Below are 56128 nucleotides of genomic sequence, written 5' to 3'. Positions count from 1 at the left end.
CCTGGCCAAGGTGTGGCAAGAGCGCCTTGGCAAGGATCGCATCGCCGGCTGGTATCTGCCGGCCGAGTTGGATGATCTCAATTGGCGCGACCCCCAGCGCCAGCAGTTGCTGGCTCAGCATCTGGCTCGCTCGGTCAAGGGGTTGCGCGAACTAAGCACAGCCCCCGTTTATATCAGCAGCTTCTTTACGGGCAAGATGAGTCCGCAAGCTTATCGGGAACTGCTGACTCGCCTGGCAGACCAGGGGGTGGATCTGATGGTGCAGGATGGCAGTGGTACCGGGGTCTTGAGCCCCGCAGAGCGAGGGCTCTACCTGAGTGCCCTCGAACCCTGTGAGGGGCGAGTGGCGGGTCTGGTTCATGAGCTGTTTGTCCAGCAAGGTGAGAGCGGTACCTTTCAGGCCGAGCCTTTGCCTGAACAACAGCAACGGGCACTCTGGGCGGCCCCCACTCGCTGCGGCAGCCAGCGCTGGTTCTTCTCATTGCGCTACCTGCCCGGCCTTGATGACATGCGCTGACATCGGCATTGCGACTATTCCTGTCGCAATGCTTTTACTGTAAGTTGTTAATTGTTATAACAAACTATTTGTTCAATGGGATGCATTTTGAGAGGGCAACTCCAATATCCCCAGTCATGGCACTGTATTGTGGCGAGGGGCAATTTCTTCATCCTGAAAATAAACCCCCTCTCTCTATCCGGGGTCATGGCAGGGAGATTGCCCCGTCCCATTGACTAATTCCCAGCCAGACTCAAAATCGGCCACCTCGCCACCCCCGATGTGAATCGGGTTCGGAAAGCTTCAGATCTCTTGTCCTCGAGATGGCTGAGCCGCACATGAAAATGGCGTCAGCTCTCAACCCTTCCAGTGCGTCCGCCTGTTTCATGCTATCTGTCGAGAACGTTGACAATCCTGCCGATGCTGCACCGGCCAGGGTAATACCCATACCAGCGGTATTGCCCTGGCCTTGATGGTGACAGCCAACAGGTCGTTCCGTTTATTGACTTGGTCTCTAATATGCCAGCGAATGGAAAGAGGGTATTTCCCAATGATGATCATGAGTGAACAACCCGGCCAGATTGCGCTGCTGGGAGGCACGGTGGATCGTGTTACCCAGTCTCTCCTCGATCTCTCCTTGTGGGATCCGGCACGGCAACCTGTGCTGCTGCTCAATCTGCCTGCCGATGAGCAAGACCGGGTGCTGCAGGCGGTTCGCCGGGATCCTTCCCGCTACCTCTATCCCGTGTTCTGCGTATTGCAGAGTCCGCTCTCTCCCATGCTGGCGGATGGTCTTATGCCACAGCTGGATGAGCGGGTGCCCGACATGCTGGAACGTTTGGCGCTGCTGACGCCGCGTGAGCATCCGGATGACATGGAAAAGCTGGCCTGGTACAGCTGGCCCCGTGCGTGGTTTCGCCTGCTGCCACGCTGGCAGGCCGGTTGTCGTCAGGGATACAGCTATCCGCTGCTGGATTGCTTGTTGGGAGCCGATGCCGGGGCATCCTTACCACAACTGGTTTCCGAACGGTTGTTGCAACATGAGCAACTGGTTGATCGGGTGCGCTTGTGCAACAGCTGCAACTCGGCTCATCTCAATTTCGTCGATGTGTGCCCGGAGTGCTCCCATATCGCCATTCAGGCCAAGCCAGCGGTGCACTGTTTCACCTGTGGCCATGTGGATGATCAGGATGCCTTCATGCAGCAGGGTGTCATGCGTTGTCCCAAGTGCGTGACAACCCTGCGTCACATCGGGGTCGACTATGATCGGCCACTGGAGAAGTACCGCTGCCTCTCTTGCCATGCCCGTTTTATGGAGGCCGCCGTTCTGGCGCGATGTCATGAATGTGGCCAGGCCCACAAGCCAGACGATCTGGTGGTGGCGCCCATTTATGAGTATCGCATCGGCAAATTGGCTCGCCATATAGCCCGCGAGGGTACCCAGCAGTTACATATTCCCCTGACCTGGGGGACGCCCATGGCAATGGATCATTTCCCCTGGCTGTTGCAGTGGAGCAACAGCCTGCTGCAGCGCCATGGCGGTCACCATACCCTGCTGGCAATCCGGGTCGAACATCTTGCTGAGCTGCGCGCCAAGTTGGGCCTGTTGAAAACCCAGCAGCGGTTGGCTGCCTTGCTGGCCCGTCTGCAGGCACTGTTCCGGGATACCGATGTGGTGTGCCAATATGCCGACGATCAGCTGTTGCTGCTGTTGCCGCACACCAGTGTGGAGGATTGGCAGATCCTGCAAGGACGGATCCTTGCGCTCAACAACGTCGAAGGACTGGATGCGCTGACCCTGAATGTGAAGGTGCAGTCGCTGCCTACCGCCCTGGGTGAAGAGACTGGCGTCTGGCTGAGCCACTGGTTGGATGGGAGCCTCCCGGATGCCTGAGTGGATGAGTACTATCCGTTACATCCTGACCGAGATCCTGGGTAGCCTGCAATTTTCACCCAGGATGATCCTGCTGCTGCTGCCCATGCTGCTGTTGATGGAGGTGCCCCTGATGGCATTGACGCTGACCGGGATCCTCAAATGGTTTGCCCGTCAGGTGCCCAAAGCCTCCGATCTGCCGTTGTCACGTCGTTGTCCCAAGGTCTCCTGCATCATCACCTGCTATGGGGAGGGGGAGGCGATCCGGTCCACCATCCTGACCCTCAAGGAGCAGCTTTATCGCGGTCATCTGGAGATTATCGCGGTGATCGATGGTGCCAAGGCCAACGCTCATACCTATCAGGCGGCCTTGAACTGCATCGCCGCATTTCAGGGATGCGAGACGCGTACCTTGGTGCTGTTGCCCAAGTGGCAGCGTGGTGGGCGGGTATCGACGCTCAATGCCGGCTTGTCTGCGGCAACCGGCGAGATAGTGATGAATGCCGACGGGGACACCTCCTTCGACAACAACATGATCGACGAGATGGTGGCCTGTTTCGATGATCCGGATGTGCCGGCCGTCGGCGGTGCGTTGAGGGTGCGTAACTTGCGCGATGGCCTGCTCACCCGCATGCAAGGGATCGAGTACATGATCTCCATGCAGGGAGGCAAGACGGGTCTGAGCGAATGGAACCTGATCAATAATATTTCGGGGGCGTTCGGGGCATTTCGCCGCGACTTCCTGCGCCAGATTGGTGGTTGGGATACCCACACGGCGGAGGATCTGGATCTGACGGTGCGGATCAAGCACTACCTCAAGCGTCACCCCAACCTGAAGATAGGGTTCGCCCCCAGGGCCATAGGTCACACGGATGCACCTGCGGATCTGATGACTCTGGCAAACCAGCGTCTGCGCTGGGATGGGGATCTGCTGTTTCTTTACCTGCGCAAGCACAAGTTGTCGCTGACGCCACGCATCTTGGGATGGAAGACCTTCCTGTTCACCCTGGTCTATGGGGTGGCGCAAAACGTGGTGCTGCCCCTGCTGGTCATGGGATACAGCTGGTGGCTGGTGTTCAGCTATCCGGGCCAGTTTGTGACAGCCTTGATGCTATGTCTCTATCTGGTCTATCTGTTCCTCACCCTGGTCAATTTTCTGGTATTTCTGCTCGCCATATCCGAGCGGCCCAACAGGGATCTGCGCATGCTGCCATGGTTGTGTCTGTACCCTGTCTATACCCTGCTGATGCGCCTGTGGTGCGCCGTGGCTCTGCTCAATGAAATATTCCGACGCGGTCATGAAGAGAGCAGTATGGCGCCTTGGTGGGTATTAAAACGAGGAAACAAATTCTGATGAAAGTCACGTTCAATCCCCCCAAGAAACGGGATGCCACCTCGGATGAAGGGATCCGGGTGTTGTATGCCCCCGCCAAGCGCATCGCATTTCGGCTGCGCTGGTATCTCATCCTGCTGCTGGCATTCAGCCCCGTTATCATACTGCTCTGGTATCTGGGACGAGAGTGGTGGCTGACCCAGGCGCCAGCCATCATCACTACCGAGCCCCAGCTGGTGGTCGCCAATGGTGATGGTTTCATCCGCAGCATCTATATGTCTCCCGGCCAGTCCGTCTTGCAAGGGGATACATTGATGCGGTTCGAGTCACCGACGCTCATGGCCAACATCGAAGGGCGCAAGGCCCGGCTGAAAGCGATCGAACTGGACAAGGGGAGTGCCGAGCAGGCGATATTGCACAACCTGGATGAGCAGATCGCCATCGCCGATCGGGGCACCCGTGAGCAGGAGGGGATTTACAAGGAGTATGCGAACTACAGGAAGGAAAAACTGGTCTCCAGTGCCGAGTATGCCAGCTCTCTGTTGAGTTGGACTCAATCGCGCATTTTTCTGCAGAAGGCCAGGTCAGAAAAGACGCTGCAAGAGTTGCAGATCCAAGAGGATCACCTGACGGGGCCATTGGCCAGCGCTCGCCACTCTCTGGAGCAGGAGCTAACGGAGATGGAAGCCACGGCAAGGCAGCAACAGCCCCAGGCTCCGGCAACGGGAAGAGTTTCCGATGTGCTGGTGCAAGAGGGTGACTGGGTCTTTTCGGGCGCACCGCTTGCTCTGATCTCCAAGCATGAGGATCCCCTGGTCATCGCGTATGTGTTGCCAAAATACCTCTCCTCGATGGAGACGGGCCACAAGGCGATCGTCAAGTTGCCAAGCGGAGAGCGTTTTACAGCCAGGGTTGCCAGACCGGTAGAGCTGGCCGACAAGTTGCCGGCTCAACTGGCCGCCCCGTTCGAGGGGGAGAAGGCGACACTCAAAGTCGCCTTGTCACTGGATGAAAAGCTGCCTCAGGGTTTGCTGGTCGAGGGACTGCCAGTCACGGTGTTGTTTGATTGAGCCAAAGTGCTGTGTCCCTCGGGGGCACAGCGCTTTCATCTGGGGTCAGCCGCCAAGGAGGGAACAAAGTGCATGTTTCTTATCTGACCTGATCGACCAATGCATCCGTATTGCCAGACTCTTCCTCTGCCCATGCCCGCCCTTGGGATCCTCTGCACACCTTCAGGTGCACAGGCCACTGGCACCCTTGCTCCTCCGGTCGGCCTTGCATCCATCTGCGGGTAGGTCGCCGGACCCACTGGCGATATCTCCTGGCTACCCATCTGATTTGATTATGGTTTCCAATCTGGCACTCATTATGGCGCCTGATATGTTTCTCTGGGTATATTGAGTATTGATGGCGATCCAATATGATGACGCACGCCAGCCAGCGCTGGTATTCAGATGATGTACTGTCAAGAGCCCGCAACAGAGGCTCGTCGAGGGATGGAATGAGAGCCGTAATATTATGTGTGCTGGGCCTGTGGCCCGCGTTGAGTTTCGCCAGTCTGGGCATGAGTGCCGACATGGTCGTCGTGAACAAGTCCTCCTATAGCCTGAGCCTGATGAAGGATGGCAAGGAGTTGAAACGCTACTGGATAGCCCTGGGACCAGCCCCCAGGGGACACAAGCAGCGAGAAGGGGATCAGCGTACCCCCGAGGGGCGCTATACCCTGGATTACAAGAAGAGTGACTCGAACTTCTATCGTGCCATCCACATCAACTACCCGAGTCTGGACGATATCAAGACGGCCAACGAGTTGGGCGTCAGGCCGGGTGGCATGATCATGATCCACGGCCAGCGCAACGGCAATGGCTCCAGCTTGCAGCCGTCCAACTGGACCAATGGTTGCATCGCCATGCTCAACAAGGACATGGATGAGGTGTGGAGCGCCATCGAACCGGGCACCCCCATTATCATCAACCCCTGAGGGGCAGGATGAATAAAAACGGCAGGCCATTGGCCTGCCGTTTTTATTGGGGTGCTGGTCGTCTCAATCCAGTTTGAGCTTGTCTCTTATCTGGGCCTTTATCAACGCCTGCAGCACGGCCATCAGCGCGGCCCCCGTCATGCCAAACATCAGCACGCCATTGGCGGCTTCGAGCGGGCCCAGCATCTTCCAGTGATGACTCATCACTATGTCGCCATAGCCGAGAGAGGTGAAGTTGACCCCGGAGTGGTAGATGGCGTCATAGAGCTGGGTAAATTCCCCCAGGGTCAGGAACAAGGTGCCCCAGAGCGTGATCTGGATGAAATTACCCAGCATCAGCAACACCATGACAACCAGCAGGGGGCCGACACCACGCCCCAGCCAACCCGGATTGGTGTTGCTGTGAACCTGGTTGATATAGAAGCGCACGGCCCAGAAGGTCACTGTGGCTTGCAACGAGAGGCAAATGAGCATGGTGGGCAAGCCCACCAGCAGGTTCATCAAGATCATGGCATTGTCTCGTGGTTGAGTGTCTGTGGGGATCGCCTGCTCGCGCGCCAGCGCTCAAGTACCCAGACCGCCCCCCAGGCGTAGCAGGCGACGAGCAGGAAAAGGCCCAGTCTGAACAGGGATGCCTGCAGTACATCCTTGCCGTTGGCGCTGTCCTGAATGGCCGGGCCCAGCAGTATCATCATGGTCATCAAGGCGTTGCTCCAGAAGGAGGGGGCAACCCGGCTCATTCTTATCCTGAATAGTCGCACGCCGAGCCAGAGGCTGGTGGCCATGATCCATAGCATCAGCATCCACAGATTGGGCCAGAGTGCGAGCCCGGACCAGGCAATGGCGGCGACCAGGGCGCCGGCCAGGGTCGAGCCTATCAGCTCCTTGCCTGCATTGCGGGCATTGGTGGTACAGGCCTGCTGGCTAAGGGCGACCGTCTTCATGATGGCGGCCAGATAGTGGGAGGGGTCTTGCAGCGCCAACACCAGGACCGGCAGCACTATGATGACGGCCCGCAGTGCGACCCAGCCTGCGTTCTCCGGGCTGAGGTAGCCAGGCTTGGCCCCCTGATTCGGTTCATCGGGAAACAGATTGTGAGAGACGGTGCCGATGAAGGCCCCCAGCATGACCCCGGTTGCCAGCGCCTGGATCACCATGAAGGCGAGGGCCTGATCCGCCACCCCGGCTACCGGGATCAGGGTGAAGGTGATGACCAGTAGCGTCAGCAAGGGGTTGCCGCTCTTGAGACCGGAGTAGAAGAGGCCAAACAGTATCAGGGCAATCAGCAGCAGGGCGCTGACCCCATAGTGTTCAAGCAGGGGAACCATCAGCACGCCGCTGGCCATCAGCACCATGAGCACCCCTCCCATCAGCAACCCCTTGAGCAGGGGCAGAGGAGGGCCCGGTTTGCACAGCAGCAGTATCACCACCAGACAACTCAAGTGAGGCTGAGGCAGGGCCAGGCCGTAGGTCACCATGACACTGAGGCCCATGCCCAACGTGAGTCGCAGTACTGCTTTGTCGGCCCTGTGCATCAGGGTGTCGCTCCGTATCGCATTCGTTCGCCGCTCAATAGAGGTAGGAGAGCAGGCTCATCAACTTGATGAAGCATACCCCCAGGCCATTCATCAGCCAGTTGTCGCCGCTGTATACCAGCACTTCGGCCTGGCCGCCGACCCGGATCCCTTGAATATCCTTGAGCTCATCTTTTTCAAACTCGATGGCGACCGGGAAACGCTGAGCCTGGCGTAGCCAGTCACGGCTGTTTTCCACCGTGGGCAGACTGCCAGCCGCACTCTGCGAACCCGAACTGACCCCGTTGCCCAGACTGCGGATCTTGCCCTTGAATACCCGGCCCGGCATGACGTCCAGCACTATGGCTACCTCATTGCCGGGAGCCAGATTACCCAGGTTGTTCTCCGTCATGTCGGCGCTGATCCAGACGTCATGGATGGCGATGAGCGTCATGGCCGGGGTGCCGGCCGAGGTGAACTGACCGGCATCGGTGCGCAGGTCGGTGACCAGGCCGCGGGAGGGGGCCAGCACCCGGGTGTGACTGAGATCCAGCTCTGCTTTTTCGATGGCGGAGCGGGCGCTGATGAGCTGGGAGTTGTTGTCGCCACTGTTGCCGGCGGCTTCCTTGGCCTGGATCAGGCTGGCTTCGGCGGCCTTGACCTGACTCTGGGCCTGCACCCGAGTGGCGCGGGTCACTTCGAGGCGACGTACCGAGATGGCTCCGGGATCCTCGGCATAGAGCCGCTCCTGGCGATTGGCGTCTTGCTCGGCCTTGAGGCGATTGGCCTTGGCGGCCTGCAAGGAGGCTTCGGCGGCAATGACACCGGCCCCCGCCGCATTGACCGAGCGCGACACCGAATCGTAGTCGGATTTGGCCCTCTGCAGGGCTATCTGATACTGACTGGGATCTATCTCGAACAGCGGCTGACCGAGCGCGACATCCTGGTTGTTCTGCACCAGTACCTGCTGCACCTGACCCGAGACCTGGGCGGCGATGGGCACCACGAAGGCCTGCACCCTGGCCTGGGAGCTATAAGGGGTCAGACGATCGGCGGTGAAGTACCACAGCAGGCTGATGGCGATCAGAGCAAGCAGCAGCAGGGTGCCGATACGGCTCCCCTTGCCCGGCTGAGGGCTGGGCGGCGACGCTGGCGGATTGGCGGGGGGCATGGGGGTATCTTGGCTCATGGTCTTCTCGTCATCTTGTTAGGGGGCATCGGCAGTGGGCAGCGGATCGGTCAACAATGGACCCCAATCACTGCGCGATTGCATCTCTTGCTGGCTCTGTGCATCGAGCAGTGGACGATTTCGCCCTTGCTGCCAACCTCCCCCCATTGCCTTGTAGAGGGAGATCAGGCTGAGCATCACATTGCCGCGGCTGCTGACCAGACGCTCTTGCTGGCTGAACAGGGCCCGCTGGGAGTCGAGCACCCGCTGGAAGTCCGCCATGCCTTCCCGGTAACGGATATTGGCGATGTCGAGGGAGCGGCGGGCAGCCTGCTCGGTCTGCTCAAGCAGCGCTATCTGCTCTTCATTCTTGGCAAACCCTATGGCGGCATCGTCGATCTCGCGCGCGGCGCCGAGCAGGGTATTCTGGTAGCTCTCCTTGAGCTGCTGGAAGCGGGCATCTTGCACCAGCACCGCATTGCTGAGCAGGCCATGGTCAAACACATTCCACTTGAAACTGGGACCTATGCCCCAGTCCAGGGTAGAGCTGCTGCCCGACAAGGAGGTGGCCGACAGGCCGACCGAACCGAGCAGGGTGAGGGAGGGGTAGAGCTCCGCCTCGCTCACGCCTATCAGGGCGGATTGTGCCGCCATCAGCCGCTCAGCACTGCGCACATCCGGTCTGCGGCGGATAAGATCCGCTGGCAAGTCTGCCGCCAAGGTAAGTTTGGCGTGAGGGATGATGCCAATGTCGGCACTCATCTCCGGCAGGGGACCGGGGGCGCGGGCCAGCAGGGTGCTCAGGGCGTTTTGCCCCTGACGCAGACTGGCCTCAAGGGAGGGAATACCGGAGAGCGTACTCAGGTATTGGGTCTTGGCCTGCTGTACGTCCAGCTCATCGCTGTTGCCGCTCTTGAACAGCTTCTCGGTGATCTCCAGGCTGCGCTTTTGCAACTGGGCGTTGTCCCGGGAGATCTGCAGGCGCGACTCCAGGGTGCGGATGTTGACATAGAGGCTGGCCACCTGGGCCGCCATCAACACCTGCACATCATCATATTGCGCGAGGGTCGAGAAGTAGCTGGCGTCGGCCGCCTCTATGCTGCGCTGGAATTTACCCCAGAAGTCGATCTCCCAGCCGAGATTGGCACCCAGGCCATAGCTCATGAAGTGACTGTCGGGTCCGTCCCGCACCTGCCCTGTCTGCAGGGCGCTGCCGCTCACCTGTTGCAGCTGGGGATAACGACTGGCATCGGCGATGCCAAGTTGTGCCCTGGCTTCCAGAATGCGCAGGCCTGCGATCCGCACATTAGGGTTCTTGGTCAGGGCCTCCTGTACCAGGCTATTGAGCACGGGATCCTGAAGCTGGGTCCACCACTCATCAAGCGCTACAGCTGATTTTTGGGCCTGGGTCTGGCCGAGGGATCCTCCCTGCCACTGGCTAACGGGACCACCCTCGGGCCTGACATAGTCGGGCCCGAGGGTGGTACAAGCACTCAGCAATAGACTACCGAACAGGGCGACCCCTAAGGGCGCCCTGCGGTAACTGATGCTATCTGTGTTGGCTGATGATGGTTCAGGGGGCATCTTGCTGCTCTGTCTCCTGGGTGTTGCGGCTCAGCGGAGTGAGATGATCCCCTGCTACCCAGGTCATGAAGATCTGGTAGCCGATGGCGAGCAGGGCAGCCCCGACGAACATGCCGAGTATGCCGCTTGACACCATGCCACCCAGGGCGCCCAACAGAATGATCGGCATGGGCGCATCGACGCCGCGACCGAGCAGCAGAGGCTTGAGCACGTTGTCGGCCAGACCTGAGATCACCAGCAGCACTGTGTAGGCAACGGCTGGGGCAGTCGCGTAGTCGCCGCTGCTCCAGATATAAATGACGCAGGGAATGAAGATGACGGCGGCCGGGATCTGGGCAATGCCCAGGATCAGCGCAATCAGCGCAATCACGCCAGGGGCTGGAATACCGGCGATGGCGACCGAGAGACCGAGCAAGATGGCCTGGATGAAGGCGACCCCGATGACCCCTTGTGCCACGGCGCGTATGGTCGCGGTGCAGAGGGTGGCGAATTCGTCACCACGATGCTCACCCATGATGCGGGCCGAGATGGCGCGCGCGCTCCGTTGACCCGGCAAGCCGTAGGCCATGATGATGCCAGCGACCGCGAAGGAGAGGATAAACTGGAGCATGCCGGTGCCCATGCTGGCCACCATGCCGAGGGCTGTCTTGGCCAGGTTACCTATCTTGGGCTGCATGCTCTGAATAAAGGCGGGCAGATCGGTCGCAGCCTGATGCCAGACGGCGTAGACCTTTTTGCCGACGATGGGCCAGGTGCCCACGGATTCAGCGGGCATGGGGATCACCAGGCTGTTGGCCTTCATGTCATGGACGAAACCCGTGATGGTATCGGCCAGGGAGCTGGTCAGTACCGCCGTTGGCCCCACGATCAGGACTATGCCGCACAGCACCAGCAGGGTGGCTGCCCGCCCCTGGCGGTTACCCAGTCGCGCCGCCAGCTTCTGGTGGAAGGGGTAGAGGGTGACTGCCAGGATCAGGGCCCATAACATCAGGGTCAGGAAGGGGGAAAAAATACCGTAGCAGGTGATGACCAGCGCCAGGATCAGACCAGCCTTGATAAGCACATCCAACAGCTTGTTAAACAAGCGGCGTTCCAGTTCGGGGTTAGTATCTTGTTGCATATCAGGCTCTCATGATGGAAGTGAGGTTAGGTCATCAAGTATCGGTAATTTTTAGGAGGGCATTCTTTAATTATTTACCTGTCCCCAGGCTTAACCACTTGTCTTTTTTCGGGTAATGGATGAAAAAGGTCGTTAAATATCAATATATTGTTTTATATAAGATTAATAAAGAAGCTATTTACGAGTTTGTAAAGAGGGTCACGGGGCGCGTGCTCGTTTGTTTATGGTGCACAAAGGTGACGGATTGATGAACGCTGGCAGGCACACCTATTCATAGGAGCAGCTAAAGCGACGTTATACCAGCCATCGCTGGCGGCCTAGATATCTGTCATGGCGCCCGGGTGTCTTCAAATATGTCACCGTCGTGAACGCAGTGCGCGAGCAGCCTTAACCAGCTGTGCTGCCAGGGGCTAAGCCGGGTGATGTATCAATGGCTTGAATGACGCCCGCCGGGTTAGAGTTCATCCCTTGACTGTGGTAGTTTGCTTGCTCCTTTTTATGCAGTGGAATACAGATATGGCCGTCAATTCCGCGCAGCACGCAGCCAGCGCCTCTCGCTTCTCCCGCCCGCTCCTGGTGCGGGCCAGTCTGGATATATTGCCGCTCTCGGTGTCCGTGGTGCCCTGGGGGATCCTCTGCGGCGCCCTGGCGCTGCAGGTGGGGCTGAGCCCCCTGCAGGCACAGCTGATGTCACTACTGGTATTCGCCGGGGCGGCCCAGCTCTCTGCCAGCACCCTGATCGGGGCGGGAACCCCTCTGTTGCCTATCCTGGGCTCTACCTTCGTCATCACCTCCCAGCACTTCCTGTATGGCTTTACCTTCAGGCGCGAGGTGATAGGGCTGCCGCTGCGCTGGCGTGTCGGGCTCGCCTTCTTTCTCACCGATGAGATGTTTGCGGTGGCCCTCAAAGACAGGGAGCATCAGGGGGTATTCAATCCCGCCTATGCCCTGGTGGCCGGGGTGGTCTTCTACCTGTTCTGGAACCTGGCGACCCTGGTCGGCATCGCCGCTGGCCAATACATTCAGGGGTTGGAACAACTCGGCCTCGACTTTGCCATCGCCGCCACCTTTATTGCCATGACGATCCCGGCCATGAAGAGTGTGCCCATGGTGGCCGCCACCCTGGTCAGCGGCGGTCTGGCTGTCATCACCAAGCACTGGTTTGCCGAGGTGTACATCATCATCTCCTCCCTGGCGGGCATGCTGGTGGGCTATCTGTTGCAACGGGCGAGGGATTGACGATGAAGAGCTTCATAAAGGGGCTGTACAGTGCGTCGCTGTGCGGCAATGGGGAGAGATATTGAAATGAGCTGGCTCATGATAGGCCTGCTGGCCATGATCACCTTCTTCAACCGTTTTGCCTTTTTCTCCCGCCTGACTCGCTATCAGCCGGGGGAGGAGATGGGCACCTTCCTCAGCTTCTCCGCCCAGTCGGTGCTGACGGCCATCTGGTTGCCCATAGTGTTCAGCTACGAGCCTGCGGCGGGGCTGAGCTGGGATCTGGATTACCTGCTGGCCGCCGTGCTGGTGACGTTGCTGACCCTGCTGCGGCTGCCGACGCTGGCAGTGGTGGTGATCGGCATGGGCGGCTTCTTCCTGCTGCGCTGGCTGGGTGGCGCCCATGCCTTGTGGGCAATGCTGCCCTGAGCGGTGAGCGCGGAGGCCGTCATCCATAGAAAGAGCCCCGCCATGGCGGGGCTCTTTCGTGAGGATTGTCAGCGGCAATGAATACGCGGGATCTTAATCCTTGAGCACGGCGGCGAAGGCGTCGGCTACATATTCCACATTGCGGCTGTTGAGCCCCGCCACGCACATGCGCCCCGAGCGCACCAGATAGACGGCGAACTCCTCGCGCAGGCGATCGACCTGGCTTGGGGTCAGGCCGGTATAGCTGAACATGCCGCGCTGGCTGATGAAGTAGCTGAGATCCCGGCCTGGCAGTTTGGCGCTGAGCACCTCAAACAGCTTCTGGCGCATGGCCTTGATGCGGGTGCGCATCTCGGTCACCTCATCGAGCCAGAGGGCGCGCAGCTCAGGCTGATTCATCACCGCCGCGGTGATTTGACCGCCGTGAGTGGGCGGGCTGGAGTAGTTGCGACGCACGGTCGCCTTCATCTGACCCAGTACCCGACTCGCCTCTTCCACATCTTTGCAGATGACGGACAGGCCGCCACAGCGCTCGCCGTAGAAGGAGAGGTTCTTGGAAAACGAGTTGCTGACGAAGAAGCTGACGCCTGCGTTCAGCATGGCGCGGATGGCGTAGGCATCTTCCTCCAGACCGTCACCGAAACCCTGATAGGCGATGTCCATAAAGGGAATCAGCCCTTTATCCACGATGAGGGCGATCACCTGATCCCATTGGGCGCGGGAGAGGTCCACGCCGGTCGGGTTATGACAGCAAGGGTGCAGCAGCACTATGCTCCTGGCGGGCAGCGCGCTCAGACAGTCGATCATGGCGCCGAAGTTCAGACCGCCACTGGTTTCGTCATAGTAGGGGTAGTCGTGCACCTTGATGCCGGCTCCCTCGAACATCGCCTTGTGGTTGTCCCAGGTCGGATTGCTGACCCACACCTCTGAGGCAGGGAAGTAGCGCTTGAGCAGATCGGCGCCGATCTTCAGCGCGCCCGAACCACCTATGGTCTGGATGGTGGCGATACGACCCGCCTTGACGGCGGCGTGTTCGGCGCCAAACAGCAGATGCTGTACGGCGCTGCGGTAGTTGGCGGCACCCTCCATTGGCTGATAGGGGCGCGGCGCCGGCGCGGCGGCCCGCTGGGCTTCGGCCTGCTGCACGGAAGCCAGCAGCGGAATGCGGCCCTGCTCGTCGTAATAGAGGCCGATCCCCAGGTTCACCTTCTGCTCGCGGGTGTCTTTGTGAAAGGTCTCGACCAGGGTCAGTATGGGGTCGCCAGCGTAGGCATCGACGTGTTCAAACATGGGGGATCCTTGCGAAGTTGCATCCAGAATTCGGAGATCAATGATCGGCAGCCATCATGGCGTAAAGCGGACGAGGGCTCAAGCCTGAAACCGGCGGTAAATCATGCTGCTGCCAAGTTGGCCGTATCCCAGGGAGAGGCTCGTTATTTCAGATAGGAGCGCAGTACCCGCACCACCTGATCCAGATCCTCCAGCCGCTCGGCCGGGGTAGCCTCTTCGGCGCCGAGGTGTTCGCGCATATGCCCTTCCAGTACCTCCAGCATCAGGCCGTTGACGGCGCCGCGGATGGCGGCAATCTGCTGCAAGATGGCAGTGCAGTCGGTCCCCTGCTCCAGGGCGTTCTCCAGCGCACCTGTCTGCCCCTTGATGCGTCTGACCCGGGCCAGCAGCTTCTTCTTGTCGTGAATGGTGTGTGACATGGAAAATCCTGATGATCTAAAAAAACTATACTGGGGTATAGTATATTGCATCAAAGCCCGCAGGAGAAATCCATGTCATCCGTCGCTACCCATCAGTGTCATCAACCCGTCTTGCATCAGGGTAATCCCCTGGCCGAACAGAAGACCCGCTGGGCCGTGCTGCTGACTCTCATCATGATGGTGGCGGAGATCAGCGGTGGCTGGGTATTCAACTCCATGGCGCTGCTGGCCTATCGCGCCGCCCGCCACTTCGCCCGGGATCATCGCTTCAGCTTCGGCACCTGGAAGATCGAAGTGCTGGGGGGCTTTACCAGTGCCCTGCTGCTGGTGGGAGTGGCGGGCTTGATGCTATTCGAGTCGGTGGCTCGGCTGCTGGATCCCAGCCCCATTCACTACCAACAGGCGATCGCCATCGCCTTGCTCGGTCTGTTGGTGAACCTGGCCTGTGCCTGGTTGCTCAAGGAGGATCATCACCACGGCCATCATGACCGTCACCATGGCCACGATCATCACGATCATCACGATCATCACGATCATCACGATCATCACGTTCATCATCACGATCATCATCAGGATCATCATCAGGATCATCATCATCACGGCCATCAGGATCTGAACCTGCGTGCCGCTTACCTGCACGTGCTGGCGGATGCGGCGACTTCGGTGCTGGCCATCTTCGCGCTGGTGGGGGGCATGCTGTGGGGCGCCGACTGGCTGGATCCTCTGATGGGCATTGTGGGCGCCGTGCTGGTGGCCGTCTGGGCAAAGGGCCTGCTGCGCGACACCGGGCTGGTACTGCTGGATGCCGAGATGGATGCCCCCCTGGTGGCGGAGATCCGCGAGCTTATCGCCACCCTGCCCGGCGCCGAGATCCGCGATCTGCACGTCTGGCGAGTTGGTCAGGGGCAATATGCCGGGGTGCTGTCACTGGCCATGGCGGATCCGGTGCCGGCCCGGCAGATCCGCGAGCAACTCGCCATCCACGAGGAGCTGGTGCATCTCACCATCGAGATAGCACAGGCCTGATGCTCCAGGCTGGGGCGGTGCTCTCCTCTTGCTCTTGGGCGATCTCATGGGGGAGGGGGCTCATCAGCCCCTTGTGCAGAGGCGAGCAGGGGGTGTCCATCGTTATCTGACGATCCCTCTTAGGGGTGAGGGTGGTGTTCCTCGACGGCGCTGTGTTGCCAGACGGCCCCCAGCAGCAGCTTGAGGAACAGCTTGGGTGGATCGTCCAGCAAGTGGCCCGATTCCAGTTGCAGCTGACCATCGGCGCGAAAACTCAGGCTGGCATGGACTGTGCCGGTCTCATCCAGGATCTGGAGCAGGCCGTCGAGGGCAGGGTGCTTGGTGGGCTGGCAGCGCAGCCGCAACTCGCGGGGCTCTCCCAGCAGGGTGAAGGCTCGGCACAGGGGCGGTGTCTCTTCATAATCGGGCCAGCTGAAGAAGTGATACTGCTCCGCCAGGGCCCCCGCCAGCTGGCAGAATTGGTTAAACAGCTGGTTGAGGGCCTGATATTCCCTGTCCAGCTGCCTGGCGTGCTCCTCGATCCTTGTCATATGGCATACCCTCTCTATCTATTTGATCCTAATTTGGTTTTTCTGAATCTTGTCGCCTTGTCCCAGTTGTGAGGCTAAATAGTCCCCCGGTCTGTGAGCCCGATCCAACTTCTGTTATGAAAACGTTATCTTGTTGAAAGTGTATGACTTTTATGCAAAACCGCTCACGTTTGCATCCCAGGCCGCTGATTAATATGGTTCTGCTCGGCACTGACCGGGCCTGAACGTCTCGACCGTCGGGACTCACACAGCGGGAATAATAAAAAACATGGATATGAAAAAGACCAAGGTGGCGCTGGTAACAGCCTCACTGTTGACCCTATTGTCCGGCTGCAATGGCAGCGGCTCCGATAACGACAGTGGTAGTGGCACCGATCCGGTCGCCCGGCTGCCCAAGATGGATCCTCCCAAGGAGTTGCTGGTAGCGGGACCGAATGAGGCGGTGATCGCCCTGGTAGACACCCAGTCTGCCGCGGCGCGCGGGGTGGATGGCCCCTTCGCCAGTTACAGCCTGCACCTGTGGAACAACGATGCCTGCAGCGCCACCGCCGCCAGCGGCCTGAATGCGAGCTGGGATGATGGGAGCAAGACGCCAGCCAGTGCCGACAGCGTCGGCCCGGCCTGGGTGGTGCCCCTCGACAAGCTGGAAGGCTGCATCAACTTTATCGCCCGGGATGGTTCCCTCGGCAACCTGACGGGCAGCGACATGAAGGTGATCTTCCAGGATCACCCGGATCGCACCGTCGCCATCCTGGCAGGCAAGGGGGATGTCTATGGCAGCCGGGCCGAGGCGTTCAACGCCGCCTTCGGGGTGTCGGGGGCCAGTGCCCATCTGATCGATGGCAATACCCTGATCTGGCAAGGGGGCAAGGACAAACCCCATGTGCGTCTCTACTACACGGAATCAGGCACCATCACCGCCAATGGCGAGGGGGTGTTTGACTTCCCCTACCTCAAGCTGACCCCGACCAGCCTCTCGGCCTCGCAGCAGGCCAAGTATCCGCACCTCAAGGACGCCGCCGCGTTCGCTTTGCCTACCGGTAAGGACCTCAAGCCCTTGCTCAAGGGGGAGTTGGTGGCAATTGGTACCGACCAGGAGGGGATCTTGCAAGCGGCGACCCTGGTACAGAGCGCTGGCGCCCTGGATGCTGTCTATGCCGAGGCCGCCACCAAGCTGGCCTACGGCGCCATAGCGGAAGGGGGCAGCGTCAGCTTCCGGCTCTGGGCGCCGACCGCCAAGTCGGTCAAGCTGGCGCTGTTCGATGAGCAGCACCAGCCTCTGGGCGAACGCGCCATGACGCTGGATGAGGCGAGCGGCAGCTGGAGCCTGCAGGGTGGCAGCGAGCTGGTGGGCAAGTTCTACCGCTATGCCATCGAGGTCTATCACCCCCTCAGCCGCAAGCTGGAATCCTATCAGGTGACCGACCCCTACTCCCTGAGCCTGGCCATGAACTCCGAGTTCAGTCAGGTGGTGGATCTCGACGATCCGGCCCTCAAACCCGTGGGTTGGGATAGCCTCAAGGCCCCCCACAGTCAGGTCAATCCCGCCGACATCGTCATCTATGAGGCCCATGTCCGGGACTTGACCGGCAACGACGACTCCACTCCGGCCGAGCACCGCGGCAAGTTCCTCGGCCTGACCGACAGCGACAGCGTCCCCGTCACCCACCTGAAATCCCTGGCCAAGAGCGGCGTCAGCCACCTGCACCTGCTGCCGGTGTTCGACATCGCCACCATTGACGAAGATCCGGCCAAGGTTGCCAACCTCCAGGATGACTTCAGCAAACTGTGTCAGGTCAACCCTGAGGTGCAAAACTCCAGGTTTGCCAGCCACTGCGGCGGCGGCCAGACCATAGCGGCCGTGCTTGGCGATCTGCAGATGAGCGACAGCAAGGAGAACCCTGTGGTGCAGGAGCTTTACGGTTATCTGCGCGGGGTGGACTCCTTCAACTGGGGTTATGACCCCTACCACTACACCACCCCGGAAGGCTCCTACGCCACCAACGCCGAGGGCTCGACCCGGATCAAGGAGTTCCGCGAGATGGTGCAGGCCATCAAGCAGAACATCGGCATGAACGTGGTGATGGACGTGGTCTACAACCACACCAACGAGGCGGGGCTGGGCTCGAAATCCGTGCTCGACAAGATAGTGCCCTGGTACTACCAGCGCCTCAATCCCGAGACCGGCTCGGTGGAGAACTCCACCTGCTGCTCCAACACGGCGCCGGAACACGCCATGTTCGCCAAACTGATCGACGACTCCCTGGTGACCTGGGCGCGGGACTACAAGATCGATGCCTTCCGTTTCGACTTGATGGGTCACCATCCCAAGGATCAGATGGTGCAGGCCCTGGCGGAGGTGAAGAAGGTCAACCCCGAGATGTACTTCTACGGCGAGGGCTGGAACTTCGGCGAGGTGGAGAACGACAAGCGCTTCGTGCAGGCCACCCAGCAACACCTGGCCGGGACCGGTATCGGCTCCTTCTCCGACCGGTTGCGGGACGCGGTGCGCGGCGGCAGCCCGTTCGACGGCGGTGAAGGCATTCGCAAAGCCCAGGGCTTCGGCAATGGCGCCTTCGTGGCTGCCAACGAGCTGGACGGGGTTGAGCTTGCCACCGCCCTGCATCAGTCCGATCTGGTGCGTCTGGGCATGGCCGGCAACCTCAAGGCGTTCGTGCTGACCGACAAGGATGGCGTGGTGAAGAAGGGGGCGGAGATCGACTACAACGGTCAGGCTGCGGGTTATGCCCAGGATCCGACCGAAGTTCAGAACTACGTCTCCAAGCATGACAACCAATCCCTGTTCGACAACCTGGTCTACAAGGCGCCACAAGGTGCCGATCTGGTACGGATGCAGGGGGTGTCGCTGGCGACCGCCATGCTGGGGCAGGGCATTCCCTTCACCCACGCTGGCAGCGAACTGTTGCGTTCCAAGTCCATGGAGCGCGACAGCTACGACTCCGGTGACTGGTACAACAGAGTCGATTACACCCTCGGCGACAACAACTTCGACAAGGGCTTGCCACGCAAGGATAAAGACGGCGACAACTACCCGTTGATCGAGCAGGTGCTCGGCCAGCACGCCACGCCGGGCTCGGCCGAGATGCAGCAGATGGTGAGCTTCTACCAGGAGCTGGCCGAGTTGCGTCAATCCTCCCGTCTGCTGCGTCTTGGCAGCGGTGCCGAGGTGATCAAGCGGGTCGACTTCCGCAACACCGGGCCGGATCAGATCCCCGGTCTCATCGTGATGTCGGTGGATGATGGTGCGGGTGCCGGGGCGGATCTCGATCCTGCCATCGATGGTCTGGTGGTGATGATCAACGCCACCAACACCAGCCAGAGCATCGGCGATTTGCGTGACGGCAAGGATCAACCCATCGATCTCTCCGGCATGGTGTTGAGCGGCAAGCATCGCGGTAGCAACAGCATCGCCAATGGCGCGGCTGCTGGCAGCGGTCAGCTCACCCTGGGGGCCTGGTCCGCCGCCGTCTTCGTCAAACCGCAAGCCGGTGCCCAGGGGGCGGGTCTGCCGCTGGGCAAGAAGGGGTAGGCCAAGGTGCCATGAGCTGGGGGCAGGGCGGTAGCGCCCTGCCACCTCAGAAAATAAAAGCCAGCCCGAGGGCTGGCTTTTTCATGTCCGGCATCTGCGGGGCAGTGCCGTGGCCGGTGATATTGCTGCTTAGCGCTTGCGCAGCAGGCGCAGGGCGTTGGCGGTGACCAGGGCGGTGGCGCCGGTATCGGCCAGCACCGCTATCCAGAGCCCGGTGATGCCGAGCAGGCTGGTGACCAGGAAGATGGCCTTGAGCCCCAGCGCCAGCGCTATGTTCTGGTGGATGTTGGCGAGCGCCGAACGCGACAGCCGGATCATGGCGGCGAGGCCGCCGAGCTGGTTGTGGGTCAGGGCCGCATCGGCGGTCTCCAGCGCCACGTCGGTGCCGCCCCCCATGGCGATGCCGATGCTGGCCCGCTTCATGGCGGGGGCGTCGTTGATGCCATCCCCTATCATGGCCACCTTGCGGGTCTTTGCGAGCCTGGCTATCTCCTCCACCTTGCCTTCGGGCAACAGGCTGGCGCGCCACTCCATGGCGAGCTCGCTGGCGATGGCCTCGGCGGCGTTGGGGTTATCCCCGGTCAGCATGATGTTCTGCAGCCCCAGCGCCCTGAGCTCCTGCAGTGCCGCGGCGGCCTCTGGCCGGATCTGGTCGCGCAGCGCCAGCAGGGCGACCGGTGTGGTGAGAGCAGTTCCCTCTCCCTCTGGGAGAGGGTGGGGTGAGGGTGCCTGACAGAGCACCACCACCGTCTTGCCCTGGCGCTCTAAGGCGGCGATCTGCTGGCTGATGGCCTCGCTGAGATCGGGGATCCGGCTCGGGGCCAGCAGCTGCCAGAGGACGCCGTCGATGCGCCCCTCTACCCCCATGCCGGGGAGGGCGCGCAGATCCCGGGCGTTGGCCAGGGTCAGCCCCTGCTCGCTTGCGGCAGCCACCACGGCGCGGGCCAGGGGATGGTGGGAACCCTGCTCTATGGCGGCGGCCAGGGCCAGCAGTTCGGCCTCCGGTCGGCCATCCAGGCTTGTCAGCTCGGTCAGCTGGGGCTTGCCCAGGGTCAGGGTGCCTGTCTTGTCAAAGGCGACAGTGTCTATATGGGCCAGTCGCTCCAGGGCCGCACCGCCCTTGATCAGGGCCCCCTGGCGGGTTGCCGCCGCCAGCGCCGAGGTAACCGCCGCCGGGGTGGAGATCACCAGGGCGCAGGGGCAGCCGATGAGCAGCAGCGCCAGGGCGCGGTAGATCCACTCGTCCCAGCCCTGGCCGAAGGCGAGCGGTGGCACTATCACCACCAGCAGGGCGACCAGCATCATGGCCGGGGTGTACCAGCGGCTGAAGCGGTCGATGAAGCGCTCTATGGGGGCGCGCTGGCTCTCGGCCTCCTCGATGAGGTGCAGGATGCGATCGATGGCGTTGTTGCCGGGTTCTGAGACCACCTCGAGGCGTAGCACCCTATCCGCCGCCAGGCTGCCGGCGGGCACCTTGTCGCCCTGGCGGCGCTCCACCGGGATGGACTCGCCGGTCAGGGCGCTCTCGTCAAAGGCGCCGAGGGGATCCAGCAAACGAGCGTCCGCAGGCAGGCGGGCACCGGGGGCGATTTCGATGATGTCGCCCGGGCGCAGCGCGTCGGCGGCCACCTCTTCCCGTATTTCACCTTCTGCGGTGGTACGAATGCGCAGCGCCTGGTCGGGCACCAGGGCCATCAGGGCGGTGACGCCGGCGCGGGCACGACCGGCGGCGTAGGCCTCCAGGTGTTCCCCCAGCATGAAGAGCAGCAGCACCATGGCCGCCTCGGCGGTCTCGCCGAGGAAGAGGGCGCCGAGCGCCGCCACCGTCATCAGGGTCTCGATGGCGAAGGGGGAGCCGCTCTTGGTCAAGGCCCAGGCCTTGCGGGCGACGGGCCAGAGCCCCCAAAGTGTCGCCAGGGTAAAGAGCGGCTGGCCAAACTGGGCCGGCAGCAGGGCCGCCACCAACATCAGGGAGGCCAGGGAGAGGGGTTGCCCATATTTGCCAAATAAGTTGCCGATCAGGGTCAGCAAGGGGCTGCGATGCTTGTCATCGGCGGCTTTTGTACTGGCCTCGCCCTTGAGCCGGAAGCCAGCGGCCAGCACGGCGGCGGTGACGGGGTCGGGGGAGAGGCCGGGGGCGAGATCCACCACCAGCTTCTCGGTGGCAAACAGCACTCGGGCCTGCTGCACGCCGGCCACCCGACCGACGGCGGTCTCTATCTTGCGGGCGCAGCTGGGGCAGTCCATGCCCAGCACCTGCCAGCTGTGGCGGCGACTGTTCTGGGTCGGCGAAGCCAGGGGCTCGGGGCTGTCGGCGACCGACTGATGATCATGACCAGCATGGTCGTTATGGTCATGAGCCGGCTGCGAGTCACAGCAACCCTGACTCTGACAACTTCCTCTGGGGGGCTCTTCATCCCCCGGTGATTCGTTTACCTCCTGCTCCTGATGGGCATGGGAGGCCGTACTGGCGCAGCAGCTGACCGGGGCCGCATTGTCGCAGCAGTGGCTGTCGTGCCCGTGTTCGTGTTGATGGGGGGCGGCCTTGCCGATGGCCTTGATGGGGGCGGCATGGGAATGGCTGCAGCAGGATTTGCTCATGATGAGTCCCTCTTGAGTGGATCCCGCCCCTGCGGGATCCCTTATGTCTGAGCCCAGTGTAAACCTTGGTGTTAAGTCCAAGGTCAAGCCCCTCTTTGCACCCTCTCAGCGGGACGGGCGAGACAGGGCGGCAACAAATCCCTCTTGTTAGCGGGTGTTTGTCCCCTGCCGCTGGGCCTATACTGGGAACCCTGGATCCCCCATCGATAATCAAGGACCTAACATGAGCAATACCGTCACCCTGCAAGGCAACCCCGTCTCCGTCTCCGGCCACTTCCCCGTTGCCGGTGAGCAGGCCAAGCCCTTCTCCCTGGTTGCTGGCGATCTGTCCGATGCGACCCTGGCGACCTTCGCCGGAAAGCGCAAGATCCTGAACATCTTCCCGAGCGTCGATACCCCGACCTGCGCCACCTCAGTGCGCAAGTTCAACGAGCAGGCCAGCGCCCTGAACAACACAGTGGTGCTGTGCATCTCCGCCGATCTGCCGTTCGCCCAGGCCCGTTTCTGCGGCGCCGAGGGTCTGGACAAGGTGGTGAACCTCTCCACCCTGCGTGGCGTCTCCTTCCTGCAGGACTACGGTGTTGCCTTCTCCTCCGGTCCCCTGGTGGGCCTGGCTGCCCGTGCCATCGTGGTGCTGGATGAAAACGACAAGGTGCTGCACAGCGAGCTGGTGGCCGAAGTGGCCGACGAGCCGAACTACGCCGCCGCCCTGGCCGCCCTGTAAGTTTCGTCTTGCCCTGATTGCCGACGGCCTGCTGATGCAGGCCGTTTTTATTGCGGGCGCCGTGGCCCTCAGGGTTGAGGTGAACAGACTGGCTGGCCCATATCCCCCCACTTCTTCTCACCGACCTTTTACTTATGGGGTCAGGCTGGCTAGACTTCGCCTCCCACTTCTTCCTGCCGCGTAGCCCCATGACCTTTAACGAACTCCACCTCGATCCCGCCCTGCTGGCCGCCTTGCCTGCCGAATTGCATACCCCGACCCGCATCCAGCAGCTTGCCATTCCGGCGGCGCTGAAGGGTCAGGATCTGCTGGCGCTGGCCCAGACCGGCAGCGGCAAGACACTGGCGTTCGGCCTGCCGCTGCTGCAACGGCTGGACTCGGCCTCCGATCGGGTACAGGGGCTGGTGCTGGTGCCGACCCGGGAGCTGGCGACCCAGGTGAGCGCCGCGCTGCAGGGCGGTGCCGAGGCGCTGGGGCTGCGTCTCCTGACCCTGTGCGGCGGCGTGGCCCAGGAGCAGCAACAGAGCGAGCTGGCCCTGGGGCCGCAACTGCTGGTGGCGACCCCGGGGCGACTGCGGGACTTGCTGGCCCAGCGGCTGCTGGGACTGAGCCACCTGCGCACCCTTGTGCTGGATGAGGCGGATCGCCTGCTGGAGATGGGCTTCTGGCCCGATATTCAGTGGCTGATGAACGCCATGCCGACCGAGCGGCAGAACCTGCTCTTCTCCGCCACCCTGCCAACCGAGCTCGAGACCCTGGCCACCGGCCTGCTGACGAACCCGGTGCGCATCGAGGCAACCCCCCTCAACAGCCTGGTGAGCGAGATCGAGGAGCGGCTCCATCTGGTCAACAAGAGCAGCAAGGTGCCGGCGCTGATCAGTTTGCTCAAGGAACAGGATTGGCCTCAGGTGCTGGTGTTTATCAGCGCGCGGGACGATGCCGACGCCGTGGCCAGAAAGCTCGCCAAGGCGGGCATAGCGGTGGCGGCCCTGCACGGGGAGAAGGATCAGGTGGTGCGGGAGCAGGCGCTTGCCGATTTCAAGGCGGGCAAGGTGCGGGTACTGGTGGCCACGGATCTGATGGCGCGCGGCATCCACGTGGAGGCGCTGCCTGTGGTGATCAACCTGGACCTGCCCGCCAATGCCCCCGTCTATGTGCATCGCATCGGCCGCACCGCCCGCGCCGGGCGCAAGGGGCTCGCCATGTCCCTGGTCTGCCACGGCGAGACCGAGACCCTCGCCGCCATCCGCACCCTGACCGGTCGTGAGCTGGCGCTGGCCGAGCTTGAAGGCTTCCCGGTGACCGACCAGCCTGCGAGCGGGGAAGGCAAGCGAGCCCCCAGGGACAAGCAGGCGAATCGCCGCACCGCCAACAAGCGCAGCGTCAAGCAGTTCAAGGGCAAGGCGTGATCGCCCCCTTCGCCGTCTGAGGTGGGGCGGCCCAGCTGGTCAGTATGAAAAGGGGTCTGTTTCGCTATGCTGCATGGGTGAAATCATGGAGGGATAAGCGATGACAACTTTGGTAATGGGCCCCCTGCTGGGGCTCGAATCCGACACACAATACAGCATCTGTTTTCTGGCGGGAGCGGAGTGCAAGGGGGCTGACGTCAGGGTCAATGGCAAGCTGCTGGCCGCCAGCAAGCAGGCGGATACCCCCAAAGGCGGCTTCTGGCGAGCGCTCTGGTCGGCCCCCGCCAAGGCCAAGACCAGCACCATAGGCTACGAGATCCTGCTGGACGGGGTGCCCGCCCAGGATCTGGCCGGGGCCAGCCAATGGCAGTTTCATCTGCCTGGCCTGAAGGATCAGGTGCTGATTGGCTATGCCTCCTGCAACGGTTTCTCCGACTTCAAGCTGCTCACCTCCACCCCCCAGCCCTACGCCATGTGGGACAAGCTTGCCGCCGAACACCAGGCGCACCCCTTCTCCCTGCTGCTGATGGGCGGCGATCAGGTCTATGCCGATTCCTTCTGGACCCAGGTGCCGACCCTGAAGGCCTGGAACGAGCTGGACAGAACCGAGAAGGTCAAACGCAAGGCGACCCGCACCATGGAGGAGCAGCTCGACCGTTTCTATTGCGAGCTCTACTGCAAGCAGTGGGGCCGCCCCGAGGTGGCGCGCATGCTGGCCCGGGTGCCCAATGCCATGATGTGGGACGATCACGACATCTTCGATGGCTGGGGCAGCTACCCCGCCGACTTGCAGGGCTGCGAGGTCTATCGCGCCATCTACGCCGCCGCCGCCAGGTATTTCCGGCTGTTCCAGCTGCGCTCCGGCGCCAATGGATCCTTGCTGGATCCGGCGGCCCTGAGTCACCACTCCTGGCGTCTGACATTCCGGGGTTACCAGATCCTGGCGCTGGACAACAGGGCAACCCGCACTCAAACCCAGGTGATGAGCCGGGGGCAGTGGGATCAGGTGAATAGCGCCCTGGCCGCCTGCAGCGAGGGGCACCTGCTGGTGATGGCGGGGGTGCCGGTGGTCTATCGGGACTTCTCCTTCACCGAGGCGGCGCTGGATGCCACCCCCTGGGAGGAGGAGCTGACCGACGATCTCAAGGATCACTGGCGCGCCAAGGCCCACGAGGGGGAGCGGGCCCGCCTCATCATGCGACTGCTGGACAACGCCCAGCAGCGGCGCAAGGCCGACAAGGGGGCGTCCAGAACCCTGATCCTGTCCGGGGATGTGCACGTGGGTTGCCTCGGGGTGATCCAGGACCGGCGGGTGGGCAAGGGGGTGATGAATGTGCACCAACTGGTCTCCTCCGGCATAGTGCATCCCTGCCCGACCCAGTTCCAGTGGATGGGGATCCTCGCCATGACCAATGACGACCCCGAGTATCTCGACGAGAGCCGGCTGATCCGCACCGAGCTTATCAAGCCGTTCGGTGCCCCCGTCTACCTGCGCACTCGCAACTTCGCCACCCTGCAGATGGGCAGCGATGGCAAGCTGTGGGCCAACTGGCATTGTGAAAATGGTCTGGCGGCCAGCTACCCGCTGGCCTGAGGGAGTGGAGGGGGTAAATAGGGCCGATTGGGGCCCTTTTTTTCATGGCTTAGCGACTGGCCAGGGGGTAGGTAAAGAGAGCCAGGTGGGCGAAGTTGAACAGGAAGTGGACTGCGATGGCGATGCTCAGGCGACCACTCCAGTGAAACGCCAAGCCGTAGCAGAGCCCGGCCAGGGTGGCGAAGCCGACCAGCAGCGGGCCGCCAGCCAGATGGGCCATGCCAAAGAGCCCGCTTGCGATCAGCAAGCCCGTCAAGGGGGTGAAGCGCTCACTCAGCCGCTGTTGCAGGCAGCCGCGAAACAGCGCCTCTTCCGAGACGCAAGTGAGCAGCAGATTATTGAGGGCAAACAGCCACCACCAGCTGGGCAGGCCCACCTCGGGTTTGAGGGCGCCCACTCCCCAGGCCGTCAATAGCAAGCCCGCAAGGGGAAGGGTGAGCAGGAGCAGCGGCCGCCAGCGTATCAGGCCTCCCGGCCCCAGCAGATCTCGCCAGGCGAGCAGCAGGCCGAACAGGGCCAGGGGCTTGTCCAGATTCAGATAGAGGCTAAAGGGGACGCTGGCCGGTCCCGCCTGCACCTTGTCCAACATCTTCAAATTGTCGAAGCCGGGGAGCTGGTGGAGCATGAGTGCCAATGCCCAGAGCAGCACCAGCCCCCGGGCGGCGGGGCGACAGGAGACGGGCAGGCGATGCAGGTTGCCCGCCAGAGTGAGTCCCATCACGACCAGACTGAGGGCGAGGGGGCTGAGTCGCCCCATCAGCAGGGCGGCCAACAGACAAAGTACGAGTAGCAGAGCGCCCGCGTGCCACTGCCTGGCCAGGGTGAGCCCTGTGCTGGCAGCCAGCAGGGCCCAGACAAGCATATCGATAGGGAGAGACAAATCCGGGCTCCGGCGCACTAAAAGGGCGCAGAGCATAGCAAGGGATGAAGTGGGAAGACAACAATGACTCCTTCTGCATCCGGGTGGCAAACGGATGGAAAAGGTGGGGTGAATGGCGTGGCGGTCGTCCGAGCTGGCCTGCCTATCTGGCCGAGAAGCGGATGTCTCCGTACCAGGCTTGGGCCAGGCCGCCCCCGTTGTCGCTGTCTGTCATGATGGCGATGGAGTCTATCTGGTCGATCGGCTCCCCCAGCAGACGGGCGAGGTCGGCGCGGACATCACGGCGGTAGCTGACCCATTGCCCCGCATGAGCCGGGCCGCTCTCCACGCTCAGCATGATGGCTTGCTCGGTGAAGGCATTGGGCCAATGACTGCCCAGGGGCTGATGGGCAGACCACACATAGTTGATGGCCTTGCTGGAGAGGCCGAACAGGCCGCGTTTGACCACCAGATAGAGGCGAGCCGGATAGTCATCCCCCGCCTTGCTGCGCTCGTCAGCATGCCCGTCGGCGACGGTGGCCACCTTCCAGCGCCAGCTCAGAATTGGGGTCTTGTTCAGATCGATGGTGTGATCCAGAAACTTGCCGGAGGCACTGCCATCGGCCTCGGCCCGCAGCACTATGCCTCCTGCTTCCTCGACGTCGCTGTAGCGGGTGTGCCCCTGAAACGATTTTTCGGGCCAGCCAATAAGGGGAGAGGGCAGGCCGTTCTCAACGATCAGGCTGGCGGCACCGGCGGTGGCCGAGAGGGTGCACAATATCAGGGCAAAACAGGGGGAAATACCGGGCATGGGGAACTCCTCTGGTGATCCTGGCAATCAACAACACAGAAACACAGACCGGGGCAGAGGGGTTTTGGTTACAGGGGGAGAGACAGGGGGCACGGCTGCCCATAAAAAAACCGGCCTGAGCCGGTCTTTTTATGGGTGAAGGCAGGGGGCGGCTTAGCGGCCGGACTCGGCAATCACACGGGCTATGATATCGGCCCGCTTGGTCGGCGCCAGCTCGCCCAGGGCGATGAGGCCCGCCTTGAAGATGACGTTCTTCGGCAGGCTGACATCGTCCAGGGTGGAGATGGCTTCGATATGCATGCCATTGAGGCGGCTGGCATCACGGGGGCTCAGGTTCACCTGGGTGTTCATGACCTGCTTGCCCTTCTTCTTGGCAGGAGCGGCAGGCTTCTTGCCACTCTCTTCCTGATCTTCTTCTTCCGGCAATTCGTCATCAAAATCGTAAATAGACATAGTCAATCCTGTTGGGTTGCGAAGGGCATGCTCGCCCTTGATCGGTTTGTTCAGCCCATATCTTCGTTACGGATAAAGGCGCGCCAGGAGCTGAGCACCTGGGCAAAATCTTCCAGCCCGCACATGGCCAGCTGTTCATCATCGTAGTAGGCCAGGTCGTCGAGATCCTCATCCAGCGCTATGTTGAGGACATTGGCCTTGACCTCGGCTTCCTCTATCGTCAGCAGCAGCGAGTAGTCGCCGCCCAGCATCTTGTACTCCATCAGGGTGCGATTGGAGAGCTGGTCGATGACGCCGAAGAGCTCGTCGAGCTTCTCTTCATCCTTGCCCACTTCGTCGATCAGCCACTGGCCTATGGCCTCATGGCCCATGGAGAAGCGGGCGCGATAGCCACCGAAGGGATCGCGTCGAAATTCATAGTCCATAAAAGAGGTTCTCGTCAGCTTGGCGCTCGGATGGAGACCAGACAGGAGCCCGAATTGGGACACCACCTCGAGGCTCACATCGAGTAAAGTGGCCTATTCTAGCGATCCCCCCCTCGCTTGTCTTGATGATGTGACAATGGATGCAGCCAGACCATCCTTCCGGGGGAGCCATCCACAGGAGCCTACCGTGCAATTGAATGAGCAGCTCGCCCGCCAGATCGTGACCCGGGCCATGAAAATTCTCTCTTTTTCCGTCAACGTCATGGACGAACAGGGCTTGATCATTGCCTCCGGTAACCCGGAGCGTCTGCATCAGCGCCATGAAGGGGCCGTGCTGGCCCTGACCGACAACAGGGTGGTGGAGATCAGCGAGGCGACCGCCCAGCAGCTCAAGGGGGTGAGGCCTGGCATCAACCTGCCCATCGCCTATCAGGGGGCGCTCATCGGTGTCATCGGTATCTCCGGTGACCCGGACATCGTTCGTGCTTATGCCGAGCTGGTGCGGATGACGGCTGAGCTGATCCTCGAACAGGCCGCCCTCACCGAGCAGCTGCAGTGGGACAAGCGCCACAAGGAGGAGCTGGTGCTGCAACTCATTCGGGGGGAGGGGCGGGTGGATCAGTTGCAACAGGCGGCCCATTTTCTCGCGCTGGACCTGGCCAAGCCGAGGGTGGTGGCCGTGTTGAGCCTGGAAGAGGCCGATCCTGCCCGGCTACGGGAGCTGGTGCAGCTGCTCGAATACCCGGAGCGGGACAACCTGGTGGCCATCAATGGTCTGGACGAGATAGTGGTGCTCAAGCCCGCTCAACTGAACGATGGGGTCTGGCAATCGAGTCAGGAGCGGACCCGCATCAAGCAGCTACTGGCGCGGATCCCGGACTTCAAGGTGCGCATCGGGGTGGGGGATTACTTCCCTGGCATCGAGGGTCTGGTGCTCTCCTACCAGACTGCCCGGGATACCCTGCGCCGGGGTCGCCGTCAGGCGCCGCGCAAGCAGGTCTACTTCTTCGAGGATTACCGCCTGCCGGTGCTGCTCGGTAGTCTGGCGGACTCCTGGCAGGCGACTCAGCTGCTGGCACCCCTGCGCACCCTGGCGAAACAGGACAGCAAGGGAGTCCTGCACAAGACGCTGCGCCAATATTTCTTGCAGGATTGTGATCTGCATCGTACTGCGGAATTGTTGTTCATTCATCCTAATACCCTGCGCTATCGGCTGACTCGGATTGAGCAGATAACAGGTTTAAATATCAACAAGTTAGATGATAAGTTTTTACTCTATCTCGGTTTCAGTCTCGGAGAGTGAATTTGTCGTAATGTACAAATAAGGCCAATGTAAAACCGTTGTCTTTGTCTTTTTTTACAAAGTATTTCCGGTTGATTTCCCGATAATGACGACACCTGAACCCCACACATAAAAAAGGTGCCTGTCATGATCCCAGTTACCGCCATCGGCGCCCTAGCGGCGCTCGCCATCGCCATCTTTCTCATCCTGAAGAGGGTCCCGCCCGCCTACGGCATGATAGTGGGAGCCCTGGCGGGGGGTCTGATCGGCGGCGCCGACCTGACCCAGACCGTCGCCCTGATGATAGGCGGCGCCCAGGGGATCACCACAGCGGTGATGCGCATCCTGGCCGCCGGTGTGCTGGCTGGCGTCCTGATTGAATCGGGGGCGGCTACCACCATCGCCGAAACCATCATCAAGAAACTGGGAGAGACCCGGGCCCTGCTGGCCCTGGCCCTGGCGACGCTGATCCTGACCGCGGTCGGCGTCTTCGTGGACGTTGCCGTCATCACCGTAGCGCCTATCGCGCTGGCCATTGCCCAGCGCGCCGACCTCTCCAAGCCAGCGATACTGCTCGCCATGATAGGCGGCGGCAAGGCGGGTAACGTCATGTCCCCCAATCCCAACGCCATCGCGGCGGCGGACGCCTTCCATCTGCCCCTGACCTCCGTCATGGCGGCTGGCATCATCCCCGGTATCTTCGGTCTGGTCATGGCCTACTGGCTGGCCAAGCGTCTGAACAACAAGGGTACCAAGGTCACCGCCGAGGAAGTGGTCAGCGTCGATCAGGCTGCTCTGCCCGGTTTTGCCGCCGCCATCAGTGCGCCCCTGGTGGCCATACTGCTGCTGGCCCTGCGTCCCGTGGCTGGCATAGTGGTGGATCCCCTCATCGCCCTGCCCCTGGGTGGCCTGGTAGGCGCCCTCATGATGGGTAAATTCAGCAAGGTGAACCAGTTTGCCGTCTCGGGTCTGGCCCGTATGGCACCTGTGGCCATCATGCTGCTCGGTACGGGTACCCTGGCAGGCATCATCGCCAACTCGGGGCTGAAGGATGTACTGATCAGCGGCCTGACTGCCTCGGGTCTGCCCTCCTACCTGCTGGCCCCCATCTCCGGTGCCCTGATGTCCCTGGCGACCGCCTCGACCACCGCCGGGACTGTGGTCGCCTCCAACGTCTTCAGTTCGACCCTGCTCGAACTCGGCATCAGTGGCTTGGCGGGTGCCGCCATGATCCACGCCGGTGCCACAGTGTTCGACCACATGCCCCATGGCTCCTTCTTCCATGCAACGGGCGGCAGCGTCCACATGGGCATCAGCGAGCGCTTGAAGCTTATCCCTTACGAAACGGCAGTCGGTTTGACCATTACAGTTGTCTCTACCCTGATGTTTGGCGTACTTGGTGTTGCCTAAGGAATTGATATGAAAATTGTAATTGCCCCTGACTCCTTCAAGGAAAGCCTGAGTGCCATGGAAGTGGCCGACGCCATCGAGGCGGGTTTCAAACAGGTGTTGCCCGATGCGACCTACGTCAAGCTGCCCATGGCCGATGGTGGCGAGGGCACGGTGCGTTCCCTAGTCGATGCCACCGACGGTCGCATAGTGACCGCCGAAGTGACGGCCCCGCTCGGTAACAGGGTCGAGGGATTCCTCGGCCTGCTGGGGGATGGCAAGCGCGCCGTCATCGAGATGGCAGCCGCTTCCGGCCTGCATCTGGTGGCGCCCGAGCAGCGCAACCCCCTGCTGACCTCCAGCTTCGGTACCGGTGAGTTGATCCTGGCCGCCCTGGATCTGGGGGTGACTCACCTCATCCTCGGCATAGGGGGCAGCGCCACCAATGATGGCGGCGCTGGCATGATCCAGGCGCTGGGCGGCAAGCTGCTCAAGGCGGACGGCAGCGCCATTGGCTTCGGGGGCGCCGCCCTCGCCGAGCTGGCGACGATCGACTTGAGTGGGCTGGATGCGCGTTTGGCGGATCTCACCATAGAGGTGGCCTGCGATGTGAACAACCCGCTCTGCGGTCCCAAGGGGGCCTCGGCCGTGTTTGGTCCCCAGAAGGGCGCCAACTACGAGATGGTGGTGCAACTGGACAACAACCTGAGCCACTACGCGGATTGCATCGAGGCGGCCCTGGGTTGCCAGGTGAAGGACATTCCGGGGGCCGGTGCCGCCGGTGGCATGGGCGCCGCGCTGGTGGGTCTGCTGGGCGCCGAGCTCAAGCCGGGCATCCAGATCGTCATAGAGGCCCTGGATCTGGCCAGCGTGCTGCAAGATGCGGATCTCGTCATCACCGGCGAGGGGCGCATCGACAGCCAGACCATACATGGCAAGACCCCCATGGGGGTGGCGCGCTGCGCCAAGCAGTTTGGCAAGCCGGTGATCGGCATCGCCGGTTGCCTGACCGATGACTGTGGCGTGGTCCACGCACATGGCATAGATGCCGTCTTCGCCGTGGTCAACCGGGCCATGTCGCTGCCGGAGGCACTGGAAACCGCCAGCACCAATCTGACGCTGACCTCCCGTAACGTGGCGGCTCTTTACCAACTGAAGCTCTGATCCCGTCGCCATATCTCCAGGTATGGCGCTTTTCAATGCCGGCCCCTGGCCGGCATCTTTTTATCCGCCCTTTCCCTTCTCAATCCCCCACGGAGCCGACGGCTGTTTCTATAGGCCATCAGGCCCGTTTGCGTCATAGTGTTCCCAGACATTCAAGGAGGTCGCCATGCTATTGCTGATGCTGGGAGTGCTGCTGTTCGCCCTGGTGCATCTCTACCCCTGCTTTGCCCAGGCCCACAGGGTGCGGCTCAGAGCGCGTCTGGGGGAGAGTCGTTATAAGGGGATGTTTTCCCTGCTGCTGCTGGTCGCTATCGGCTGCATCGTGGCCGGTTGGCGCAGCCTCTACCCGATGCCGCTCTACTTCCCGCCCTCCTGGGGGCCGGCGGCCGTGCAGGGGCTGATGCCCCTGGCGATGATCCTGCTCTGCTCGGGCCAGGGGGCGAACCATTTCCGGCGCTGGTTGCGTCATCCCCAGCTGCTCGGTGTCCTGATCTGGAGTGGCGCTCACCTGCTGGTCAATGCCGAGGCCCGCTCTCTGATCCTGTTTGGCGGCCTGGGGCTCTGGGCGCTGGTCAGCATCATCTGGATATCGATCCGTGACTGGGGCAGGGTGGCGCGTCCCGAGGCAAGCTGGCAGGGGACGCTGACTAGCCTGGGTCTGGGCCTGGTGGCCACAGTGGTACTGATCTTCTGGGGGCACGGCTGGCTGACCGGCATGGCACTACGCTGAGTCATGGGTGGATTGAGCCAAAGCCCCGCCTGCTGCGTAGAGAGTTCAGAGGCTGACCATAACCACTGACCCACTCTTGGTGAGCAGCCCGGGGTCAGATGAAAAAAGGAGAAGAGCATGAAGGGAATCGCACTCATATTGCTGCTCTGGGGTCACTCTGCCCTGGCTGGCTGCCCCGACTATTTTGCCGGGGAGCAGCGCGAGCTCAACAGCACCCAGCGCCACAACCTGTGCCAGCTCACCCAAGGCAAGGTGGTGCTGGTGGTCAATACCGCCTCCTATTGCGGTTACACCAAACAGTTCAAGGGGTTGGAGGCACTCAACCAAGAGTATCGTGACCAGGGGTTGCTGATCCTCGGCTTCCCTTCCAATGACTTCCAGCAAGAAGCGGGGGAGGAGGGGGAGACGGCCGCAGTTTGCCAGCGGGACTATGGGGTCACTTTCCCCATGTTCAACCGGGTCTCGGTGCGTGGCGATCAGGCTATCCCTCTGTTCAAGGGACTGGCGCTGGCGGCCAGGGAGGCGCCAGCCTGGAATTTTCACAAGTATCTGATCGGACGGGATGGCCAGCTGTTGGCGAGTTATGGATCGCGCCAGCGCCCGGATGAGGATCCTCTGCTCGCGCAGCTACGGCAGGCACTCGCCGCTACCCCCTGAGCGGCGGCTCTGGAATAATGGTGCCCCGCTCCCTTGTTCAGGTCATATCGTGCTGCACCGACTCCCGCAAATGTTGATCTTCGATGCCCTGGTCCGCGAACAGGGCATCTCGGCCGCCGCCCGGCGGCTCGGCGTCTCCAAGTCCCACATCAGCAAGCAGCTGGCCCAGCTTGAGGCCGATCTCGGTGCCCAGCTGGTGCAGCGCACCACCCGCCGTTTCGCTCTGACCGAATTGGGGCAGGAGTATGCCCGCCACTGCCGCGCCCTGGTGGCGCAGGCGCAGGAGGCGGAGTCCATGGTGGCGGACAGACGCGGCAAGGTGAGTGGCGTACTGCATCTAGGGGTGGGTCAGTCGTTTGGCCGATTGCATGTGATCCCCCGCCTCAAGGCCTTCCAGCAGCGCTATCCCGAGTTGGAGCTGGAGGTTTCCCTGTTCGATCACCGAACCAATCTGGTGGATGAGGGACTGGATCTCTGGATCACCACCTATGAAGACAAGCCCCTGGGGCTGATAGGCCAGCGCCTGGCCGATATCGGCTTCGTGTTGGCGGCCTCCCCCGATTACCTGCTCGGCCACGGCACGCCGCTCACGCCGCGAGATCTGCTAGGTCACAACTGCATCACCTATCAGAGCCGGGAGCGACGCTATCAGGAGTGGCACTTTCGCAAGGAGAAGGAGCGCCAGAGCGTGCAGGTGGCGGGCAACTACAGGGTCGATCTGGCGGAGGCAGTACGCGACGCCGCGCTGGCCGGGCTGGGGGTGGCCTATATCGCCAACTATCTGCTCGACAAGGAGCTGCAATCGGGCGCCCTGATCCCGCTGCTGCCCGAGTGGCGTCCGAGCCAGAAGATGGCGGTCCATGCCGTGTATGCCCGCCGAGAACATCTGGATCCCAAGATCCGCCTCTTCATCGATTTCCTCAAAGAGGGATTCGGTACGCCACCCTATTGGCAACAGCGTCTGGCGCCCTGGTTGGGACAAGCATTGTCCGGCCTGGAGGAATGATTGTTTCCATGCGTAAACAGTTGTGGGTGGGAGCGAAATAAGACGAGGGGAATCAAGTGCTTGGATCCGGGTGGTTGGCGCAGAGGTGGTTGGTAACAGACTGATAACCTTGCTAGCTTGCAGTCATCAGGGGAGGGGGGCAGAATCCGCGCCCATCTGAAATCCCCCCGATGGAGTCCCCATGATAGCCCTGCTCGGCATGCTCTGCATACTGGCGCTCGCCACCCTCTGCTCTGACAATCGCCGTCGTATCCCACTGAGAACAGTGGGCGGTGCCCTCACCCTGCAGATCGTATTCGCCGCCTTGGTGCTCTGGCTTCCCGCCGGTCAGCGGGTATTGAATGCCGTCAGTGACAGCGTGAGCAGCGTCATCGGTTACGGCCAGGAGGGGATCGCCTTCCTGTTTGGGGACCTGGCCAAGTTCAAACTCGGCTTCATCTTTGCCTTCAATGTGCTGCCGGTCATCATCTTCTTCTCGGCGCTGATCGCTATCCTCTATCACATCGGCTTGATGACCAGGATCATCGCCCTGCTCGGCGGCGGTCTGCAAAAGCTGCTCGGCACTGGCCGGGCCGAGAGCCTCTCAGCCACCGCCAATATCTTCGTCGGCATGGTCGAGGCTCCGCTGGTGGTCAAACCTTACCTTGCCAAGATGTCCGACTCGCAATTCTTCGCGGTGATGAGCTGTGGCCTCGCTTCCGTGGCAGGCGGCACCCTGGTGGGGTATGCCAGCCTGGGGGTGGAGCTCAAGTATCTGATCGCGGCGGCCTTCATGTCTGCCCCGGCCGGTCTGGCCATGGCCAAGATATTGGTGCCGCCGGCAGCGGATGAACAGGATCATCATCAGGATGTGGAGATCCCTCGTGCGACCAACGTGATTGAAGCCGCCGCCGATGGTGCCATGTCAGGTCTGAATATTGCGGTCGCCGTGGGAGCCACGCTGCTGGCCTTCGTCGGTGTGATAGCCCTGCTCAACGGCTTGCTTGGCTGGGCCGGTGGCTTGCTGGGTTGGGAGCTGAGCTTCCAGCTGATCCTGGGCTGGCTGTTTGCCCCTGTCTCCTGGCTCATCGGTGTGCCCTGGGATCAGGCTCAGGCTGCTGGCGCTCTGATTGGCACCAAGGTCGTCATCAACGAATTCGTGGCGTTCATCGCGCTGGTGCAGGATCAGACCCTGGACCCGTCGAGCAAGGCCATCGTCACCTTCGCCCTGTGCGGTTTCGCCAACATCTCTTCCATGGCGATCCTGATCGGCGGCCTGGGATCCATGGTGCCGGAGCGCAAGGCGTTCATCTCTCGCTACGGCATGCGGGCCATACTGGCCGGGGTGCTCGCCAACCTGATGAGCGCCGCCCTGGCGGGTCTGTTCCTCGCTATCTGATTGACCCCCGAAGTTAGCACCTTCCGGTCATGGCCCGCCTCGGCGGGCCTTTTTGTTCCCGGATGTTGCCCATGTCATGAGGCGGGTTAGCCAGGGAGGAGGGCACAAAAAAAGCGCCCCAGGGAAGAGGCGCGAGAAAACAGATTGGAAGTGTCACATGGGTGCACGTGCATGGGTGATGTCCATCCAGGTACGCACTCATCATGCCCCCGCTCTTCTGAAGCACTTCTGAGAGTGGCCTTCATCTGATGTTCATCTTTTCGCCGCAAAGCCCTCTCTTTTGGAAGGGAGATCACTCCTCACTCAGCCAGCCTGTGTCAATCCAGGGCTATCTTGCCTCGTCCGGATTTGATGTCGCCCTTGCGCTTCTTGGCTTCGACTCGGCGGCGCTGGGAGCCCTTGGTCGGCTTGGTGGCTCGGCGGGCTTTGGGTCGCCAGGCGGCCTTGGTCAGCAGTTCCACCAGTCGGCTCATGGCCTCCTTGCGGTTCATGTCCTGGCTGCGATGGGTCTCGACCCGGATCAGGATGAAGCCGTCATGTACCCGGCTGTCACTGAGCCTGTCCAGCCCCTCTTTATAGAGTTCTGGCAGGCTGGGGGAGCCTCGGTAATCGAAGCGCAACCAGACCGCCGAGTCTGTCTTGTTGACGTGTTGCCCCCCGGCGCCCTGGGCGCGCATCGCCTGAAACTGCAACTCATGCCAGGGCAGGGTGACGTGTTCCGAGATGACTAGCATGGAGTGACTGAACCAATTTGGTGCATTTTTTAACCTTGTTTAAGGATGGTGCCTCATCGTGGGGCGCTCTGCTCCCCCTTGGAGAGTCTGCGGAGAGGGACTAGGCAGTGATTATTTTATCTTGTTGAAATATAACAATAAAAATTCTTGGCACAAGAATTGATTGCACTATATCGACACACCATGGATTGGGAGCAACCAGATGAAATTGATTACTGCGATTATCAAGCCCTTCAAGTTGGACGATGTGCGTGAAGCCATTGCCAATCTCGGCGTCGAGGGATTGACCGTCTCCGAGGTCAAAGGGTTCGGCCGTCAGAAGGGACATACCGAATTATACCGTGGCGCCGAGTATCAGGTCGACTTCCTGCCCAAGGTCAAGCTGGAGATTGCCACCATCAGCGACAACGTGGAGAGCGTGATCGAGGCGATCTGCAAGGCGGCCTACACCGGCAAGATTGGGGACGGCAAGATTTTCGTCTATGAGCTGCAGCAGGCGGTGCGGATCCGCACCGGCGAGACAGACGACGAAGCGCTGTGAGTCATTGGAATTAGGGAAGCTGTTAGGAGATTGTCATGGAAGAGTTAGCCAAGAGTGTCAGTGAGCTGCGTTTTGCGCTGGATACCTTTTATCTGTTGATGTCCGGGGTCCTGGTCATGTGGATGACCGCCGGTTTCGCCATGTTGGAAGCGGGCCTGGTGCGCGCCAAGAACACCACGGAGATACTGACCAAGAACGTCCTGCTCTATACCATCGCCTGCGTGATGTACCTGCTGATCGGTTACAACATCATGTACGTCGACAACGGTGCCGGTGGCTGGTTGCCGAGTGTTGGCACCTTGCTCGGTACTCAGGCCGAGGGGGCAAGTCACTCGCTCGAGTCTGATTTCTTCTTCCAGGTGGTGTTCGTGGCAACGGCGACCTCCATCGTCTCCGGCGCCGTGGCCGAGCGGATGAAACTCTGGTCTTTCTTGCTGTTCTGCGTGGTGATGACTGGGGTCATCTACCCGGTCGAGGGTTACTGGACCTGGGGTGGCGGCTTCTTGAAAGAGGCTGGCTTCTCCGACTTTGCCGGCTCTGGCATAGTGCACCTCGCGGGTGCCGCCGCCGCCCTGGCCGCCGTACTGGTACTGGGGGCGCGTCGTGGCAAATATGGCAAGAATGGCGAGATCTACCCCATCCCCGGCTCCAACCTGCCGTTGGCGACCCTGGGCACCCTGATCCTCTGGATGGGTTGGTTCGGCTTCAACGGTGGTTCGCAGTTGATGTTGTCCGATGCGGCCAACGCCAGTGCCATCGGCAAGGTGTTCGTCAACACCAACGCCGCCGCCGCCACCGGCGCCCTGGGCGCCCTGCTGGTGACCAAGCTGACTTGGGGCAAGGCTGACCTGACCATGGTATTGAACGGTGCGCTGGCCGGTCTGGTCGCCATCACGGCCGACCCTGCCTCACCCAGCCCGCTCTTTGCCAGCCTGATCGGTGTCCTGGCCGGTGGCCTGGTGGTTTATGCCATCGTCAGCTTCGACAAGCTGAAGATTGATGATCCGGTCGGTGCCTTGTCGGTGCACGGCGTCTGCGGTTTCTTCGGCCTGATGGTCGTGCCCTTCAGCAATGCAGCAACCACCTTTGGCGCTCAGTTGCTCGGTGCGGCTGTCATCTTCGGTTGGGTGTTCCTCGCATCTCTGGTGGTGTGGCTCCTGCTCAAGGCGACCCTGGGGATCCGGGTCAGCGAAGAGGAAGAGATGATGGGTGTCGATCTGCACGAGTGTGGTGTGGATGCTTATCCGGAGTTTGTGACGGTGAAAAGCAGCCATTAATTGACGGTTAACTCAGCTGAAAGGGCCGGATGGGATTCCATCCGGCCCTTTTATTTATCATTGAGTAAATTTGTGATGCAGATGCGGTAATCGGCTTGCGATATGGCAATTTCCTCAGGCAGAATGCAAACAACAATAATTCTCACTATTCGCGTTCATCCCAAGGAATTGACTCCATGATCAAGAAGACACTATTGGCGCTGGCATTGACGGCCATTTCTGCTCCCGCCGCCATGGCTGCACAGGAAGTAAATGTCTATTCGAACCGTCAGGATGAGCTGATCAAGCCCATCATCCAGCAGTTCGAAAAGGAGTCAGGGATCAAGGTCAATGTGGTCTTTGCCAAAGAGGGGCTCAACGAGCGCCTGGAGCGTGAAGGCAAGCTCTCCCCGGCGGATCTGATGCTGACCGTGGACATCAGCCGTCTGACCGATCTGGTCGACAAGGATCTGGTGCAACCGGTAGACAGCAAGCTGCTGCAGGAGAATATCCCGGCCGCCTACCGCGACCCGGATAATCGCTGGTTTGCCCTGACCACTCGCGTGCGGGCCATCTACTCCAGCAAAGAGCGTCTGGGCAAACTTGCCGAGATCAGCTACGAAGATCTGGTCAAGCCGGAATTCAAAGGCAAAATTTGTACCCGCAGCGGCAAGCATGAGTACAATGTCGCCCTGATCTCCTCCATGATCGTTCATCACGGCATGGCGGATACCAAGACCTGGCTGGAAGGGGTCAAGGCCAACCTGGCGCGCACGCCTCAGGGTAACGATCGGGATCAGGTCAAGGCGATCAAGGATGGCATCTGTGATGTCTCCCTGGGCAACAGCTACTACCTGGGCGCCATGCTCAAGGATCCGGAGCAGAAGGCCTGGGCTGAGGCGGTCGAGATCAACTTCCCGAATCAGACCAATCGTGGCGCCCACGTCAACGTGAGCGGTGTGGCCATGACCAAGTACGCCAAAAACAAGGTGCAAGCGCAGAAGTTGATGGAGTTCCTCTCCGGTGATCAGGCTCAGCACATGTATGCCGAGGTGAATGCCGAGTATCCGGTCAAGCCGGGTGTTGAGCCGTCCGCCATGGTCAAATCCTGGGGCAGCTTCAAGGTCGATGCCCTGCCGGTCAGCGACTATGCCAAGCACCGTAAGGATGCGCTGCAGCTGCTCGACGAAGTCAAGTTCGATCTGTAATCAGATGGGGCCAGGGGCCCCATCCATTTTTGTGGACTCATGAAAAAATTTGGTTGGATAGCCAGCGGCTGGGCCTGTGCCCTGCTGCTGGTTTTGCCCGTTCTGGCACTGCTGTTTTCTGCGCTCTCGGCGGATGGGGATCTGTTCGCCCATCTGGCCGATACCGTTCTCTCCACCTACCTCGTCAATACCCTGCTGCTGGTGCTGGGCGTCGTCTCGCTCAGCCTGCTGTTCGGGGTACCGACCGCCTGGCTGGTCGCCATGTGCCAGGTGCCGGGTCGCCGGGCCTTGCAGTGGGCGCTGATGCTGCCCATGGCCATGCCTTCCTACATCGTTGCCTACGTCTATACGGACTTGTTTGATTACTCCGGTCCGGTGCAGGCGGGGCTGCGCACCCTGTTCGACTGGCAGGGGCCTGGCGACTACTGGTTCCCGGCTATCCGCTCTCTCGGCGGGGCTGCCTGGGTGCTGGCCCTGGTGCTGTTCCCTTATGTCTATCTGCTGGCGCGAGCCTCCTTCCTGGAGCAGTCGGTCAGCCTGATCCACTCCAGTCGGCTGCTCGGCAGTTCGCCCTGGCAGAGCTTTCGCCGCATCAGTCTGCCCCTGGCCAGACCCGCCATCATGGTGGCCGTCTCCCTGGTGGCCATGGAGACCCTGGCTGACTTTGCGACCGTGCATTTCTTTGCCATCAATACCCTGACCACCGCCGTTTATGATACCTGGCTCGGCTATGGCAGCCTGGCCACGGCGGCCAAGCTCTCCTGCCTGATGTTGCTGGCGGTTGTCTTGCTGATCGCCTTTGAGCGCCGCTCCCGGAGCCGTCAGCAGGTCTTCCAGAAATCCATGGGCCATGAACCGCCGCTGCGCTACCCGCTCAAGGGAGGGCTGCGCTGGTTGGCCGGGCTCTGGTGCTGGGGCCTGGTACTGGCCGGTTTTGCCTTGCCATTCGCCATACTGCTCGACTACGGGGTGCGCTATTTTGCACTGTCATGGACTCCGGAGTTTGTGCGCTTCGCCGGTAACAGCCTGCTCATCTCGGCCCTGACGGCGCTGCTTGCCATGGGGGTGGCCCTGCTGCTCGGTTTCTTCCGCCGCCTCGATGGCGGGGTCAAGAGTCTGATCCCGCTGCGTCTTGCCGCCCTGGGCTATGCCATGCCGGGGACAGTGCTGGCCATCGGTGTGCTGGTGCCGCTCACGGCCCTGGATTTTGGCATCAACGATCTGGCCGAGTGGCTTGGGCTTCAGGGGCCAGGCCTGCTGCTGACCGGCACGCTCACCGCCATCGTGTTCGGCTATCTGGTGCGTTTCGTCGCCATTGCCATCGGTTCGGTGGAGAGCAGCCTCGGCAAGGTCTCCCCCAGTCTCGACATGGCGGCCCGCTCCCTGGGGCAGGGGGCGGGCGGTATGCTCAGACGGGTGCATTTGCCCCTGGTGCGACGGGGCCTGTTCGCCGGCGCCATGCTGGTCTTTATCGAATCGATGAAGGAGCTGCCCGCCGCCCTGCTGCTGCGGCCGTTCAACTTCGAGACCCTGGCGACCCATGTCTATCAGTTCGTCTCGGACGAGATGCTGGAGCGCGGGGCGCTTGGCGCCATCGTCATCGTACTGGTGGGCTTGCTGCCGCTCATCTGGGTCAACCGCAGCCTGGATAGCCAGGGCCATTGAGCCAATTTGAATGAGGTGCCCTGGCCACTCTCACACAAGAGGATTTGAGTCGTGTCTTGCTTGCAAATAGAGAAAGTGAGCTGCCGTTATAACGGTCATAACGTGTTGGAGCAGCTCTCCTTGTCAGTGGCTGACAACGAAATAGTTTGCTTGCTGGGGGCCAGTGGCTGCGGCAAGACCACGCTGCTCAAGGCCATCGCCGGCCTGCTGCCCCTGGCAGAGGGCGAGATCCGGCTCGGGGAGCATCTGCTGGAGGGTCCCGGGGTGAGCGTTCCTCCCGAGGCGCGCAACATCGGCATGATCTTTCAGGATTATGCCCTCTTTCCCCATCTGACCGTGGCCGAGAACATCGGCTTCGGCCTGGGAAGGCAAGCGCGCAGCGAGCGCCGCCAGACCGTGGAGGAGTCGCTCCAGCTGGTGAATCTGCAAGGGCTGGGGGAACGCTACCCTCATCAACTCTCCGGCGGCCAGCAGCAGCGTGTCGCCATCGCCCGGGCGCTGGTGTGCAAGCCGCGTCTCATGCTGCTCGACGAGCCCTTCTCCAACATTGATACCCAAGTGAGAATGAAGTTGATCCTGGAGATCCGTGCCTTGCTCAAGGGGCAGGGGATAGGGGCCGTCTTTGTCAGTCACAGCAAGGAGGAAGCGTTCGCCTTCGCCGATCGGCTGGCGCTGTTTCGCGCCGGTCACATCGAGCAGGTGGGCGAGCCGGAGCAGCTCTATCGTCGCCCGCAGAATCCCTTCGTGGCCGAGTTCCTCGGTGGCGTCAACTACCTGGCCGCCGAGGTGGTGGATGCCGATAGCGTACAGACCGCCATTGGCCTGATCCGCGGTAGCGAGCCCCATGGGCTGGCCCAGGGGGAGCGGCGTCAACTCATGCTCAGACCCCAGCAGCTGCAGCTTATTGGGGATGAAGAGGGGCCGCTCAGGGTGGTGGATCAGCAGTTTCTCGGCCATCACTGCCGGGTGCAGCTGGCCTGTGGCGAATTGACACTGGAGGCCAGTATCAGCGAACCCCTGATCCCCGCGCAGGCCAGGGTGCAGGTGGCGCCACACCCTCTGGTACTGTTCGCGCTCTGATGCGCCAAGGTGCCGGGTCACATCAAGGATCCCATCGGCCATTGCTTTATAATCAGGCGACTTTATGATCGACCAATGCTTACACATGGGAGAGATGAATGAATGCCCAAACCGGGATCTGCGCAGAGCCTAATCTGCATGCCCTCTATCTGATGTTCAACCGGGTCGGTGACAGTGCCGAATTGGTTCGCCGCCTCGCCAAGGTGCCAACGCTGTGGCAATCCGTCACCGCCGACTTTCCGGACGCCGGCTTCTCTGGTTTGCTGGCGGTGGGATCCGAAGCCTGGGATGGTCTCTATCCCATGGCGCGCCCTCCCCAGTTTCGCAGTTTCCTGGCCCAGGAGGCCAATGGCCAGCAGGCGCCCCATACCCCCTTCGATCTCTTCGTGCAACTGCGTGCCGACCGGGTCGATGTGCTGCATCATGCCGGTCAACGGCTGATGGCGCTGCTGGGTGGCCAGGTTGAGCTGGTGGAAGAGGTGCGGGGTTTCCGCAATCAGGATTGCCGTGACTTGACCGGTTTCGTCGATGGCACCGAGAATCCTCAGGATGAACACAGGGGAGAAGTGGCGCTGCTGGCCGGTGGCGAGTTTGCGGGTGGCTCTTATGTCCATGTGCAACGTTGGCTACATGCCATGAGCGACTGGGAGCGGCTGTCACTCAAAGAGCAAGAGGACATCATAGGCCGCACCAAGGTCGACAACCTGGAGTATGAGTCTGCCGCCAAACCACTCACGGCTCATATAAAGAGGGTCAATCTCAAGACCCCCAAAGGGGAGTCCATGGAGATACTGCGCCAGAGCATGCCCTGGGGCACCATGCGTGAGCAGGGGCTCTACTTCATCTCCTGTTGCCGCACCCCGCTGCACTTCAATGCCATGCTGGCCAGCATGTACAAGGGCGAGGGTGGCCACTTCGATCACCTGCTGCGCTTCACCCGCGCCGTGACCGGGGCTGCCTTCTTCGCCCCCTCGGTGGAGTTCCTGCAGGGCCAGGGACAATAAGCCCATCGAGGAGCATGCCGGCAAGGCATGAACAAAAATCCCGGCCGAGGCCGGGATTTTTCGTTCCATTGTTCGTTCAGGGAGCCCAGCCGTAGCTGAGCTTGCCGGATTACGGGGTCTGTTCGAACAGTTCGAGGGCGGAGAGGTATAGCTCTTCGATATCGGTATCGCTGGTCGGGGTGATGAAGATGGTGTCATCCCCGGCGATGGTGCCGAGGATCCCTTCGGCCTTGCCGAGGGAGTCGAGCAGGCGGGCGATCAGCTGGGCGGCACCGGGGCTGGTGTGGATGACCACCAGGGCGCCGTTGTGGTCGACATCCAGTACCAGGTTCTTGAGGGGGCTGGAGGTGGTGGGCACGCCGAGTTCGACCGGCAGGCAGTAGACCATCTCCATCTTGGCATTGCGGGTGCGAACGGCGCCGAAACGGCTCAGCATGCGCGATACCTTGGACTGGTTGATGTTTTCAAAACCCATCTCTTGCAGGGCCGTGACTATCTCTGCCTGGGAGCCAAATCTTTCTTCTTTCAGCAAGGCTTTAAAGGCCTTCGCCAGTTTTTCTTGCTTGTCGTTATGCTTCATCTTGGACTCACGAATGAGGGAGGGTGGCGGCCTGTGGTACGCAGGCGGCAGCTGTTCAGCATGGCCATTTTGCATTCGTATGCCTTTTTTGGCAAGGAACTGCGGTTTGTACTGCATATCGATGCAAGTTTAGCTTGCATATACCCATGTTGAGATTAAAATCAGGACGAAATTTTGAAAACTTATTCAATCGGGTTGTATGGGTATTGAATTAAACGCTATCGACAAGTCCTGGCACAAACAGCAGGTTCTGCAACAGGTATCCTTTTGCACCAATCCCGGCGAGACCTTGGTATTGCTGGGCCCAAGCGGTGCGGGCAAGAGCTCGTTGCTGCGCATGCTCAACCTGCTCGACACCCCGGATGCCGGTACTTTACGCATCGGCAAGAGTGAATTTTCTTTCCCGTCGACCCTCTCCAAGGGGGATTTTGCCCGCGAAGCCCAGGCGCTGCGTCGCAAAGTCGGCATGGTGTTCCAGCAATACAACCTCTGGCCCCATCTCACCGTGCTGGAAAACCTCATCGAGGCGCCCATCAAGGTGCTCGGCATGGGCAAGCAGGCGGCCATCGACAAGGCCGGCTACCTGCTGACCCAGTTGCAGCTCGCCGACAAGCGCGATGCCTGGCCGGCCCGGCTCTCCGGTGGCCAGCAGCAGCGTGTGGCCATCGCCCGTACCCTGATGATGGACCCCGAGGTCCTGCTGTTTGATGAGCCGACGGCGGCGCTGGATCCCGAGATAACCAAGGAGGTCGCCCAGATCATTCGTGGTCTCGCAAAGACCGGGATCACCCAGGTGGTGGTGACCCACGAGGTCGATTTCGCCCGCAAGGTGGCCAGCCAGGTGATCTACCTGGAGCGGGGTCAGATTGTGGAATCCGGCTCCGCCGAGATCTTCACCTCACCCCGAACCCGTCGTTTTGCCGAGTTTCTGAATCACTGAATCCCTTCATTTTGACAAGGACAATCACATGAAAAAGAGCATATTGCTGGCCGTGGCCATGGGACTGCTGAGCACGACCGTTGTGGCCAAAGAGATCAAATTTGTCACCGAGGCAACGTATGCCCCGTTCGAGTATCTGGATGACAAGAACGAGTTTCAGGGCTTCGACATCGACTTGGCCCGCGCCATCTGCGCGCAGGCCAAGCTGGAGTGCAGCTTCCATAACCAGGCGTTTGACAGCCTGATCCCCAGCCTCAAGTTCCATCGCTTCGATGCCGCCATCGCCGCCATGGACGTGACCCCGGAGCGTGCCGCCCAGGTCGATTTCTCCGACATTTATTACGAGAACTCCGCCGTATTCGTGGCCAAGAAGGATGCCTTCAAGGGCCCGGAAGAGCTGGTCGACAAGACGGTCGGCGTCCAGAACGGCAGTTCCCATCAGTCCTATCTGGTGGATAACTGGGTCAGCAAGGGCCTGCTCACCGTGCCTTACGCCAGCTATCAGAGCGCCTTCCTCGACATGATGAACGGTCGTACCGATGCCGTCTTTGCCGATACCGCCGTGGCCGCCGATTGGCTCAAACAGCACAAAGAGTATGTGGTGATGGGCAAGCCTGTGACCGATGCCAAGTACTTCGGCACGGGTTTTGGCATCGCCGTAGCCAAAGGCAATAAAGAGCTGCTGGCTCAGCTGAACAAGGGGCTGGCCGAGATCAAGGCCAATGGCACCTATCAGCAGATCTTTGACAAGTACTTCGCGCAGTAAGCCATGCTGAGTCTGCTGCTCGACGCAACCTGGATGACCCTGGGGCTGGCCCTGGCCTCTCTGGTTGGGGGTATGGTGCTGGCGCTGGCATTCAGCGCGGCTGAACTCAGCGGCAAGCCCTGGCTCGGCTGGCCCGTTGCCACCCTCACCACCCTGATCCGCGGCCTGCCCGAGCTGCTGGTGGTGCTGTTCATCTACTTTGGCTCGACCCAGGTGCTGTTCCTCATCACCGGGGAGTATGTGGAGTTCAGCCCCTTCGCTTGCGGTGTGCTGGCACTCTCTCTGTTGTTTGCCAGCTATGCCTGCCAGACCCTGCGCGGCGCCCTCAATGCGGTGCCGATCGGTCAGCGGCAGGCCGCCGAGGCGCTGGGATTGGGACGGGGGCGGACCTTCTTTCGCATCGTGCTGCCTCAGGCCTGGCGTCACGCCCTGCCCGGGCTGGGCAATCAGTGGCTGGTGCTGCTCAAGGATACCGCCCTGGTCTCCCTCATCGGGGTGAACGAGATGATGCGTCAGGCACAGATGGCGTCGGCCAGTACCTACCAGCCCTTCACCTGGTATGCCACGGCGGCCCTCATCTATTTGGCGATCAGTCTGGTCAGTGAATTCGGGCTCAAGCAGGCGTCCCGTTATAGCCGGCGCTACGGAGGTTAGGGATGCAAGACTATCTGATGACTCTGCTCGGTGGACTTGGTACCACCTTGCAGCTGACCGCCCTGAGCCTGCTGCTCGGGGTGGCCATGGCGGCCCTGATGACCTGGGTGTTGGAGCGCCGCATCCCGCTGGCGACTCAGCTGGTGCAACTGTGGGTGCTGGTGTTCACCGGTACCCCTCTGCTGATCCAGATTTTCCTTATCTATTACGGGCCCGGCCAGTTCGAGTGGCTCAAGAGCGGGCCACTCTGGCCCCTGCTCAAGCAACCCTGGTTCTGCGCCGTGTTGGCCCTTGGCTTCAATACGGCCGCCTATTCGACCCGCCTGTTCAAGGGGGCGCTGGAGGCCATTCCGGCGGGGGAGGTGGAAGCCTGTCGTGCCCTGGGCTTCACGCCGGGCCAAACCCTGTGGATGAAGGTGCGTCACGCCGCCCGTCGCCTGGTTCCTGCCTACTCCAACGAGGTGATCCTGGTCCTCAAGGGGAGCTCCCTTGCCAGCACCATCACCATCATGGATATCATGGGGCTGGCCCAGCGTCTCAATGCCCAGACCTATGACACCCTGGCGGTGTTTACCGTGGCGGGGGCCCTCTACCTCTGCATGAATGGTTTGTTAACAATTGGCTTTCGCTGGTGCGAGCGCCGAGCCCTGGCTTTCCAAGGCTAAACGCCAGATATTGACCCTCTGATGGAAGGAGAAACACAGAAAATCTGTGCTTCTCCTTCCACTTTTCATATTTCCCCCCCGCTTTCGGCGCTGGCTGTTCCGTAGCTCACAGAACGTGTTATCGCAACTGTTATCAGATTGTTTTTTAGGGGGGGATCCTTTAAGGTTGGGCGCACAACAAGAAACAACCTTAAACCTGCTTAAACATGGAGTTGATCATGAAAGTTGCCGTTCTGGGTGCCGCCGGTGGGATAGGCCAAGCCCTTGCCCTGTTGCTGAAGAATCGCCTGCCTGCTGGTTCCGAATTGAGCCTGTATGATATTGCCCCCGTGACCCCGGGTGTTGCCGTCGATCTGAGCCACATCCCGACTGACGTGAAAGTAAAAGGATTTTGTGGCGAAGACCCGAGCCCGGCTCTGGTTGGCGCCGATGTCGTGCTGATCTCCGCCGGTGTGGCGCGCAAGCCCGGCATGGATCGCTCCGATCTGTTCAACATCAACGCCGGTATCGTCAAGAACCTGGTCGAGAAGTGTGCCGCATCCTGCCCGCAGGCGCTGATCGGCATCATCACCAACCCGGTCAACACCACGGTCGCCATCGCCGCCGAAGTGTTGAAGAAAGCCGGTGTCTATGACAAGCGTCGCCTGTTCGGGATCACCACCCTGGACGTGATCCGTGCCGAGACCTTCGTGGCCGAGGCCAAGGGGCTGAACGTTGATAGAGTGCGCGTCAACGTCATTGGCGGCCACAGCGGCGTGACCATCTTGCCGCTGCTGTCCCAGATTGAGGGTGCCAACTTCTCTGCCGAGGAAGTGGCTGCCATGACCAAGCGCATCCAGAATGCCGGTACCGAAGTGGTTGAAGCCAAAGCCGGTGGCGGTTCAGCGACCCTCTCCATGGGTCAGGCGGCTTGCCGCTTCGGCCTCTCCCTCATCAAGGGTCTGCAGGGCGAAGCCAACGTCATCGAGTGCGCCTATGTGGAAGGCGATGGCGAGCACGCCAGCTTCTTCGCACAACCCATACTGCTGGGCAAGCACGGCGTCGAGACCATACTGGACTACGGCAAGCTGAGTGCCTTCGAGCAGGAAGCGATGGATGGCATGCTGGCCACCCTGAAAGCCGACATCCAGCTGGGCGTCGACTTCGTCAAGTAAGACGTATGACGGTTGAAAAGGGGAGCTCAGGCTCCCCTTTTGTCATCCTGGCGGCGGCCATTTTCCATCCGGATTTCATCCTGACTTAAGGGATTGCCCCTGTGGCCGATACAGGAGAGCAGCAGGAGAACCCATGATGAACCTCTTCCCCCTCATTATCTTTACGTGTTTGCTGGCCGCTCAGGCTGATGCAGAACCCATTGACACCGGTGCGACCGATCCCATGTTGGCGGCCGCATCTGTACCTGCGCCGGTGCCTGAACCAGTCAAGGGGGCGGTGCAGCCTGCCGAGATAGCTGCGGCATCCAACCCAGGGTTGCCGGCCACCCAGGCCAAGGCTGCCACGCCATCCGCTCTGCCCGGTGCGGGCCTGCCCCAGTGGCCGACACCCGCAGGCCAGGTGTCGGCGGCGCCCGCTACCCTGGTCGAAGTGGTAGATCCTGCGGTCCAGCTGCCCCCGGTCTCGGTGGCACCCCTGCAGGTTGTCCCCCTCTATCGTCAGGACGAGCTGCTCGACTGGATTGAACAGGGCCGTCACCTCAAACAGGTCAAGCAGGACAGGTGCCAGTTGACTCAGGACATAGAGGCGCGGGCCAATGTGATGAAGATCCCTTCCTACCAGTTTCTGTGGGGGGACATGCTGGCCTGGGGCGTGTGCGTGAAGCCCGATGCCGAGCAGGGGGTCAAGTACCTGTGGGCTGCGGCGGATCAAGGCCTGGCGCCCGCGCTGGAACAACTGGGCCGCTACTACTGGAAGGGGATATTGGTGCAGAAGGATCTGCTGCGTGCCGAGACCCTGATGCGGGAGGCGGCGAGCCAGGGTCTGCTCAAGGCGCAGTTGGAGTGGGTCGAAATGTTGCTGGCGGGACTCGGCAGCCCTCTCGATTATGAAGAAGCCTACCATTTGCTGCACGGGGCCGTGATTGGCGACAAGGCGCTCCATGGTCGGGCGGCCAGCCTGCTGTCGCGTCTTGCCGGTCGCATGCCCGCCAATGCCGTGGCGCGGGCCAAGGCCATGGGTTGATGCCTTTTGCCCAGTGATGAGAAGAGGGCCCCTGTTTGCAGCAGGGGCCCTCATTTTATGGGGAGGTCAGCCGCCGTGCCGTGCAGGCTGTTTCCCCTTCATTGGTATGGATAGCCGGTTGTTATAGATCTTGATGAGGGCCAAATACTTCGTAATGAAGGCGCTCGCCACTCACCCCGAGGGCCAGCAACTGCTGCTTGATACTGGCCATGAAGGGCAGGGGGCCACAGCAGTAGTAATGCGCGTCAACGGGCAACAACTCCTGCACCTGCGCCAATACCATGGTGCCGGTGAAGTCATAGTCCTCCCCCTGTTGATCCTGCTCGGTCGGGGCGCGATACCAGACCCGGCTGAGCAGTCGCTCATGTTGGCGAGACTTGGTATGAATATCCTGTTTGAAGCCATGCAGCGCGCCCTGCTCGCAGGCGTGGAGCCAGCGGATATCGGCGCCATGACCCATCGCCAGCAGCTGATTGAGCATGCTGAGCATGGGCGTCTGGCCCACACCGGCCGAGATGAGCACCACGGCCTGATCGGGCCTGGCCGTCAGTACGAAGTCCCCCGCCGGCGGCATCACCTCCAATCGATCCCCTTGCTGCAGTTTGTCATGGAGCAGATTGGAGACTTGTCCCCGGGACTCACGTTTGACGCTGATGCGGTAACTGTGCCCGTTGGGCGCATCGGAGAGGGAATATTGGCGGATCTCCTGATAGCTCAGGTCAGGATGCGCCAGCTTGAGGCTGAGGTACTGACCTGGTTGGAAGTCGAGGACGGGCAGCCCATCGACAGGCGTCAGGACAAAGGAGGTGATGGTGTCGCTCTCGGCTTGCTTGTGTGTGATGACGAAGGGGCGGCTACCCTGCCAGCCACCGGGCTGCTCGGCTTTCTCCTGGTAGATCTCGCTCTCCCGGCCGATAAAGATATTGGCCAGCACCCCGTAAGCCTTGCCCCAGGCGGTCAGTATCTCCTCGGTGACCGCTTCACCACCCAATTCTTTGAGGGTGGCCAGCAGATGACTACCCACAATGTGATATTGTGCTGGCTGGATCAGGAAACCCGTGTGTTTGTGAGCAATGCGTTCCACGGCGCCAGCGAGGGCACCCAGGTTGTCGATGTTTCGGGCATAGGCCGCCACGGCATTGAACAGTGCCAGCGGTTGGCCGCCACTGCGCTGATGGGCCAGGTTGAATACATCCTTGAGTTCGGGGTTATCGCGAAACATGCGCTGGTAAAAGTGCTCGGTCAGGGCAGGCCCGGCCGATTCGAGCAGGGGAATGGTGCTTTTGATGACGGCGATGGTGGCTTGATCTAACATAGGACCTCTCTAATTGAGCATTCAGAATGTCATTTAATAAGTGGCATCCTAGATGTTTATTTGATGAGGATCAATCCTCCCTCTTTCGCTTTGCGCTAAACAGGCATTATGAGACTGACAAGTTATACGGATTTTGGATTAAGAGCCTTGCTCTATCTGGCAACGCTGCCGGAGGGTGAGTTGTCGAGTGTCGCCAAGGTATCTGCCTTGTATGGCGTCTCCCGCAACCACATGGTGAAGGTGGTCAATCAGCTGGTGAAACTGGGTTATCTGCAATCCCAGCGGGGCAAGCATGGCGGCATACGGCTGGCCTGTGCCCCCGATACCATCAACATCGGTCAGGTGATCCGCGAGCTGGAAGGGAACCTGGATGGCATCGACTGTCATTCGCCCGTCTGCCACATCATCTCGGTTTGCCTGCTCAAGGGGGCGTTGAAGGATGCCATGAATGCTTTCTTGGCCGTGATGGATGGCTATAGCCTGCAGGACTTGCTGGCCAACCGCGACGAGTTGGAGCAGGTGTTCGGCCAGTTGATCCCGACCCTCAACATCCCCGCCGACGACAACGACTTCTGAGTCGCTCTCCGGAATGAAGAAGGGCTGCCTGCGGGCAGCCCTTCTTCATTTTGGCAGTCAGGGCGCGGCTGGCATCAGTCGTCGTCATCCTCGTCCGATGCGGTGCTGCGGTAGAACTGCGGCATGATGCGCGCCATGGTGACCATGTTCTGCTCTACCTCGAGGATCTCGATGGGATAACCCGCCAGCCGTATGCTGATGTTGGGCTGGGGGATCTCTTCGAGATACTCCAGAATTACGCCGTTGAGGGTGCGGGGGCCGTCGGTCGGCAGGTGCCAGTTCATCTCCTTGTTGAGCTCGCGGATGCTGACCGAGCCCTCGACCAGGAAGGAGCCGTCTGGCTGAGGGTGGACTTCGTCACTCGGCGTGGGCGTCATGGAGGTGGTGAAGTCACCGACAATCTCCTCGAGTATGTCGTCCAGGGTGATCAATCCCTGGATGTCGCCATATTCGTCGACAATGAGGCCGATCCGCTCCTTGTTGCGCTGGAACTTGGCAAGCTGGACATTGAGAGGAGTCCCCTCCGGGATGAAATAGATCTCCTTGACCGCCCGCAGCAGGCTCGATTTGTTGAACTGATCCTTGGCGATGAGGCGCAGGGCATCACGGGCATGCAGGAAACCGACCGCATCATCTATGCTGCCCCGGTAGAGCAGGATCTTGGTGTGGGCGCAGTGCACCAGCTGACGGAGTATGGTTTTCCAGTCGTCATTGATATCGATGGCATAGATCTCGTTGCGCGGCACCATGATGTTCTCCACCGTCATCTTGTCGAGATCCAGGATGCTGAGCAGCATGTCCTGGTGACGTTGGGGGATCATGCTGCCCGCCTCGTTGACTATGGTGCGCAGCTCCTCCGTGTTGAGGGAGTCGCGCTGCTTGGGAGCAATCTTGAGCAGCTTGAGCAGGCTGCTGGTGATGCCATTGATCAGCCAGACGAAGGGGTAGAGGGGTACCATCAGCCCCTTGAGGATCCAGGACGCCGGATAAGCAATCTTCTCCGGGTACATGGCCGCCAGGGTCTTGGGCGTCACTTCGCCGAAGATCAGCACCACTATGGTCAGGCCGAACGTGGCAATGGCTACCCCGAAGTCACCAAATAGCCGGATACAGACGATGGTGGCGATGGCCGATGCCAGGATGTTGACCAGGTTGTTGCCAATGAGAATGAGGCCGATGAGGCGATCCGGACGCGCCAGCAAGCGCTCTACCCGACGGGCAGCCTTGTGCTTGGTCTGTGCCAGATGCCGCAACTTGTAACGGTTGATCGACATCAGGCCGGTTTCGGAACTCGAGAAAAACGCGGATAGTAAGATCAGAATAACGAGAACAATCAATAACGTGCTCGTTGATATGCTGTCCAAAAAGGGCTCCTAACAGGTGCTGGTTTATGAGTGATTCAGTTGAGCAGAACTTCTTTGACGAAGCGGCTGCCAAAATAGGCGAGGGTCAGTATTGCTGAGCCGACGAGGCTCAGACTGATGACCCGGCGGCCGCGCCAGCCACGGGTATGATGACCCCAGAGCAGAAACGCATAGACGCACCAGGCCAGAATGGAGAGCACTGCCTTGTGGGACTTGCCCTGGGCGAACATGTCTTCCAGGAAGAAGAGGCCGGAGGCGATGGAGAGGGTGAGCAGGAACAGGCCGGCGGAGATGAGCTGGAACAGCCGTTTCTCCACCGTCATCAGTGGCGGCATGGCCGGCAGCTGGCTGAGCTTGCGGGACTTGAGCTGGCGGTCGAGGCAGGCCAGCTGCAAGGCAAACAGGCAGGCTATCATCAGCACCGAATAGGCCATCAGCGCCAGGCCGATGTGCAGCAGCAACTGGGGATGGGCTTCCAGATGGGTGATGTAGCGACTCGGGATCAGGGCGCTTGCCGTGAGCAGCAGCGCGGAAAAACCATAGACTACGGGCAGCAGGATCCAGCCGTTGAAGCGGCGAGCGGCGCAGGTCATGAAGGTACTGATGATGAGGCTCACCAGCGAGGCCACGTTCAACATGCTGAGATTCTGGCCTGAGTTGGTCTGAGTCACCTCGGCACCCAGGGTGATGCCGTGGGCGAGCAGGGCGAACGCCACGCAGGCGAACAGCTTGTGCTGCCCCGCAGGCTTGGCGCTCAGCAACAGATGCAGAGAGGCGATGATGGCCAGCAGGTAAAACGCCAGGGCCAGAACAGAGATCACGATCATAACCAGGTCGTTGTTGAACAAGCAGTTAGGTGAACAAGAGAGGCAGTATACCCTGCGGGTGAGGTGCTCGCCAGTTGTGCAATCGGCAATCTGCCCATATATAGGGAGCAGGTCGTCGCAGTCGCTGCGGCGAATAATCGTCCTCAGGCAATGGCTGAGGTATAATGCCGCCATTTACCATGCCAAGAACCGGAAAGCGTCATGTTTGAGAATTTGACAGAACGACTCTCGCGCACCCTGCGCAACGTCAGTGGCCGTGGGCGACTGACCGAAGAGAACATCAAAGAGACTCTGCGCGAGGTGCGCATGGCGCTGCTCGAAGCGGACGTGGCGCTGCCCGTGGTGCGCGATTTCGTGGCGCGGGTCAAAGAGAGAGCCGTTGGCCAGGAAGTGGCCAAGTCCCTGAGCCCGGGCCAAGCCTTCATCAAGATAGTGCATGGGGAGCTGGTCTCCGTCATGGGCGAGGCCAACGAGCAGCTCAACCTGGCTGCCCAGCCGCCAGCCATCATATTGATGGCCGGTCTGCAGGGCGCCGGTAAAACCACGACAGTGGCCAAGCTCGCCAAGCTCCTGAAAGAGCGCAGCAAGAAAAAGGTACTGGTGGTCAGTGCGGACGTCTATCGCCCTGCCGCCATCAAGCAGCTGGAGACCCTGGCCGGGGACGTCGGCGTCGACTTCTTCCCGAGCGACGCGACCCAGAAGCCGCTGGCCATCGCCACTGCCGCCATCGATCAGGCCCGCAAAAAATTCTATGACGTGGTGATCGTGGATACCGCCGGTCGCCTGCACGTCGACGGCGCCATGATGGACGAGATCCGGGATCTCCATGCCAGCATCAAGCCGGTTGAGACCCTGTTCGTGGTCGATGCCATGACCGGTCAGGATGCCGCCAATACGGCCAAGGCGTTCAATGAGGCGCTGCCGCTGACCGGCGTCATTCTCACCAAGGCCGATGGCGATGCCCGTGGTGGTGCCGCGCTGTCCGTGCGTCACATCACCGGCAAGCCGGTCAAGTTCATCGGTATGGGGGAGAAGATCGACGCGCTCGAGCCCTTCCACCCCGATCGTCTGGCGTCGCGCATTCTCGGTATGGGCGATGTGCTCTCCCTCATCGAGGAGGTGGAACGCACCGTCGACAAAGAGAAAGCGGCCAAGCTGGCCAGCAAGGTCAAGAGTGGCAAGGGCTTCGATCTGGAAGACTTTCGCGAGCAGCTGGCCCAGATGCGCAACATGGGCGGCATGATGGGCATGCTCGACAAGCTGCCGGGCATGTCTGGTCTGCCGGACAACGTGAAAGATCAGATGGATGACAAGCTCACCATTCGCATGGAGGCCATCATCAGCTCCATGACCCCGAAGGAGCGAGCTCATCCCGATCTCATCAAGGGATCCCGCAAGCGCCGCATCGCCGCAGGCTCTGGCATGCAGGTGCAGGACGTGAACAAGCTGCTCAAGCAGTTCACCGAGATGCAGCGCATGATGAAGAAAATGTCCGGCAAGGGCGGCATGCGCAAGATGATGGGCCAGATGAAGAACATGCTGCCGCCGGGCTTCGGTGGCGGTGGCCGCGGCCCCTTCTAATCGGTATCATCCCCTCTGCTGCAAGAGGCTCCTCCCGAGGGAGCCTCTTTTGTCTGCAAGCTGCGCAAAAATTGGCTGGTTCAGTTGCAATTAGCATGAATTCAAGTAGTATTACGCGGCTTATTTTAAGCTAGGGTTCGCGTGTTTGCGGGCCCTGTTCATTAGATGTTAATGAGGACGATATGGTAACCATTCGTTTACAACGTGGTGGCGCGAAAAAGCGTCCGTTTTACCAGGTAGTAGTTGCTGACAGCCGTAACGCCCGTGACGGTCGTTTCATCGAGCGTGTTGGTTTCTTCAACCCGGTTGCTTCTGGTTCCGCTGACAAGCTGAATCTGGACCTGGCTCGTATCGAGCATTGGGTTGGTACTGGTGCCACTGTTTCTGACCGTGTTGCCAAGCTGATCAAAGACGCTGCTAAAGCTGCTTAATCAGTCAAACGGTAGGGAGTTAAGGTGGATAAACCTATAGTTCTGGGCACCCTGGGTACCGTCTACGGCATCAAGGGCTGGCTGAAAGTGAACTCCTTCACCGATGTTGCCGAAGCGATTTTCGATTACAAACCCTGGCTGATCAATCAGAACGGGGAGTGGCGTGAACTCAAGGTTTCGGCCTGGAAGCGTCACAACAAGGGTCTGATCTGCAAACTCGATGGTATCGATGTGCGCGAGGATGCCCTGGCATTGACCAATGTCGAGATTGGCGTACCCGCCGATCAGTTGCCGAGTCTGCCCGATGGTGAGTTCTACTGGCGCGACCTCATAGGTTGTGCAGTAAAGACCACCACAGGATATGACCTTGGCAAGGTGACCGAATTGATGGAAACCGGCTCCAACGATGTGTTGGTGGTTGAGGCCAATGTAAAAGATGCCTTTGGCGCAAAGGAGCGGTTGATTCCGTTCCTGGAAGAGCAGGTGGTCAAGCATATTGACCTGACTGCTCGCACAATCGAAGTTGATTGGGATCCTGGTTTCTAGTTTCCCGCGGTAACAGAGTATCGGAGGTTTCTTATGTGGATTGGGGTGATTAGCCTCTTCCCGGAAATGTTCCGAGCCATTACCGAACACGGGGTAACGGGTCGGGCCGTCAAGAGTGGCCTGCTGCAGATTGAGTGCTGGAACCCCCGGGACTTTACCCACGACAAACACCGTACGGTCGATGATCGTCCTTATGGTGGTGGG

The 56128-nt window shown here is 60.8% G+C and carries 53 protein-coding genes and 1 pseudogene (2 of these 54 only partly in view); 36 read left to right on the top strand and 18 right to left on the bottom strand.

Features of this window, described 5'->3' with window-relative positions:
* The 5 genes from BN1130_RS20315 to BN1130_RS20295 all read left to right on the top strand — a co-directional run.
* A protein-coding gene (locus BN1130_RS20315; RefSeq protein WP_084218276.1) for a DUF4434 domain-containing protein crosses the window boundary here: on the top strand, positions 1-517 show its 3' portion. It extends 371 nt beyond the left edge of the window; 517 of the gene's 888 nt are visible here — the last part of the coding sequence; its start codon lies off the left edge, out of view; it ends in the stop codon at positions 515-517.
* Positions 518-1046: 529 nt separating this feature from the next.
* On the top strand, positions 1047-2390 hold the full coding sequence (locus tag BN1130_RS20310) for a TackOD1 domain-containing metal-binding protein (protein ID WP_042044254.1): 1344 nt from the start codon (positions 1047-1049) through the stop codon (positions 2388-2390).
* Complete coding sequence (locus BN1130_RS20305) at positions 2383-3723, top strand: glycosyltransferase family 2 protein (protein ID WP_042044253.1); 1341 nt, start codon at positions 2383-2385, stop codon at positions 3721-3723. Before BN1130_RS20310 ends, BN1130_RS20305 begins: the two co-directional genes overlap by 8 nt.
* Positions 3723-4772, top strand: a complete 1050-nt coding sequence (locus BN1130_RS20300; RefSeq protein WP_042044252.1) for an HlyD family secretion protein — start codon at positions 3723-3725, stop codon at positions 4770-4772. Before BN1130_RS20305 ends, BN1130_RS20300 begins: the two co-directional genes overlap by 1 nt.
* 431 nt (positions 4773-5203) lie before the next feature.
* Positions 5204-5683 carry a L,D-transpeptidase family protein gene (locus BN1130_RS20295; RefSeq protein ID WP_042044251.1) on the top strand — a complete coding sequence of 160 codons (480 nt, stop codon included), beginning with the start codon at positions 5204-5206 and terminating at the stop codon, positions 5681-5683.
* 63 nt (positions 5684-5746) lie between these two features.
* Here the strand turns inward: BN1130_RS20295 and BN1130_RS20290 are convergent, their stop codons facing one another.
* From BN1130_RS20290 to BN1130_RS20270, 5 genes are read right to left on the bottom strand one after another with little or no spacing between them, the layout of a single operon-like run.
* On the bottom strand, positions 5747-6193 hold the full coding sequence (locus tag BN1130_RS20290; RefSeq protein WP_084218275.1) for an ion channel: 447 nt from the start codon (positions 6191-6193) through the stop codon (positions 5747-5749).
* Positions 6190-7218, bottom strand: a complete 1029-nt coding sequence (locus BN1130_RS20285) for a DUF2955 domain-containing protein (RefSeq protein ID WP_042044250.1) — start codon at positions 7216-7218, stop codon at positions 6190-6192. The genes BN1130_RS20290 and BN1130_RS20285 overlap by 4 nt, the downstream gene beginning before the upstream one ends.
* Before the next feature lie 34 nt (positions 7219-7252).
* Positions 7253-8386, bottom strand: a complete 1134-nt coding sequence (locus BN1130_RS20280) for an HlyD family secretion protein (protein WP_042044249.1) — start codon at positions 8384-8386, stop codon at positions 7253-7255.
* 18 nt (positions 8387-8404) lie between these two features.
* On the bottom strand, positions 8405-9949 hold the full coding sequence (locus BN1130_RS20275) for an efflux transporter outer membrane subunit (RefSeq protein WP_052448275.1): 1545 nt from the start codon (positions 9947-9949) through the stop codon (positions 8405-8407).
* Positions 9939-11069 (bottom strand): AI-2E family transporter, encoded by a 1131-nt coding sequence (locus tag BN1130_RS20270; protein WP_042044248.1) that lies wholly within the window; start codon positions 11067-11069, stop codon positions 9939-9941. The genes BN1130_RS20275 and BN1130_RS20270 overlap by 11 nt, the downstream gene beginning before the upstream one ends.
* A 516-nt stretch (positions 11070-11585) precedes the next feature.
* Here BN1130_RS20270 and BN1130_RS20265 point away from each other — a divergent pair.
* Together BN1130_RS20265 and BN1130_RS20260 are read left to right on the top strand one after the other, a co-directional pair.
* Complete coding sequence (locus tag BN1130_RS20265) at positions 11586-12308, top strand: AzlC family ABC transporter permease (RefSeq protein ID WP_042044247.1); 723 nt, start codon at positions 11586-11588, stop codon at positions 12306-12308.
* Between the two features lie 66 nt (positions 12309-12374).
* Positions 12375-12716 (top strand): AzlD domain-containing protein, encoded by a 342-nt coding sequence (locus BN1130_RS20260; RefSeq protein WP_042044246.1) that lies wholly within the window; start codon positions 12375-12377, stop codon positions 12714-12716.
* A gap of 93 nt (positions 12717-12809) precedes the next feature.
* Here the strand turns inward: BN1130_RS20260 and BN1130_RS20255 are convergent, their stop codons facing one another.
* Both BN1130_RS20255 and BN1130_RS20250 read right to left on the bottom strand, forming a co-directional pair.
* Positions 12810-14006, bottom strand: coding sequence for an amino acid aminotransferase (locus tag BN1130_RS20255; protein WP_042044245.1), 1197 nt, complete (start codon positions 14004-14006; stop codon positions 12810-12812).
* A 143-nt stretch (positions 14007-14149) separates the two neighbouring features.
* Entirely contained in the window at positions 14150-14425 is a 276-nt protein-coding gene (locus BN1130_RS20250; protein WP_042044244.1) for a metal/formaldehyde-sensitive transcriptional repressor, read from the bottom strand.
* 72 nt (positions 14426-14497) lie between these two features.
* Between BN1130_RS20250 and BN1130_RS20245 the strand changes: the two genes are divergently transcribed.
* The gene (locus BN1130_RS20245; RefSeq protein WP_042044243.1) at positions 14498-15451 is read left to right on the top strand and encodes a cation diffusion facilitator family transporter; all 954 of its coding nucleotides are present in this window, start codon (positions 14498-14500) and stop codon (positions 15449-15451) included.
* 119 nt (positions 15452-15570) lie between these two features.
* On the opposite strand, the gene BN1130_RS20240 is transcribed toward BN1130_RS20245, so the two are convergent.
* Complete coding sequence (locus BN1130_RS20240) at positions 15571-15981, bottom strand: hypothetical protein (RefSeq protein ID WP_042044241.1); 411 nt, start codon at positions 15979-15981, stop codon at positions 15571-15573.
* 268 nt (positions 15982-16249) lie between these two features.
* Between BN1130_RS20240 and pulA the strand changes: the two are divergent.
* Positions 16250-19525 (top strand): annotated as a pseudogene (gene pulA / locus BN1130_RS20235) (pullulanase-type alpha-1,6-glucosidase); the annotation flags it as partial.
* A gap of 135 nt (positions 19526-19660) precedes the next feature.
* On the opposite strand, the gene BN1130_RS20230 reads toward pulA, so the two are convergent.
* Positions 19661-22132, bottom strand: a complete 2472-nt coding sequence (locus BN1130_RS20230; RefSeq protein WP_042044239.1) for a zinc/cadmium/mercury/lead-transporting ATPase — start codon at positions 22130-22132, stop codon at positions 19661-19663.
* A gap of 223 nt (positions 22133-22355) precedes the next feature.
* Between BN1130_RS20230 and tpx the strand changes: the two genes are divergently transcribed.
* The 3 genes from tpx (at position 22356) to BN1130_RS20215 (ending at position 25859) form a co-directional block, all read left to right on the top strand.
* On the top strand, positions 22356-22856 hold the full coding sequence (tpx, locus tag BN1130_RS20225) for a thiol peroxidase (protein ID WP_042044238.1): 501 nt from the start codon (positions 22356-22358) through the stop codon (positions 22854-22856).
* A 188-nt stretch (positions 22857-23044) separates the two neighbouring features.
* On the top strand, positions 23045-24265 hold the full coding sequence (locus BN1130_RS20220; protein ID WP_042044237.1) for a DEAD/DEAH box helicase: 1221 nt from the start codon (positions 23045-23047) through the stop codon (positions 24263-24265).
* Positions 24266-24365: 100 nt separating this feature from the next.
* Positions 24366-25859, top strand: coding sequence for an alkaline phosphatase D family protein (locus BN1130_RS20215; protein ID WP_042044236.1), 1494 nt, complete (start codon positions 24366-24368; stop codon positions 25857-25859).
* Positions 25860-25908: 49 nt separating this feature from the next.
* Here BN1130_RS20215 and BN1130_RS20210 read toward each other — a convergent pair whose 3' ends face one another.
* From BN1130_RS20210 to BN1130_RS20195, 4 genes are all read right to left on the bottom strand, one after another.
* Entirely contained in the window at positions 25909-26775 is an 867-nt protein-coding gene (locus BN1130_RS20210; RefSeq protein ID WP_084218273.1) for a CPBP family intramembrane glutamic endopeptidase, read from the bottom strand.
* Positions 26776-26881: 106 nt separating this feature from the next.
* Positions 26882-27529 carry a DUF3047 domain-containing protein gene (locus tag BN1130_RS20205; RefSeq protein WP_052448274.1) on the bottom strand — a complete coding sequence of 216 codons (648 nt, stop codon included), beginning with the start codon at positions 27527-27529 and terminating at the stop codon, positions 26882-26884.
* A gap of 153 nt (positions 27530-27682) precedes the next feature.
* On the bottom strand, positions 27683-27982 hold the full coding sequence (locus BN1130_RS20200) for a hypothetical protein (RefSeq protein ID WP_005905686.1): 300 nt from the start codon (positions 27980-27982) through the stop codon (positions 27683-27685).
* A gap of 50 nt (positions 27983-28032) precedes the next feature.
* Positions 28033-28407 carry a YacL family protein gene (locus BN1130_RS20195; RefSeq protein WP_042044234.1) on the bottom strand — a complete coding sequence of 125 codons (375 nt, stop codon included), beginning with the start codon at positions 28405-28407 and terminating at the stop codon, positions 28033-28035.
* Between the two features lie 187 nt (positions 28408-28594).
* On the opposite strand from BN1130_RS20195, the gene BN1130_RS20190 reads away from it, so the two are divergent.
* The 7 genes from BN1130_RS20190 to BN1130_RS20160 all read left to right on the top strand — a co-directional run bounded on the left by BN1130_RS20190 (position 28595) and on the right by BN1130_RS20160 (position 36013).
* A complete protein-coding gene (locus tag BN1130_RS20190; RefSeq protein WP_042044233.1) occupies positions 28595-29710 on the top strand; it encodes a sugar diacid recognition domain-containing protein in 1116 nt (371 codons plus the stop codon).
* Between the two features lie 126 nt (positions 29711-29836).
* The gene (locus tag BN1130_RS20185; protein WP_042044232.1) at positions 29837-31099 is read left to right on the top strand and encodes a GntP family permease; all 1263 of its coding nucleotides are present in this window, start codon (positions 29837-29839) and stop codon (positions 31097-31099) included.
* Positions 31100-31108: 9 nt separating this feature from the next.
* Positions 31109-32242: a glycerate kinase gene (locus tag BN1130_RS20180; protein ID WP_042044231.1), complete on the top strand. Its 1134-nt coding sequence runs from the start codon at positions 31109-31111 to the stop codon at positions 32240-32242.
* Between the two features lie 166 nt (positions 32243-32408).
* Positions 32409-32972, top strand: coding sequence for an NnrU family protein (locus BN1130_RS20175; RefSeq protein ID WP_042044230.1), 564 nt, complete (start codon positions 32409-32411; stop codon positions 32970-32972).
* 117 nt (positions 32973-33089) lie between these two features.
* On the top strand, positions 33090-33629 hold the full coding sequence (locus BN1130_RS20170) for a glutathione peroxidase (protein ID WP_042044229.1): 540 nt from the start codon (positions 33090-33092) through the stop codon (positions 33627-33629).
* Positions 33630-33699: 70 nt separating this feature from the next.
* Positions 33700-34635: a LysR family transcriptional regulator gene (locus tag BN1130_RS20165; RefSeq protein ID WP_042044228.1), complete on the top strand. Its 936-nt coding sequence runs from the start codon at positions 33700-33702 to the stop codon at positions 34633-34635.
* Between the two features lie 181 nt (positions 34636-34816).
* Positions 34817-36013 (top strand): NupC/NupG family nucleoside CNT transporter, encoded by a 1197-nt coding sequence (locus BN1130_RS20160; RefSeq protein WP_042044227.1) that lies wholly within the window; start codon positions 34817-34819, stop codon positions 36011-36013.
* A gap of 317 nt (positions 36014-36330) precedes the next feature.
* Here BN1130_RS20160 and arfB read toward each other — a convergent pair whose 3' ends face one another.
* Positions 36331-36747 carry an alternative ribosome rescue aminoacyl-tRNA hydrolase ArfB gene (gene arfB / locus BN1130_RS20155; RefSeq protein WP_042044226.1) on the bottom strand — a complete coding sequence of 139 codons (417 nt, stop codon included), beginning with the start codon at positions 36745-36747 and terminating at the stop codon, positions 36331-36333.
* A 202-nt stretch (positions 36748-36949) separates the two neighbouring features.
* Here arfB and glnK point away from each other — a divergent pair, with 202 nt between their 5' ends.
* The 6 genes from glnK (at position 36950) to BN1130_RS20125 (ending at position 43501) form a co-directional block, all read left to right on the top strand.
* Entirely contained in the window at positions 36950-37288 is a 339-nt protein-coding gene (gene glnK / locus BN1130_RS20150) for a P-II family nitrogen regulator (protein WP_005904813.1), read from the top strand.
* Positions 37289-37323: 35 nt separating this feature from the next.
* Positions 37324-38565: an ammonium transporter AmtB gene (locus BN1130_RS20145; protein WP_042044224.1), complete on the top strand. Its 1242-nt coding sequence runs from the start codon at positions 37324-37326 to the stop codon at positions 38563-38565.
* 179 nt (positions 38566-38744) lie between these two features.
* Positions 38745-39752 carry a Fe(3+) ABC transporter substrate-binding protein gene (locus BN1130_RS20140; protein WP_042044411.1) on the top strand — a complete coding sequence of 336 codons (1008 nt, stop codon included), beginning with the start codon at positions 38745-38747 and terminating at the stop codon, positions 39750-39752.
* 39 nt (positions 39753-39791) lie between these two features.
* A complete protein-coding gene (locus tag BN1130_RS20135) occupies positions 39792-41417 on the top strand; it encodes an ABC transporter permease (RefSeq protein WP_042044223.1) in 1626 nt (541 codons plus the stop codon).
* A 51-nt stretch (positions 41418-41468) separates the two neighbouring features.
* A complete protein-coding gene (locus tag BN1130_RS20130) occupies positions 41469-42497 on the top strand; it encodes an ABC transporter ATP-binding protein (protein ID WP_042044222.1) in 1029 nt (342 codons plus the stop codon).
* Positions 42498-42595: 98 nt separating this feature from the next.
* Positions 42596-43501, top strand: a complete 906-nt coding sequence (locus BN1130_RS20125; RefSeq protein WP_042044221.1) for a Dyp-type peroxidase — start codon at positions 42596-42598, stop codon at positions 43499-43501.
* Between the two features lie 109 nt (positions 43502-43610).
* Here BN1130_RS20125 and argR read toward each other — a convergent pair whose 3' ends face one another.
* Positions 43611-44081, bottom strand: coding sequence for a transcriptional regulator ArgR (argR, locus tag BN1130_RS20120; RefSeq protein WP_005308670.1), 471 nt, complete (start codon positions 44079-44081; stop codon positions 43611-43613).
* A 199-nt stretch (positions 44082-44280) separates the two neighbouring features.
* On the opposite strand from argR, the gene BN1130_RS20115 reads away from it, so the two are divergent.
* The 6 genes from BN1130_RS20115 to BN1130_RS23145 all read left to right on the top strand — a co-directional run bounded on the left by BN1130_RS20115 (position 44281) and on the right by BN1130_RS23145 (position 49284).
* Positions 44281-45021, top strand: coding sequence for an ATP-binding cassette domain-containing protein (locus tag BN1130_RS20115; protein ID WP_042044220.1), 741 nt, complete (start codon positions 44281-44283; stop codon positions 45019-45021).
* A 28-nt stretch (positions 45022-45049) separates the two neighbouring features.
* Positions 45050-45787 (top strand): transporter substrate-binding domain-containing protein, encoded by a 738-nt coding sequence (locus BN1130_RS20110; protein ID WP_042044219.1) that lies wholly within the window; start codon positions 45050-45052, stop codon positions 45785-45787.
* Positions 45788-45790: 3 nt separating this feature from the next.
* Positions 45791-46441 (top strand): arginine ABC transporter permease ArtQ, encoded by a 651-nt coding sequence (artQ, locus tag BN1130_RS20105; RefSeq protein ID WP_042044218.1) that lies wholly within the window; start codon positions 45791-45793, stop codon positions 46439-46441.
* A gap of 2 nt (positions 46442-46443) precedes the next feature.
* A complete protein-coding gene (artM, locus tag BN1130_RS20100; protein ID WP_042044217.1) occupies positions 46444-47106 on the top strand; it encodes an arginine ABC transporter permease ArtM in 663 nt (220 codons plus the stop codon).
* A gap of 218 nt (positions 47107-47324) precedes the next feature.
* Complete coding sequence (gene mdh / locus BN1130_RS20095; protein WP_042044216.1) at positions 47325-48260, top strand: malate dehydrogenase; 936 nt, start codon at positions 47325-47327, stop codon at positions 48258-48260.
* A 475-nt stretch (positions 48261-48735) separates the two neighbouring features.
* Positions 48736-49284: a tetratricopeptide repeat protein gene (locus BN1130_RS23145; protein WP_198135322.1), complete on the top strand. Its 549-nt coding sequence runs from the start codon at positions 48736-48738 to the stop codon at positions 49282-49284.
* A 121-nt stretch (positions 49285-49405) separates the two neighbouring features.
* Here BN1130_RS23145 and hmpA read toward each other — a convergent pair whose 3' ends face one another.
* Positions 49406-50599, bottom strand: a complete 1194-nt coding sequence (gene hmpA / locus BN1130_RS20085; protein ID WP_042044215.1) for an NO-inducible flavohemoprotein — start codon at positions 50597-50599, stop codon at positions 49406-49408.
* Between the two features lie 108 nt (positions 50600-50707).
* Between hmpA and BN1130_RS20080 the strand changes: the two genes are divergently transcribed.
* Positions 50708-51175: an Rrf2 family transcriptional regulator gene (locus tag BN1130_RS20080; RefSeq protein ID WP_042044214.1), complete on the top strand. Its 468-nt coding sequence runs from the start codon at positions 50708-50710 to the stop codon at positions 51173-51175.
* Between the two features lie 74 nt (positions 51176-51249).
* Here BN1130_RS20080 and BN1130_RS20075 read toward each other — a convergent pair whose 3' ends face one another.
* Together BN1130_RS20075 and BN1130_RS20070 are read right to left on the bottom strand one after the other, a co-directional pair.
* Positions 51250-52539, bottom strand: coding sequence for an HlyC/CorC family transporter (locus tag BN1130_RS20075; RefSeq protein WP_042044212.1), 1290 nt, complete (start codon positions 52537-52539; stop codon positions 51250-51252).
* A 35-nt stretch (positions 52540-52574) separates the two neighbouring features.
* Positions 52575-53366 carry a cytochrome C assembly family protein gene (locus tag BN1130_RS20070; RefSeq protein WP_042044409.1) on the bottom strand — a complete coding sequence of 264 codons (792 nt, stop codon included), beginning with the start codon at positions 53364-53366 and terminating at the stop codon, positions 52575-52577.
* Between the two features lie 201 nt (positions 53367-53567).
* Between BN1130_RS20070 and ffh the strand changes: the two genes are divergently transcribed.
* The 4 genes from ffh to trmD all read left to right on the top strand — a co-directional run.
* On the top strand, positions 53568-54947 hold the full coding sequence (gene ffh / locus BN1130_RS20065; RefSeq protein WP_042044211.1) for a signal recognition particle protein: 1380 nt from the start codon (positions 53568-53570) through the stop codon (positions 54945-54947).
* Positions 54948-55129: 182 nt separating this feature from the next.
* Complete coding sequence (rpsP, locus tag BN1130_RS20060; RefSeq protein WP_005892422.1) at positions 55130-55378, top strand: 30S ribosomal protein S16; 249 nt, start codon at positions 55130-55132, stop codon at positions 55376-55378.
* A gap of 24 nt (positions 55379-55402) precedes the next feature.
* Positions 55403-55924, top strand: coding sequence for a ribosome maturation factor RimM (rimM, locus tag BN1130_RS20055; protein ID WP_042044210.1), 522 nt, complete (start codon positions 55403-55405; stop codon positions 55922-55924).
* A gap of 33 nt (positions 55925-55957) precedes the next feature.
* Positions 55958-56128 carry the start of a tRNA (guanosine(37)-N1)-methyltransferase TrmD gene (gene trmD / locus BN1130_RS20050; protein ID WP_042044209.1) on the top strand. Its footprint extends 576 nt past the window's final position, so only the first 171 of its 747 coding nucleotides appear in the window; its start codon is at positions 55958-55960; its stop codon lies beyond the right edge, outside the window.

It is taken from the genome of Aeromonas rivuli (assembly GCF_000820045.1).
Classification (GTDB): Bacteria; Pseudomonadota; Gammaproteobacteria; order Enterobacterales; family Aeromonadaceae; genus Aeromonas; species Aeromonas rivuli.
This window is presented reverse-complemented; position numbering and strand designations above follow the sequence as displayed.

What these genes read in the sequence shown, in the direction of transcription:
- BN1130_RS20160 (WP_042044227.1), top strand. Translation starts at nt 34,817, where the DNA reads ATGATAGCCCTGCTCGGCATGCTCTGCATACTGGCGCTCGCCACCCTC.
- BN1130_RS20295 (WP_042044251.1), top strand. Translation starts at nt 5,204, where the DNA reads ATGAGAGCCGTAATATTATGTGTGCTGGGCCTGTGGCCCGCGTTGAGT.
- BN1130_RS20180 (WP_042044231.1), top strand. Translation starts at nt 31,109, where the DNA reads ATGAAAATTGTAATTGCCCCTGACTCCTTCAAGGAAAGCCTGAGTGCC.
- BN1130_RS20270 (WP_042044248.1), bottom strand. Translation starts at nt 11,069, where the DNA reads ATGCAACAAGATACTAACCCCGAACTGGAACGCCGCTTGTTTAACAAG.
- BN1130_RS20255 (WP_042044245.1), bottom strand. Translation starts at nt 14,006, where the DNA reads ATGTTTGAACACGTCGATGCCTACGCTGGCGACCCCATACTGACCCTG.
- artM (WP_042044217.1), top strand. Translation starts at nt 46,444, where the DNA reads ATGCAAGACTATCTGATGACTCTGCTCGGTGGACTTGGTACCACCTTG.
- BN1130_RS20115 (WP_042044220.1), top strand. Translation starts at nt 44,281, where the DNA reads ATGGGTATTGAATTAAACGCTATCGACAAGTCCTGGCACAAACAGCAG.
- BN1130_RS20285 (WP_042044250.1), bottom strand. Translation starts at nt 7,218, where the DNA reads ATGCACAGGGCCGACAAAGCAGTACTGCGACTCACGTTGGGCATGGGC.
- BN1130_RS20135 (WP_042044223.1), top strand. Translation starts at nt 39,792, where the DNA reads ATGAAAAAATTTGGTTGGATAGCCAGCGGCTGGGCCTGTGCCCTGCTG.
- BN1130_RS20070 (WP_042044409.1), bottom strand. Translation starts at nt 53,366, where the DNA reads ATGATCGTGATCTCTGTTCTGGCCCTGGCGTTTTACCTGCTGGCCATC.
- artQ (WP_042044218.1), top strand. Translation starts at nt 45,791, where the DNA reads ATGCTGAGTCTGCTGCTCGACGCAACCTGGATGACCCTGGGGCTGGCC.
- BN1130_RS20195 (WP_042044234.1), bottom strand. Translation starts at nt 28,407, where the DNA reads ATGGACTATGAATTTCGACGCGATCCCTTCGGTGGCTATCGCGCCCGC.
- BN1130_RS20275 (WP_052448275.1), bottom strand. Translation starts at nt 9,949, where the DNA reads ATGCCCCCTGAACCATCATCAGCCAACACAGATAGCATCAGTTACCGC.
- BN1130_RS20210 (WP_084218273.1), bottom strand. Translation starts at nt 26,775, where the DNA reads ATGCTCTGCGCCCTTTTAGTGCGCCGGAGCCCGGATTTGTCTCTCCCT.
- BN1130_RS20305 (WP_042044253.1), top strand. Translation starts at nt 2,383, where the DNA reads ATGCCTGAGTGGATGAGTACTATCCGTTACATCCTGACCGAGATCCTG.
- rpsP (WP_005892422.1), top strand. Translation starts at nt 55,130, where the DNA reads ATGGTAACCATTCGTTTACAACGTGGTGGCGCGAAAAAGCGTCCGTTT.
- BN1130_RS20200 (WP_005905686.1), bottom strand. Translation starts at nt 27,982, where the DNA reads ATGTCTATTTACGATTTTGATGACGAATTGCCGGAAGAAGAAGATCAG.
- BN1130_RS20250 (WP_042044244.1), bottom strand. Translation starts at nt 14,425, where the DNA reads ATGTCACACACCATTCACGACAAGAAGAAGCTGCTGGCCCGGGTCAGA.
- argR (WP_005308670.1), bottom strand. Translation starts at nt 44,081, where the DNA reads ATGAAGCATAACGACAAGCAAGAAAAACTGGCGAAGGCCTTTAAAGCC.
- BN1130_RS20260 (WP_042044246.1), top strand. Translation starts at nt 12,375, where the DNA reads ATGAGCTGGCTCATGATAGGCCTGCTGGCCATGATCACCTTCTTCAAC.
- BN1130_RS20145 (WP_042044224.1), top strand. Translation starts at nt 37,324, where the DNA reads ATGGAAGAGTTAGCCAAGAGTGTCAGTGAGCTGCGTTTTGCGCTGGAT.
- ffh (WP_042044211.1), top strand. Translation starts at nt 53,568, where the DNA reads ATGTTTGAGAATTTGACAGAACGACTCTCGCGCACCCTGCGCAACGTC.
- BN1130_RS20230 (WP_042044239.1), bottom strand. Translation starts at nt 22,132, where the DNA reads ATGAGCAAATCCTGCTGCAGCCATTCCCATGCCGCCCCCATCAAGGCC.
- BN1130_RS20175 (WP_042044230.1), top strand. Translation starts at nt 32,409, where the DNA reads ATGCTATTGCTGATGCTGGGAGTGCTGCTGTTCGCCCTGGTGCATCTC.
- BN1130_RS20205 (WP_052448274.1), bottom strand. Translation starts at nt 27,529, where the DNA reads ATGCCCGGTATTTCCCCCTGTTTTGCCCTGATATTGTGCACCCTCTCG.
- BN1130_RS20240 (WP_042044241.1), bottom strand. Translation starts at nt 15,981, where the DNA reads ATGACAAGGATCGAGGAGCACGCCAGGCAGCTGGACAGGGAATATCAG.
- BN1130_RS20220 (WP_042044237.1), top strand. Translation starts at nt 23,045, where the DNA reads ATGACCTTTAACGAACTCCACCTCGATCCCGCCCTGCTGGCCGCCTTG.
- BN1130_RS20185 (WP_042044232.1), top strand. Translation starts at nt 29,837, where the DNA reads ATGATCCCAGTTACCGCCATCGGCGCCCTAGCGGCGCTCGCCATCGCC.
- tpx (WP_042044238.1), top strand. Translation starts at nt 22,356, where the DNA reads ATGAGCAATACCGTCACCCTGCAAGGCAACCCCGTCTCCGTCTCCGGC.
- BN1130_RS20110 (WP_042044219.1), top strand. Translation starts at nt 45,050, where the DNA reads ATGAAAAAGAGCATATTGCTGGCCGTGGCCATGGGACTGCTGAGCACG.
- BN1130_RS20170 (WP_042044229.1), top strand. Translation starts at nt 33,090, where the DNA reads ATGAAGGGAATCGCACTCATATTGCTGCTCTGGGGTCACTCTGCCCTG.
- mdh (WP_042044216.1), top strand. Translation starts at nt 47,325, where the DNA reads ATGAAAGTTGCCGTTCTGGGTGCCGCCGGTGGGATAGGCCAAGCCCTT.
- hmpA (WP_042044215.1), bottom strand. Translation starts at nt 50,599, where the DNA reads ATGTTAGATCAAGCCACCATCGCCGTCATCAAAAGCACCATTCCCCTG.
- BN1130_RS20080 (WP_042044214.1), top strand. Translation starts at nt 50,708, where the DNA reads ATGAGACTGACAAGTTATACGGATTTTGGATTAAGAGCCTTGCTCTAT.
- BN1130_RS20280 (WP_042044249.1), bottom strand. Translation starts at nt 8,386, where the DNA reads ATGAGCCAAGATACCCCCATGCCCCCCGCCAATCCGCCAGCGTCGCCG.
- BN1130_RS20310 (WP_042044254.1), top strand. Translation starts at nt 1,047, where the DNA reads ATGATGATCATGAGTGAACAACCCGGCCAGATTGCGCTGCTGGGAGGC.
- BN1130_RS20125 (WP_042044221.1), top strand. Translation starts at nt 42,596, where the DNA reads ATGAATGCCCAAACCGGGATCTGCGCAGAGCCTAATCTGCATGCCCTC.
- BN1130_RS20265 (WP_042044247.1), top strand. Translation starts at nt 11,586, where the DNA reads ATGGCCGTCAATTCCGCGCAGCACGCAGCCAGCGCCTCTCGCTTCTCC.
- BN1130_RS20215 (WP_042044236.1), top strand. Translation starts at nt 24,366, where the DNA reads ATGACAACTTTGGTAATGGGCCCCCTGCTGGGGCTCGAATCCGACACA.
- BN1130_RS20165 (WP_042044228.1), top strand. Translation starts at nt 33,700, where the DNA reads ATGTTGATCTTCGATGCCCTGGTCCGCGAACAGGGCATCTCGGCCGCC.
- arfB (WP_042044226.1), bottom strand. Translation starts at nt 36,747, where the DNA reads ATGCTAGTCATCTCGGAACACGTCACCCTGCCCTGGCATGAGTTGCAG.
- BN1130_RS20245 (WP_042044243.1), top strand. Translation starts at nt 14,498, where the DNA reads ATGTCATCCGTCGCTACCCATCAGTGTCATCAACCCGTCTTGCATCAG.
- BN1130_RS20290 (WP_084218275.1), bottom strand. Translation starts at nt 6,193, where the DNA reads ATGATCTTGATGAACCTGCTGGTGGGCTTGCCCACCATGCTCATTTGC.
- BN1130_RS20300 (WP_042044252.1), top strand. Translation starts at nt 3,723, where the DNA reads ATGAAAGTCACGTTCAATCCCCCCAAGAAACGGGATGCCACCTCGGAT.
- glnK (WP_005904813.1), top strand. Translation starts at nt 36,950, where the DNA reads ATGAAATTGATTACTGCGATTATCAAGCCCTTCAAGTTGGACGATGTG.